The organism is Streptomyces sp. NPDC001852, assembly GCF_042891825.1.
GTDB lineage: Bacteria > Actinomycetota > Actinomycetes > Streptomycetales > Streptomycetaceae > Streptomyces.
In genome coordinates this window covers 55981-111965 of the sequence record NZ_JBIATN010000009.1, presented here as the reverse complement: position 1 = coordinate 111965, position 55985 = coordinate 55981, and the positions used below count along the sequence as shown (strand labels likewise).

General features: G+C 71.4%; 52 protein-coding genes, 1 pseudogene and 1 riboswitch (1 of these 54 running past the window's edge). Of the genes and pseudogenes, 27 read left to right on the top strand and 26 right to left on the bottom strand.

What is annotated here, in order from left to right:
• From ACFYZB_RS17555 to ACFYZB_RS17540, 4 genes are all read right to left on the bottom strand, one after another.
• Positions 1–453, bottom strand: partial view of a hypothetical protein gene (locus ACFYZB_RS17555; protein WP_388759237.1) — the 5' portion only. 18 nt of this gene lie to the left of the window's left edge; the window shows 453 of its 471 coding nt (coding positions 1–453); its start codon is at positions 451–453; its stop codon lies beyond the left edge, outside the window.
• 82 nt (positions 454–535) lie between these two features.
• Positions 536–2068: a serine/threonine protein kinase gene (locus tag ACFYZB_RS17550; RefSeq protein WP_388759235.1), complete on the bottom strand. Its 1533-nt coding sequence runs from the start codon at positions 2066–2068 to the stop codon at positions 536–538.
• The gene (locus ACFYZB_RS17545) at positions 2065–2814 is read right to left on the bottom strand and encodes an FHA domain-containing protein (protein WP_388759233.1); all 750 of its coding nucleotides are present in this window, start codon (positions 2812–2814) and stop codon (positions 2065–2067) included. The genes ACFYZB_RS17550 and ACFYZB_RS17545 overlap by 4 nt, the downstream gene beginning before the upstream one ends.
• Positions 2815–2966: 152 nt before the next feature.
• Positions 2967–3605: a hypothetical protein gene (locus tag ACFYZB_RS17540; protein WP_351210579.1), complete on the bottom strand. Its 639-nt coding sequence runs from the start codon at positions 3603–3605 to the stop codon at positions 2967–2969.
• 262 nt (positions 3606–3867) lie between these two features.
• Here ACFYZB_RS17540 and ACFYZB_RS17535 point away from each other — a divergent pair, with 262 nt between their 5' ends.
• From ACFYZB_RS17535 to ACFYZB_RS17520, 4 genes are all read left to right on the top strand, one after another.
• On the top strand, positions 3868–4722 hold the full coding sequence (locus ACFYZB_RS17535; RefSeq protein WP_351210581.1) for a bifunctional methylenetetrahydrofolate dehydrogenase/methenyltetrahydrofolate cyclohydrolase: 855 nt from the start codon (positions 3868–3870) through the stop codon (positions 4720–4722).
• The gene (locus ACFYZB_RS17530) at positions 4712–5206 is read left to right on the top strand and encodes a DUF3017 domain-containing protein (RefSeq protein ID WP_388759230.1); all 495 of its coding nucleotides are present in this window, start codon (positions 4712–4714) and stop codon (positions 5204–5206) included. Before ACFYZB_RS17535 ends, ACFYZB_RS17530 begins: the two co-directional genes overlap by 11 nt.
• A gap of 272 nt (positions 5207–5478) precedes the next feature.
• Positions 5479–6888, top strand: coding sequence for a DUF2690 domain-containing protein (locus ACFYZB_RS17525; RefSeq protein WP_388759228.1), 1410 nt, complete (start codon positions 5479–5481; stop codon positions 6886–6888).
• 529 nt (positions 6889–7417) lie between these two features.
• Positions 7418–8407 (top strand): malate dehydrogenase, encoded by a 990-nt coding sequence (locus ACFYZB_RS17520; protein ID WP_351210587.1) that lies wholly within the window; start codon positions 7418–7420, stop codon positions 8405–8407.
• Between the two features lie 75 nt (positions 8408–8482).
• Here ACFYZB_RS17520 and ACFYZB_RS17515 read toward each other — a convergent pair whose 3' ends face one another.
• Positions 8483–9946: an MFS transporter gene (locus tag ACFYZB_RS17515; RefSeq protein ID WP_388759226.1), complete on the bottom strand. Its 1464-nt coding sequence runs from the start codon at positions 9944–9946 to the stop codon at positions 8483–8485.
• 102 nt (positions 9947–10048) lie between these two features.
• Between ACFYZB_RS17515 and ACFYZB_RS17510 the strand changes: the two genes are divergently transcribed.
• Positions 10049–11029, top strand: a complete 981-nt coding sequence (locus ACFYZB_RS17510; RefSeq protein ID WP_388759224.1) for a LysR family transcriptional regulator — start codon at positions 10049–10051, stop codon at positions 11027–11029.
• Positions 11030–11189: 160 nt separating this feature from the next.
• On the opposite strand, the gene ACFYZB_RS17505 is transcribed toward ACFYZB_RS17510, so the two are convergent.
• The gene (locus ACFYZB_RS17505) at positions 11190–11801 is read right to left on the bottom strand and encodes a DUF2637 domain-containing protein (protein WP_351210593.1); all 612 of its coding nucleotides are present in this window, start codon (positions 11799–11801) and stop codon (positions 11190–11192) included.
• Positions 11802–12258: 457 nt separating this feature from the next.
• On the opposite strand from ACFYZB_RS17505, the gene ACFYZB_RS17500 reads away from it, so the two are divergent.
• Genes ACFYZB_RS17500 through ACFYZB_RS17480 form a run of 5 tightly spaced genes read left to right on the top strand, consistent with a single transcriptional unit; the run spans position 12259 to position 19344 of the window.
• A complete protein-coding gene (locus ACFYZB_RS17500; RefSeq protein WP_388759222.1) occupies positions 12259–13779 on the top strand; it encodes an aldehyde dehydrogenase family protein in 1521 nt (506 codons plus the stop codon).
• A gap of 46 nt (positions 13780–13825) precedes the next feature.
• Entirely contained in the window at positions 13826–15358 is a 1533-nt protein-coding gene (locus ACFYZB_RS17495; RefSeq protein WP_388759220.1) for a GMC family oxidoreductase, read from the top strand.
• Entirely contained in the window at positions 15355–16455 is a 1101-nt protein-coding gene (locus tag ACFYZB_RS17490) for a glycine betaine/L-proline ABC transporter ATP-binding protein (protein WP_388759218.1), read from the top strand. The genes ACFYZB_RS17495 and ACFYZB_RS17490 overlap by 4 nt, the downstream gene beginning before the upstream one ends.
• The gene (locus ACFYZB_RS17485) at positions 16455–18383 is read left to right on the top strand and encodes an ABC transporter permease (protein ID WP_388759216.1); all 1929 of its coding nucleotides are present in this window, start codon (positions 16455–16457) and stop codon (positions 18381–18383) included. Before ACFYZB_RS17490 ends, ACFYZB_RS17485 begins: the two co-directional genes overlap by 1 nt.
• 1 nt (position 18384) lies before the next feature.
• A complete protein-coding gene (locus ACFYZB_RS17480) occupies positions 18385–19344 on the top strand; it encodes an ABC transporter substrate-binding protein (RefSeq protein ID WP_388759214.1) in 960 nt (319 codons plus the stop codon).
• 6 nt (positions 19345–19350) lie between these two features.
• Here the strand turns inward: ACFYZB_RS17480 and ACFYZB_RS17475 are convergent, their stop codons facing one another.
• Positions 19351–20103, bottom strand: coding sequence for an isocitrate lyase/phosphoenolpyruvate mutase family protein (locus ACFYZB_RS17475; protein WP_388759212.1), 753 nt, complete (start codon positions 20101–20103; stop codon positions 19351–19353).
• Positions 20100–20609 (bottom strand): carboxymuconolactone decarboxylase family protein, encoded by a 510-nt coding sequence (locus ACFYZB_RS17470; protein WP_388759210.1) that lies wholly within the window; start codon positions 20607–20609, stop codon positions 20100–20102. Before ACFYZB_RS17470 ends, ACFYZB_RS17475 begins: the two co-directional genes overlap by 4 nt.
• 47 nt (positions 20610–20656) lie before the next feature.
• Here ACFYZB_RS17470 and ACFYZB_RS17465 point away from each other — a divergent pair, with 47 nt between their 5' ends.
• Positions 20657–22051, top strand: coding sequence for a PLP-dependent aminotransferase family protein (locus ACFYZB_RS17465; RefSeq protein ID WP_388759208.1), 1395 nt, complete (start codon positions 20657–20659; stop codon positions 22049–22051).
• Between the two features lie 174 nt (positions 22052–22225).
• On the opposite strand, the gene ACFYZB_RS17460 is transcribed toward ACFYZB_RS17465, so the two are convergent.
• From ACFYZB_RS17460 to ACFYZB_RS17435, 6 genes are all read right to left on the bottom strand, one after another.
• Positions 22226–22543, bottom strand: a complete 318-nt coding sequence (locus ACFYZB_RS17460) for a hypothetical protein (protein ID WP_388759206.1) — start codon at positions 22541–22543, stop codon at positions 22226–22228.
• 178 nt (positions 22544–22721) lie between these two features.
• On the bottom strand, positions 22722–23390 hold the full coding sequence (locus ACFYZB_RS17455) for a recombinase family protein (protein WP_388759204.1): 669 nt from the start codon (positions 23388–23390) through the stop codon (positions 22722–22724).
• A gap of 218 nt (positions 23391–23608) precedes the next feature.
• Complete coding sequence (locus tag ACFYZB_RS17450; protein WP_388759202.1) at positions 23609–24625, bottom strand: zinc-dependent alcohol dehydrogenase family protein; 1017 nt, start codon at positions 24623–24625, stop codon at positions 23609–23611.
• Positions 24626–24658: 33 nt separating this feature from the next.
• The gene (locus ACFYZB_RS17445; protein WP_388759200.1) at positions 24659–25057 is read right to left on the bottom strand and encodes a cupin domain-containing protein; all 399 of its coding nucleotides are present in this window, start codon (positions 25055–25057) and stop codon (positions 24659–24661) included.
• A gap of 32 nt (positions 25058–25089) precedes the next feature.
• Positions 25090–25416: a carboxymuconolactone decarboxylase family protein gene (locus ACFYZB_RS17440; protein WP_388759198.1), complete on the bottom strand. Its 327-nt coding sequence runs from the start codon at positions 25414–25416 to the stop codon at positions 25090–25092.
• An 88-nt stretch (positions 25417–25504) separates the two neighbouring features.
• Positions 25505–26893: an MFS transporter gene (locus ACFYZB_RS17435; protein WP_388759196.1), complete on the bottom strand. Its 1389-nt coding sequence runs from the start codon at positions 26891–26893 to the stop codon at positions 25505–25507.
• Between the two features lie 154 nt (positions 26894–27047).
• Here ACFYZB_RS17435 and ACFYZB_RS17430 point away from each other — a divergent pair, with 154 nt between their 5' ends.
• Complete coding sequence (locus ACFYZB_RS17430) at positions 27048–27950, top strand: helix-turn-helix transcriptional regulator (protein ID WP_388759194.1); 903 nt, start codon at positions 27048–27050, stop codon at positions 27948–27950.
• Between the two features lie 9 nt (positions 27951–27959).
• On the opposite strand, the pseudogene ACFYZB_RS17425 reads toward ACFYZB_RS17430, so the two are convergent.
• Both ACFYZB_RS17425 and ACFYZB_RS17420 read right to left on the bottom strand, forming a co-directional pair.
• Positions 27960–31073, bottom strand: a pseudogene (locus ACFYZB_RS17425) (Tn3 family transposase).
• A gap of 217 nt (positions 31074–31290) precedes the next feature.
• The gene (locus tag ACFYZB_RS17420) at positions 31291–32118 is read right to left on the bottom strand and encodes a DMT family transporter (protein WP_388759494.1); all 828 of its coding nucleotides are present in this window, start codon (positions 32116–32118) and stop codon (positions 31291–31293) included.
• A gap of 119 nt (positions 32119–32237) precedes the next feature.
• On the opposite strand from ACFYZB_RS17420, the gene ACFYZB_RS17415 reads away from it, so the two are divergent.
• Both ACFYZB_RS17415 and ACFYZB_RS17410 read left to right on the top strand, forming a co-directional pair.
• Positions 32238–32582 carry a hypothetical protein gene (locus tag ACFYZB_RS17415; RefSeq protein WP_388759192.1) on the top strand — a complete coding sequence of 115 codons (345 nt, stop codon included), beginning with the start codon at positions 32238–32240 and terminating at the stop codon, positions 32580–32582.
• A gap of 13 nt (positions 32583–32595) precedes the next feature.
• Entirely contained in the window at positions 32596–33780 is a 1185-nt protein-coding gene (locus tag ACFYZB_RS17410) for a glutathionylspermidine synthase family protein (protein WP_351210615.1), read from the top strand.
• A gap of 19 nt (positions 33781–33799) precedes the next feature.
• On the opposite strand, the gene rocD is transcribed toward ACFYZB_RS17410, so the two are convergent.
• Positions 33800–35005 carry an ornithine--oxo-acid transaminase gene (gene rocD, locus ACFYZB_RS17405; RefSeq protein WP_388759190.1) on the bottom strand — a complete coding sequence of 402 codons (1206 nt, stop codon included), beginning with the start codon at positions 35003–35005 and terminating at the stop codon, positions 33800–33802.
• A 114-nt stretch (positions 35006–35119) separates the two neighbouring features.
• Positions 35120–35208: riboswitch (ZMP/ZTP riboswitch) on the top strand.
• 32 nt (positions 35209–35240) lie between these two features.
• Between rocD and ACFYZB_RS17400 the strand changes: the two genes are divergently transcribed.
• From ACFYZB_RS17400 to ACFYZB_RS17390, 3 genes are all read left to right on the top strand, one after another.
• Positions 35241–36692 carry a glycine hydroxymethyltransferase gene (locus tag ACFYZB_RS17400; RefSeq protein ID WP_388759188.1) on the top strand — a complete coding sequence of 484 codons (1452 nt, stop codon included), beginning with the start codon at positions 35241–35243 and terminating at the stop codon, positions 36690–36692.
• 67 nt (positions 36693–36759) lie between these two features.
• Positions 36760–37773 (top strand): tryptophan--tRNA ligase, encoded by a 1014-nt coding sequence (gene trpS, locus ACFYZB_RS17395; protein WP_388759186.1) that lies wholly within the window; start codon positions 36760–36762, stop codon positions 37771–37773.
• 181 nt (positions 37774–37954) lie between these two features.
• Positions 37955–38536 carry a 2'-5' RNA ligase family protein gene (locus ACFYZB_RS17390; RefSeq protein ID WP_351210623.1) on the top strand — a complete coding sequence of 194 codons (582 nt, stop codon included), beginning with the start codon at positions 37955–37957 and terminating at the stop codon, positions 38534–38536.
• A gap of 11 nt (positions 38537–38547) precedes the next feature.
• On the opposite strand, the gene ACFYZB_RS17385 is transcribed toward ACFYZB_RS17390, so the two are convergent.
• Positions 38548–39282 (bottom strand): decaprenylphospho-beta-D-erythro-pentofuranosid-2-ulose 2-reductase, encoded by a 735-nt coding sequence (locus ACFYZB_RS17385; RefSeq protein ID WP_388759492.1) that lies wholly within the window; start codon positions 39280–39282, stop codon positions 38548–38550.
• A 128-nt stretch (positions 39283–39410) separates the two neighbouring features.
• Here ACFYZB_RS17385 and ACFYZB_RS17380 point away from each other — a divergent pair, with 128 nt between their 5' ends.
• The gene (locus tag ACFYZB_RS17380) at positions 39411–40331 is read left to right on the top strand and encodes a YihY/virulence factor BrkB family protein (protein ID WP_388759184.1); all 921 of its coding nucleotides are present in this window, start codon (positions 39411–39413) and stop codon (positions 40329–40331) included.
• On the opposite strand, the gene ACFYZB_RS17375 is transcribed toward ACFYZB_RS17380, so the two are convergent.
• Complete coding sequence (locus ACFYZB_RS17375; RefSeq protein WP_388759182.1) at positions 40279–41502, bottom strand: D-alanyl-D-alanine carboxypeptidase family protein; 1224 nt, start codon at positions 41500–41502, stop codon at positions 40279–40281. The two genes, ACFYZB_RS17380 and ACFYZB_RS17375, sit on opposite strands and share 53 nt — an antisense overlap.
• Before the next feature lie 91 nt (positions 41503–41593).
• On the opposite strand from ACFYZB_RS17375, the gene ACFYZB_RS17370 reads away from it, so the two are divergent.
• Together ACFYZB_RS17370 and ACFYZB_RS17365 are read left to right on the top strand one after the other, a co-directional pair.
• Positions 41594–41833 carry an SCO4848 family membrane protein gene (locus ACFYZB_RS17370; RefSeq protein WP_351210629.1) on the top strand — a complete coding sequence of 80 codons (240 nt, stop codon included), beginning with the start codon at positions 41594–41596 and terminating at the stop codon, positions 41831–41833.
• Positions 41834–42175: 342 nt separating this feature from the next.
• Positions 42176–43720, top strand: coding sequence for an ABC transporter substrate-binding protein (locus tag ACFYZB_RS17365; protein WP_388759180.1), 1545 nt, complete (start codon positions 42176–42178; stop codon positions 43718–43720).
• Here the strand turns inward: ACFYZB_RS17365 and ACFYZB_RS17360 are convergent, their stop codons facing one another.
• From ACFYZB_RS17360 to ACFYZB_RS17330, 7 genes are all read right to left on the bottom strand, one after another.
• A complete protein-coding gene (locus tag ACFYZB_RS17360; protein WP_388759178.1) occupies positions 43721–44500 on the bottom strand; it encodes a TetR/AcrR family transcriptional regulator in 780 nt (259 codons plus the stop codon).
• Between the two features lie 52 nt (positions 44501–44552).
• Positions 44553–44963, bottom strand: a complete 411-nt coding sequence (locus tag ACFYZB_RS17355) for a VOC family protein (protein WP_351210635.1) — start codon at positions 44961–44963, stop codon at positions 44553–44555.
• Between the two features lie 114 nt (positions 44964–45077).
• Positions 45078–45857 carry a succinate dehydrogenase iron-sulfur subunit gene (locus tag ACFYZB_RS17350; RefSeq protein WP_388759175.1) on the bottom strand — a complete coding sequence of 260 codons (780 nt, stop codon included), beginning with the start codon at positions 45855–45857 and terminating at the stop codon, positions 45078–45080.
• On the bottom strand, positions 45857–47611 hold the full coding sequence (gene sdhA, locus ACFYZB_RS17345; protein WP_351210639.1) for a succinate dehydrogenase flavoprotein subunit: 1755 nt from the start codon (positions 47609–47611) through the stop codon (positions 45857–45859). Before sdhA ends, ACFYZB_RS17350 begins: the two co-directional genes overlap by 1 nt.
• Before the next feature lie 19 nt (positions 47612–47630).
• Positions 47631–48113, bottom strand: a complete 483-nt coding sequence (locus tag ACFYZB_RS17340) for a succinate dehydrogenase hydrophobic membrane anchor subunit (protein WP_351210641.1) — start codon at positions 48111–48113, stop codon at positions 47631–47633.
• Between the two features lie 5 nt (positions 48114–48118).
• Complete coding sequence (gene sdhC, locus ACFYZB_RS17335) at positions 48119–48499, bottom strand: succinate dehydrogenase, cytochrome b556 subunit (RefSeq protein WP_145483083.1); 381 nt, start codon at positions 48497–48499, stop codon at positions 48119–48121.
• Between the two features lie 193 nt (positions 48500–48692).
• A complete protein-coding gene (locus ACFYZB_RS17330) occupies positions 48693–49265 on the bottom strand; it encodes a 2-oxo-4-hydroxy-4-carboxy-5-ureidoimidazoline decarboxylase (protein WP_388759173.1) in 573 nt (190 codons plus the stop codon).
• A gap of 154 nt (positions 49266–49419) precedes the next feature.
• Here ACFYZB_RS17330 and ACFYZB_RS17325 point away from each other — a divergent pair, with 154 nt between their 5' ends.
• From ACFYZB_RS17325 to ACFYZB_RS17295, 7 genes are all read left to right on the top strand, one after another.
• Complete coding sequence (locus ACFYZB_RS17325; protein WP_388759171.1) at positions 49420–51075, top strand: family 20 glycosylhydrolase; 1656 nt, start codon at positions 49420–49422, stop codon at positions 51073–51075.
• Between the two features lie 139 nt (positions 51076–51214).
• On the top strand, positions 51215–51913 hold the full coding sequence (locus tag ACFYZB_RS17320; RefSeq protein WP_388759169.1) for a DUF4328 domain-containing protein: 699 nt from the start codon (positions 51215–51217) through the stop codon (positions 51911–51913).
• 92 nt (positions 51914–52005) lie between these two features.
• Positions 52006–52575, top strand: coding sequence for a hypothetical protein (locus ACFYZB_RS17315; protein WP_388759167.1), 570 nt, complete (start codon positions 52006–52008; stop codon positions 52573–52575).
• Between the two features lie 212 nt (positions 52576–52787).
• Positions 52788–53174 (top strand): hypothetical protein, encoded by a 387-nt coding sequence (locus ACFYZB_RS17310; RefSeq protein ID WP_351210650.1) that lies wholly within the window; start codon positions 52788–52790, stop codon positions 53172–53174.
• 124 nt (positions 53175–53298) lie between these two features.
• The gene (locus ACFYZB_RS17305; protein ID WP_351210652.1) at positions 53299–53880 is read left to right on the top strand and encodes a sigma-70 family RNA polymerase sigma factor; all 582 of its coding nucleotides are present in this window, start codon (positions 53299–53301) and stop codon (positions 53878–53880) included.
• A 269-nt stretch (positions 53881–54149) separates the two neighbouring features.
• Positions 54150–54812 (top strand): RNA polymerase sigma factor, encoded by a 663-nt coding sequence (locus ACFYZB_RS17300; protein ID WP_351210654.1) that lies wholly within the window; start codon positions 54150–54152, stop codon positions 54810–54812.
• Positions 54812–55918, top strand: a complete 1107-nt coding sequence (locus ACFYZB_RS17295; RefSeq protein WP_388759164.1) for a hypothetical protein — start codon at positions 54812–54814, stop codon at positions 55916–55918. The genes ACFYZB_RS17300 and ACFYZB_RS17295 overlap by 1 nt, the downstream gene beginning before the upstream one ends.
• Positions 55919–55985: the final 67 nt, after the last annotated feature.

Here is a 55985-nt window from a genome sequence, read left to right as displayed (position 1 = left end):
GTAGATCGGGTCCCAGTTCGCCGTGCCGGCCTCGTACGCCGTCGACGTCCAGCGGGTGCTGCCGTCCTGGTTGTAGAAGCCGGCGACCGTGCCCGGCGTCTGGTTGTTGGTGAACGGGCCGTCCCCGGTCCAGTTGTTCACGGTCCAGGTCTGGCACTTGTAGAAGTCGAACTTGGTGCCCTTGACGACCATGCACAGGTGGCCGTAGGCGCAGTCCAGGTCCTTGGCGGAGACCTTGCCCCGCGGCGCCTTGGTGAGGGTCAGGCCGTCGTACCTGACCTGGTCGGCGGAGGCGGAGAGGGCCTTCGGGTGGCCCGCGAGGACCTGGTCGGCGACCTGCTGGACGCCGGTGACCCGGGTGCCGTCCGGTGCGGCGGCGGTGGCCGCCACCGTGGAGCCGGCGAGCAGGGCGGTGGCCGCGACGAGCAGCGCGGCGGGCTTGACGATGTTCACTGTTCCCCCATGTGAACGAGTGGTTCGGTGGTTCCACCGTCCCAGCCGCGCCCCGTCCGCCGGTACCTCGGACGTCTGAGGGTCACTTCTTTCCCGGAGGCGTGTACTCCTTGAGGTAGTGGGCGACACGGGCGCAGTAGTCGCGGTACTTCGGGGGAACTCCGCCCGTGTCGTTCACTTTCGAGTACGACGTCCGGTAGGCGGCGGCGAGCAGCACCCGCTTGTCGCCGGGCAGGCCGGACTTCAGGCTGGGCGCCATGAAGCAGAGGTAGCGGCCCATGGCCGGGATGGAGACGGAGGGCGTGAGGGGCGGGGTGGGCGTCGCCGACGCGGGGACGCCGTCGTCGCGCATGTACCAGCGCAGGACGGCGGGGGTCCAGCGGGCGATGCCGTACTCGTGCTTGGCCGGGTCGGAGAGGTTCGGGTCGAAATTGCTCTCGGCCTTCAGCATCGCCGCGACGAGCGCGGGGGTGACGTCGGATCCGGGGCAGGCGTGGGCGGAGTCGACGATGAGCTTTCGGTACTGCACCGGGACGCCCTTGTCCGTGCGGAGTTCGGAGGCGCCGTAGGTGGCCACGCTCTTGTCGTCGGTGCCGCCGGCAACCGTCCAGGTGCTGATGCCGTACCCCAGGGCCGCCACGGCGGCGGTGGCGGCCGCGGCGCCCGCGATGACCGTCCGCCGGCGTCCGTGCCGCGGCAGCAGCCGGGGCAGGCGCGGCGAGCGGTCCGAGCCGGCGGCCGCCTCGACGCGGCGCAGCAGCGTCTCGGTGGTGATGCGTGCCTCGTGCGTCCGGGCCAGGCAGTCCCGCACGATCTCCCGCCAGGCGTCCGGGAGTTCGGGCGACAGGCGCAGTTCGTCGGTGCCGCGCGCATAGGCGGCGGCCGCGTCGCGGCGGGCCGTCGGGGTGGCGCCGGACAGCGGGAAGGAGCCGGTGAGGACGAGGTGGGCGAGCACACCGAAGGCCCAGACGTCGGCGGACGGGCGGATGCGCCGGCCGCGCTCGCCGATCTCGGCCCACAGCAGCTCGGGCGGGGTGTAGTCGGGGGTGGAGAAGGCCGGGGTGTAGGCGTGGGTGCCCTCCAGTTCGGCGGCCATGTTGAAGTCCGCGAGCCGCGCCGAACCGTCCGCCATCAGCAGCACGTTGGCCGGTTTCAGGTCCCCGTGCACCCAGCCCGCCCGGTGCAGCTGGGCCAGTCCCTCGCCGACCTGGGCGAGCAGGGCGGGCCCGGCGTCCGGGCGCGGCGCGGCGGCGAGCAGCGCGGACAGGGAGCCCTCGGCCCGCTCCAGGACGAGGACGGTGGCGCCGTCGAGTTCGGGGCGGCCGGGGTCGTCGACGACGAGCGACTCGTACATCCGGATCAGCCGCGGCCGGCGCAGCCGCCGGTGCAGGTCGATCTCGCGCTCGATGAGGTCGCGCAGATGGGCCAGTTGGCGCGGGGTGCCGGTGCCGGTGGGCAGGAACTTCAGCGCGGCGGCGGTGGGCAGCCCCGCGGTGCCGCCGGTGCGCCGGCCCGCGTACACGCTGCCGAAGGCGCCCGTCGCGATCGGCTCGCGCACCTCCCAGGCGCCGACCCGGTAGCCCTTCGGCACCGGAACGGCGTACGGCTCGGTCACCGGGCCGTACGGCCCGCGTCGACGGCGGCCAGGACGACCAGGTCGTCCTCCCGCACGAGGTCGAAGCGGAGCGCCAGGGAGACCATGGACTCCTTCTTGCCGTTGAGGCGGGGACCGGTGTCCGCGGTCTCCGGGCCGGGCTTGAGCCGCAGCTTCACGGCCAGGTAGTCGATGTTCCACTGCACCGAGGCGCGCGAGGCGGCGGGCCAGGCGGGGCGCAGCCGGTCGACGACCTGGTCGACCGTGGGCAGCGGCGCGTGCGGATCGCCGCGCAGCCGCGGTTCGCACAGGGCGGCCAGGACGGCGAAGTAGCGCTTGGTGCGGTCGACGGAGAAGGCGGGCGCCGTGGTGTCGCCGTCCGGCCCGGCCCCCCGCCGCAGATAGTCGTGGCGCGGCGCCCAGACCTCGATCGTCAGCAGGTCCCCGGCGGCGGGCAGCACGATCCGTGAGAACTCGAAGGGGACGGGCGCGTCGAGCCGGCCGGGGCCGACCTTGATGTGCTCGCCGGCGCCCTCGGGGTTCTCCACCACGTAGGTCTGCCGCGCGGACAGGTTGCTCAGTATCCAGAACGCGCCCTGGGCGCTGAGTTCGCCGGCCCGGCGGGAGACCCCGTCGTGCGGGATCGTCAGATCGTTGCCGGACGCCCGCCCGAAGCTGAGGCGTTCGCCGGGTGCGAGCCGGATCTGGGTGATGTGGTCCTGTCGGTCCTCCGGGGTCGGTGGAGGTACGACGATGATGCTGTACAAGGTGCGTCTCCCCGTGCCTGACGGCCACCCCGGCCGGGTCTGGCTACCCCGGTCAGCCTAGGGGGACACACCAGGGCCGTGCCTCCCCCTGGACGGGTGAGACACGGCCCTCGGCGTTGAATGGCGCGAACTGTTCCGTCGCGCGGGGTGGTTCAGTAGCGGGGGCGGTTGAACCAGGCCGTACCGCTCGGCACGACCGGGGCCGCGGTGATGACGGCCGCGAACACCACCCAGATCAGCGGGAAGATCACCGCCGAGGCGAGACCGGAGTCCATGCCCGCGAAGAGCCCGATCAGGCCGAGGACACCGCCGAGCGCGCCGTAGACCACCGTCGTGATGCGCACGCCCTGACCGCCGCGGCCGAACTTCACGCCCAGCGTGATGGACAGCGCCGCCAGACCCAGCGCGATCAGCGCGATGAACACGATCAGGCCCGCGGCCATGTGACCGCCGTTACCGATCGTGTTGAACGGGTTGTTGCTGGACGAGTTGCCCAGATCGTCCGCCTTGTTCGAGACGTCGTTGACGAAGGCCGCGACGTACAGCCAGATAAGGCCGACAATGATCTGCACAGCGGAGATGAGGTACAGGAAGACCCGTGCCGTCACGAGCAGCCCCGGCATCGACTGCGGCATCATGTTGCCGCCCGGGTAACCGGGGTAGGCGGGCTGCTGCGGGTAGCCGTAGGCCTGCGGAGGGGCGGGCGGCTGCTGCGGGTAGCCGTAACCGGGCGCGGCCGGCGGCTGCTGCGGCGGCGGGCCGTAGGGATTGTTCGGGTCGCCAAAGCTCATGGCGGTCTTCCTCCGTTGGTCCAAGTGCGGGGACGACGCGCGGCAACGGTTCGGAGGAGAGTTCTACAGATGCGGTCCGTCCCCCCGGCACTGCCCGCGGCACTGTAGTGCTCATCGTTCTTTAGGTCGGTCTTACTTGTCCAGCCGGAAACGTGAGGTGTTGTGCAAGTGCAACATCGCTGATCATGCTGTGACATAGCGGGGACGGGCGTCGGGGTACCCGGATTGGAACCGGGGGCGGGTCATCCGCGAGGATGGGGGCATGACCGCCCAGATTCTCGATGGCAAGGCCACCGCAGCCGCGATCAAGTCCGATCTGACCGCCCGCGTGGCGGCGCTGAAGGAGAAGGGCGTCACGCCCGGCCTCGGCACGATCCTGGTCGGGGACGACCCCGGCAGCCAGAAGTACGTCGCCGGCAAGCACCGCGACTGCGCGCAGGTCGGCATCGCCTCCATCCAGCGCGAGCTGCCGGGCACCGCCACCCAGGAGGAGATCGAGGCGGTCGTACGGGAGCTGAACGAGGACCCGGCCTGCACCGGCTACATCGTCCAGCTGCCGCTGCCCAAGGGCATCGACGAGAACCGCATCCTGGAGCTGATGGATCCGGCCAAGGACGCGGACGGCCTGCACCCGATGAACCTCGGCCGCCTGGTCCTGAACGAGCCGGCCCCGCTGCCCTGCACCCCCAACGGCATCCTCTCCCTGCTGCGCGCGCACGGCGTGGAGATCAAGGGCGCCGAGGTGGTGGTCGTCGGCCGTGGTGTCACCATCGGCCGGCCCATGCCGCTGCTGCTCACCCGGCGCAGCGAGAACGCCACCGTGACCCAGTGCCACACCGGCACCCGCGAGCTGTCCGCCCACCTGAAGCGGGCCGACATCATCATCGCCGCGGCCGGCGCCCCGCACCTGATCCGCCCCGAGGACGTCAAGCCGGGCGCCGCCGTCCTGGACGTCGGTGTCTCCCGCAACGCCGAGGGCAAGATCGTGGGGGACGTCCACCCGGACGTCGTCGAGGTGGCCGGCTGGATCTCTCCGAACCCCGGCGGTGTGGGCCCGATGACCCGGGCGCAGCTGCTGGTCAACGTGGTCGAGGCGGCGGAGCGCAGTGCCGGCTGAGGAGGCCCGCGCGGGGGCGGTCACCCGCGGAGCACAGAGCACGGGGGCGGTCACCCGCGGGGCGCACAGCGCCGAGGAGCGTCCGGAGCGGACCACCCGCCGCTTCCCGCGGATCACCAGGGACACCGCCCGGCCCGAGGGCGGCGGCCGGGCGGCGTCCGGTGACGCCCCGGCACCGGCGCGGCAGTGGCCCCTGCTGGTGGTGCTCGGCGGGGTCGCGTGCGGCCTGCTGCTGACCGCCCTCGACGTGTTCCGCGCCGGCACCCTGCTGATCGGCGCGGCCCTGCTGGCCGGCGGGGTCATGCGCTGGATACTCCCGAGCGTCGGCATGCTCGCCGTACGCTCCCGCTTCACGGACATCGCCACCTACGGCATCCTCGGCCTCGCGATCGTCCTGCTGGCGATGATGGCGCAGCCGCATCCATGGCTGCAGATACCGTTCCTGAAGGATCTCCTGCACGTCACGCTCAGCAGCAACAGGTAGCCGACCACGCAGCGCGTGCCTTGACGGTACGGCGGTTCGCCCCCACCCCCGAAGAGGGGCGAACCGCCGTCCGTGAACACCCTTCCGCCCGTGAACCTCCTGTTCAACGGCTGTCCTTGCGCTGTGGCACGGAAGTGACCGTTCCGCTACGGTGCCGGCGCGCGCCGTCCATGCCCCCGCGCGCCCCCACTCCGGGAACTGGGATCCACAGGCAGGGCATCCTTATGGGTAGCCAGGACGGGGAAGGCCGGGGGGAGAGCAGGGGGGAAGCGATGCCTCGTTGGAAAGACCTGCCAGAGGAACTGGATCCGCAGATCAGGGAGTTCACCGAGCAGATGCGGCGGCTGGTGGACCGCAGCGGCCTGAGCGTCGCCGCGCTCGCGGACCGCACGGGCTACAGCAAGACGTCCTGGGAGCGTTACCTGGGCGGCCGGCTCCTCGCACCCAAGGGCGCGATCGTCGCGCTCGCCGAGGTCACCGGCACCAACCCGGTGCATCTGACCACGATGTGGGAGCTGGCCGAACGCGCCTGGAGCCGGGCCGAGATGCGGCACGACCGCACCATGGAGGCGATCCGCATCTCCCAGGCGCGCGCCGCGCTGGGGGAGTTCGGCGCGGCGGAGGCGACCGGCGGCCCCTCCGGCGGATCCGGCGCGTCCGGCCGCAAGGGTGCCGGCGCGGCCATGGGGATCGCCGGCCCGGCCGGCGTCTCCCCGACCATCCCCACCCAGCCGACGGCCCCCGAGGCCGACGCACGGGAGGAGACGGGGCGCGACCGGGGCGCCGGGCGTGGTGGGACCGACGGCCGTGATCGGGCCTACGGGTCCGGTGGCGGATCGGCCGACGGTTCCGGCCGTGGTCCGGGCGGGGGTCCGGGGCGCGATGCGGACGCGGACCCGGGTCGTGGCACGGGCGACGGCGGGGGACCGGGTACGGCTGACGGCGGTGGGACCTCGGGCGGCAACTCCTGGGGTCTGGCCGGGTATCAGGGCCCCTCCAGGGCGAGCGCCCCTCCTGGCACCGGGGTGCGCGCGGGGGACGGCGTCACTGCCGCGAACGGTGCGCGGCCCGCCGGCTCGCCCGAGGGTCCCCGCTGGATCCCGACCGTCCCGAACCCGTACGACGGCCGGCCGCAGGAGCCTCTTCCCGCTGGGGGCGCCCCCTCCGGGGAGGGCACCCCGGCCCCGGGGAACGCCGGCCGGCAGCGGGTGATCATGTTCCTCGCGGGGCTCGTCGGCGTGCTCGTCGTCATCGGCGCCGTCTTCTTCCTCACCGATCGGAGCGGTACGAAGCACGGGAACGCCAAGCCGCCGTCCCCGAGCGCCAGCACGCACGTGACGCCGCCGCCCGGGGTCAAGTGCGCCGGCTCCGCCTGCGACGGCAAGGACGCCGAGGCCATGGGGTGCAGCGGCGACCTGGTGACCACCGCCAAGACCGCCACCATCGGCACGACCATCCTGGAGGTCCGCTACAGCAAGGCCTGCGGCACCGCCTGGGGCCGCATCACCGGCGCCGCCCAGGGCGACAAGGTCCAGGTCACCGCCGGGAAGGCCCGGCAGTCCGGCGAGACCTCCGGAGTCGGCGACACCATCGCCTACACCCCGATGGTCGCCGTGAAGAACGCGGCAGAGGCCAAGGCCTGCGCGACACTGGCGTCCGGGCGCACGGGGTGCACCAAGTAGGCCGCACGCGGAGCCGACGGCCGGTGCCGGGCGGCCCGCCGGCGCCTGGGACGCCCCGGGTGGTGGCGGGCGAGCGCTCCGGACAGGCGCCGAGGCGCGGTGAGCCGGGCGGGCGTCCGGGGGACCCGGACAGGGCGGACGGGGCACGGCACAACGGGCTTACGGCGGCGCGTCGTACCGGCGCAGTGCAGCGGGCGTGGGGCGTGTGGGGAATCGGGGGGATGAAAATCCGGGGCCGGGTGCATGGTGGGACGGATTCTGGGCACGCGGCCCAGTACCCCCCCACGGGAGTCCGGCGATCCGGTACCCCCACCTGGCGGCCGCCTTCGTCCTCTCCCCCTCTCCCGGACGGGCGGCCGCCCCTTCGTTCGACACAGTTCCGACTTGTGGGGTGATCCACACGGCCCCGGACGTCTCGCATGCCGGATGCGCGATAGCCTGACCGCTGGATCGATCTCTTGACGCCAAGAGATCGATCATCCGCCCGGGGCCGGGACGCCCCACCGCCAGCTGTCATACGGAGAACGCCATGACCCGCACTCCCGTGAACGTCACCGTCACCGGCGCGGCCGGCCAGATCGGTTACGCCCTGCTCTTCCGCATCGCCTCCGGCCAGCTGCTCGGCGCGGACGTGCCGGTGAAGCTGCGCCTGCTGGAGATCACCCCGGCGCTCAAGGCCGCCGAGGGCACGGCCATGGAGCTGGACGACTGCGCCTTCCCGCTGCTCCAGGGCATCGACATCACGGACGACCCGAACGTCGCCTTCGACGGCACCAACGTAGCCCTCCTGGTGGGCGCCCGCCCCCGTACCAAGGGCATGGAGCGCGGTGACCTGCTCGAGGCCAACGGCGGCATCTTCAAGCCCCAGGGCAAGGCCATCAACGACCACGCCGCGGACGACATCAAGGTCCTCGTCGTCGGCAACCCGGCCAACACCAACGCGCTCATCGCGCAGGCCGCCGCGCCGGACGTCCCGGCCGAGCGCTTCACCGCGATGACCCGCCTGGACCACAACCGCGCGCTCACGCAGCTCGCGAAGAAGACGGGCTCGACGGTCGCCGACATCAAGCGCCTGACCATCTGGGGCAACCACTCCGCCACCCAGTACCCGGACATCTTCCACGCCACGGTCGCCGGCAAGAACGCCGCCGAGGTCGTGAACGACGAGAAGTGGCTGGCCGAGGACTTCATCCCGACCGTCGCCAAGCGCGGTGCCGCGATCATCGAGGCCCGCGGTGCCTCGTCGGCCGCCTCCGCCGCCAACGCCGCGATCGACCACGTCTACACCTGGGTCAACGGCACGGCCGAGGGCGACTGGACGTCCATGGGCATCCCGTCGGACGGCTCCTACGGCGTCCCGGAGGGCCTGATCTCCTCCTTCCCGGTCACCACCAAGGACGGCAAGTACGAGATCGTCCAGGGCCTGGACATCAACGAGTTCTCCCGTGCGCGCATCGACGCGTCCGTGAAGGAGCTCGAGGAGGAGCGCGAGGCGGTTCGCGGCCTCGGCCTCATCTAGCAGTTCGGATTCACGGCAAGCTCGGCATCCCGCCGTGGGGGTGCCGAGCTTTTGCCGTGTACGGGTGTGCGCCGGCTACGCGCCGTGGGTCTGCGAGGCCGTTGCCGGGTGCCGGTCCGTTGTGGTTGCTCGCGCCCGCGCGGCGGCAGCCGCATGTCCAGCAGAGCCCCGCGCCCCCTCGGGGCGCCTCCGTTCGGGGCGCTTTCCGTACCCCGCCACCACCAGCGCCGTGGCCGCCAGCACCACCACCCCCACCGTCCGCAGGGCCGGCCCCATGCCGTGCAGCAGGTCGGCGTGGGACGACAGAACCGTGCCGGTGACCGCCACCCCCAGCGCCGCCCCCGTCTCCCGGGCGGTCGTGCCCAGGCCCGAGCCGAGGCCTGCCTGGTGGGGCGGGAGTGAGGTGACCACGCCGATGGTCAGGGCCGGCATGGACAACCCGGCACCTGCCGAGATGACCAGGAGCCAGCAGACGAACACCGCGTACGGCGTGCCCGCGTCGGCCGTGGACGCGCCGAGCAGGCCGAGGCCGATGAGGGCGAGACCCGCGCCGATGACCGGGCGGGGACGGCCGGCCCAGCGGGTGGCCAGCTTCTGGGCCACGGCCATCCCGAAGACCAGGGGCATGATCGCCACGCCCGTGACGGCGGCGCCGAAGCCCTTCACACCCTGCAGGTACTGCGAGTTGACGAAGAACAGGGAGAACAGGCCGAAGAACGCGGTGGCCGTGCCGAGCGAGGCCGACCGCAGCCGGGGCGAGGCGAAGACACGCGGGTCGAACAGCGGGGTGGCCGAGCGCAGGGCGTGGCCGGTGAAGGCGGCGACCAGCAGCGCGCCCGCCGCGAAGGCGCCGAGGATGCGGGCGGACGTCCAGCCGTAGGACGGGCCCTCGATGATGCCGAACAGGGCCGCCACCAGGCCCGCGGTGAGCAGCAGGGTGCCGAGCGGGTCGGGGCGGGCGGCGCCGGAGCGCTCGGTGCGCGGGACCGTGACCGAGGCGGCCACCGCGAGGACGACGGCGAGCGGGACCATCACCGCGAACAGGGCGCGCCAGGTCAGGAACTGCCCGGCCAGGCCGCCGCCCAGGTTGCCGGCCGCTCCGCCCAGACCGATCGACAGCGTCCAGGCGCCCATCGCACGGGCCCGGTGCTCCGGCGCGGACAGCTGCATGAGGATCGACAGCGTCGCCGGGGTGATCAGTGCGGCACCGGCGCCGGACAGGCCCCGCCCCGCTATCAGGACGGCCGGGCCGGTCGCGAGCGCGCTGGTGGCGGCGCCCGCCGCGAACAGGGCGAGCCCGGCGAGCAGGGCGCCCTTGCGGCCGTACCGGTCGCCGAGCGCGCCGGCCGGGATGAGCAGGCCCGCGAAGACGATGACGTAGGCGTCGACCGTCCACAGGATCTCGGTGTGCGAGGGGTGCAGCGACGACGAACTCAGCTGCGGGATGAGGAGGTTGATGGCGGCGACCATGCTCTGGGCGACCAGGACGCAGGCGCACAGCGCGAGCAGGGTGGGGCGTTTCAGGGCGTGCGCGGGCACGGCTCCTCCCGGGAGCTTCGGTGGGTGGTGTGGGCTGCGCCCTCACCGTAGGCTCGTCGGTGACCTGCTTTCCAGTGCAACCTTCGCAAGGGATGCCTGCACATGACGCAATCCGCCGGACTGGACCTGAATCTGCTGGTCGCGCTGGACGTGCTGCTGGAGGAACAGAGCGTGCAGGGCGCCGCCCGCCGGCTGCATCTGTCCGAGCCCGCCATGAGCCGCACCCTCGGCCGGATCCGCAAGGCGCTCGGCGATCCGATCCTGGTGCGGGCCGGGCGTCAGATGGTGCCCACTCCGCACGCGCTGGCCGTACGGGCCGAGGTGGGCGCGGTGGTGGAGCGGGCCCGGGCCCTGTTCGCGCCGGGCCGCGACACCGACCTGCGAACCGTCTCCCGTACCTTCACGATCGTCGGCCACGACGCGATCTCCGCCACCCACGGCGCCGCCCTCTTCGCCCGCGCCGCGCGTGAGGCGCCCGGTGTCCGGCTGCGTTTCCTGTCCGAGAGCCACGTGGACCTGCCGTTCCTGCGCCAGGGCACCGCCGACCTGGAGATCGGGGTGATCGACACGGTCGCGCCCGAGGTGCACCGGGAGACGGTGTACGAGGAGCGCATGCTGGGCGTCGTACGCCCCGGACACCCCCTGCTCGGCGGGGAGCTGACGCCCGAGCGGTTCGCCGGGGTGGCCGGTCACCTCAGCGTCTCCCGGCGCGGCAGGCAGCGCGGCCCGATCGACGACGCCCTGGCCGAACTCGGCCTGGCCCGCCGGGTGGTGGGCAGCGTCGGCACCTACCCGGCCTCGCTGTTCGTGCTGCGCGAGACCGACCTCATCGGGCTGATCACCACCTACGGCCGCCCGATGGCCGACTCCCTCGGCCTGGTCACCTTCGAGATCCCCCTGCGGCTCCCCTCGATCGAGGTGGGTTTCGCCTGGCACCCCCGGCACGACGCCGACCCCGCCCACGCCTGGCTGCGCGGCTGCGTACGGGAGTTGATGACCGAGGCCTCAGGCCCCGTCCTCGAGAGCCGGCCGCTCTTCGAACCATGCACCCGCACGCCCGGTACATCGCCTGCGCCTCGGTGAGCACGGTGTGCGTGTCCAGCCGTACGACCGCCGGGCCGACCTGATCCGGCAGTCGCTCGACGGCCGCGTCGGCGAGGACCCGCCGGCCGGCTACCGGGCGTGGTAGCCGGCCGGCGGGTCCTCGTTCACGGTGTGGACGGTGTGGAGGCGGTGCGCCCCTTCACGGGGTGGGATCCGGCGGATCGTTGTTCGTGGCGTGCCGGGGGCGGTTCCTGGTCGAGATCTGGCCGACGAGTTCCCAGAAACACACCAGAGCGGTGACCGGCGGAATTCCGAAGATCACTAACGAGAGCAGCGCATGCGAGGAGTGGCTCACGCACAGCGCCACGGCCATCGCGGAAGCGGCCAGCACCACGCACCAGGAGCGCCGCGCGCTGCGACGCTGAGCGGTGGCCCGCAGGACGGAAAGGGCGGCCACGAACCACGGCCCGTACACCGTCAGCGGCCAGCACTGCGCCAGTCTCGTCGGCAGCACCGACGAGGCGATTCCGCGCAGCTGCCAGTAGGAATAGCAGACGGACCAGCCCAGCATGCACAGCGCGCACACCGTCACCGTCGCGATCAGCAACGTGATGTGGGTGAGGCTCCGGCCGCCGTCGAGCAGATGGGACTCGTGACGGACCCGCCGGCGGTTGCTCCGGCGCGGGGACGGCATGTCCAGGGGAGTGACCGGGCTGACGCTGGTGGGCGTGGACAGTATCTGGGCCAGTTCCTCGACCGGGTCCCAGTCGTTCGGCGCGATGTCCTGGTCCGGGACGTTCCAGGTCTCCATCGATTTACCTCCGTACCCCCGCCTCAGGATGCCCTGTACAGAGCCGCCATCGTCCGCCGGTATTCATTTTCCATCGTGTTGATTTTCGTAAGGAAATCATCGAGCAGGTCCGAGCACGACGTGACGTCCGTATCGCCGCTCCAGCGCAGCATGGTCGTCCTATGATCCTCGGCCGCGTGCCAGTCCAATCGCATCACGGTCACCTAACGACGGCCGGTGGAGGTGGGCTTTGGGGCATTCGGGGGAATTGTAAATACACAGGCAATTGTATTCCGTGAATACTGCAATTAAATGGTCGACGTGTTGAGTGATCGGGTGCGGCTCGATGTGACGCCGCGCACTTTCCGTCATCGATTGCGCATGCGAGCCGCCGGTCCTGGGCAGGCGGCGACGGTCCCCGGGCGTGGCACGCATGTGACACAGGGGCATCGATCAGGAACGGAAGGCAACACCGAACATGGCGGACAGAACGGCACGACAGGCCCAGGCGACCATCCACGCGGGCGGCGAGTGGCTGGCAGCGGTCTCCGGCGCGACGCGCGAGATCCTCGACCCCGCGGACGCCCGGCCGTTCGCCGTGGTCGCCGAGGGTGACGAGAAGGACGCCGAGCGTGCGGTGGCCGCCGCGCGGCACGCCTTCGACCACGGCCCCTGGCCGCTCACCCCGGTCGCCGAACGCGCCGCGCTGCTGCGCCGCGTCGCCGACCTCCTCGTGCGCGACCGGGAGGAGCTGGGCCGGCTGGAGAGCCGGGACGCGGGCAAGACCGTCGAGGAGGGCCGGATCGACATCGACTGTGTCGCCGACGCCTTCCGCTACTTCGCCGACCTGGTCGCCGCCGAGGCGCCGGGCCGGGTGGTGGACGCGGGTTCCCCCGACATCCACAGCGTCGTCGTGCACGAGCCGGTCGGTGTCTGCGCGCTGATCACCCCCTGGAACTACCCGCTCCTGCAGGCCAGTTGGAAGATCGCCCCGGCGCTCGCCGCCGGCAACACCTTCGTGATCAAGCCCAGCGAGATCACCCCGATGACCACCGTCGCGCTGATCGAGCTGCTGGCGGAGGCGGGTCTGCCCGCAGGGGTGGCCAACCTCGTCACGGGTCCCGGCCACACCGTCGGCGCCCGGCTCGCCGAGCACCCCGACGTCGACCTGGTCTCCTTCACCGGCGGCCTGGTCAGCGGCACCAAGGTGGCCCAGGCCGCCGCCCCGACGGTGAAGAAGATCGCCCTCGAACTCGGCGGCAAGAACCCCAACGTCGTCTTCGCCGACGCCTGCGCCACCGAGGAAGGCTTCGACACCGCCGTCGACCAGGCCCTCAACGCCGCCTTCATCCACAGCGGCCAGGTCTGCTCGGCCGGCGCCCGGCTCATCGTCGAGGAGTCCGTCCGCGAGCGCTTCGTCGCCGAACTCGCCCGCCGCGCCCAGCAGATCAGGCTCGGGCGCGGCACCGCGGACGGCGTCGAGTGCGGCCCGCTCGTCTCGGAGCAGCAGCGCGCCAAGGTCGAGGCGTACGTCGCCTCCGCGCTCGCGGAGGGCGCCGTACTGCGCTGCGGCGGCAAGCGGCCGGAGCCGTCGGCGGAGCGCCCCGAAGCCGGGTACTTCTACGAGCCGACGGTTCTCGACGCCTGCCACCGCGAGATGAAGGTCGTCCGCGAGGAGGTCTTCGGCCCGGTCCTCACCGTCGAGACCTTCCGCACCGAGGAGGAGGCCGTCCGCCTCGCCAACGACACGGAGTACGGCCTCGCCGGTGCCGTCTGGACCGCCGACGCGGGCAGGGCCCGCCGCGTCGCCGGCCGGCTGCGCCACGGCACCGTCTGGATCAACGACTTCCACCCCTACCTGCCGCAGGCGGAGTGGGGAGGCTTCGGCAAGAGCGGCACCGGCCGTGAGCTGGGGCCCGCCGGACTCGCCGAGTACCGCGAGACCAAGCACGTCTACCAGAACCTCGCGCCGAAGCCGGTGCGCTGGTTCGCCGGCTGAGCCCACTCCTCGCCCTCACGGAAACACCCCCTGGAGAAGTACCCCCATGTCCCACACCCCCCACGTCTACGACTACGTCGTCATCGGCGGCGGCACCGCGGGCTCCGTCATAGCCTCCCGGCTCACCGAGAACCCGGACGTCACCGTCGCCGTCATCGAGGGCGGCCCGAGCGACGTCGGCCGCGACGACGTCCTCACCCTGCGCCGCTGGATGGGCCTGCTCGGCGGCGACCTCGACTACGACTACCCGACGGTGGAGCAGCCCCGCGGCAACTCCCACATCCGGCACAGCCGCGCCCGCGTGCTCGGCGGCTGCTCCTCCCACAACACCCTGATCTCCTTCAAGCCGCTGCCGTCCGACTGGGACGAGTGGGAGGCGGCCGGCGCCAAGGGGTGGGGCGCCGTCCCCATGGAGGCGTACTTCGCCCGTCTGAAGAACAACATCGTCTCCGTCGACGAGAAGGACCGGAACGCCATCGCCCGGGACTTCGTGGACGCCGCCCAGGCCGCGCTCGGCGTCCCCCGCGTGGAGGGCTTCAACAGGAAGCCGTTCACGGAGGGTGTCGGCTTCTTCGACCTCGCCTACCACCCCGAGAACAACAAGCGGTCGAGCGCGTCCGTGGCCTACCTGCACCCGGTGATGGACGAACGCCCGAACCTGACCATCCTGCTGGAGACCTGGGCGTACAGGCTGGAGATCACCGGGGGCCGGGCCGAGGGCGTCCACGTGCGCACCAAGGACGGCGAGGAGTTGCTGGTACGGGCCCGCCGCGAGGTCGTCCTGAGCGCCGGCGCGGTCGACTCGCCCCGTTTGCTGCTGCACTCGGGCATCGGCCCCCGCGAGGACCTTGAAGAGCTGGGCATCCCCGTCGTCCACGACCTGCCGGGCGTCGGCGAGAACCTGCTGGACCACCCCGAGTCGGTCATCGTCTGGGAGACCCACGGCCCGATCCCGGAGAACTCCGCGATGGACTCCGACGCGGGCCTGTTCGTGCGCCGCGACCCCGGACACGCGGGCCCCGACCTGATGTTCCACTTCTACCAGGTCCCGTTCACGGACAACCCGGAGCGCCTCGGCTACGAGCGCCCCTCGTACGGCGTCTCGATGACCCCGAACATCCCCAAGCCGAGGAGCCGCGGCCGCCTCTATCTCACCAGCGCCGACCCGTCCGTCAAGCCCGCCCTGGACTTCCGCTACTTCACCGACGAGGACGACTACGACGGCCGGACCCTGGTCGACGGCATCCGCATCGCCCGTGAGATCGCGAAGACCGAGCCGCTGGCGGGCTGGCTCAAGCGCGAGGTCTGCCCCGGCCCCGAGGTCCGGGACGACGCCGAACTGAGCGAGTACGCCCGCAAGGTCGCGCACACCGTCTACCACCCGGCCGGCACCTGCAGGATGGGCGCCGCCGACGACGAACTCGCCGTAGTGGACCCGGAGCTGAAGATCCGCGGCCTCGACGGCATCCGCATTGCCGACGCGTCCGTCTTCCCCACCATGACCGCCGTCAACCCGATGATCGGGGTGCTCATGGTCGGGGAGAAGGCCGTCGACCTGATCGGAGGTGACGCCCGATGACCCTCACCGTCCCCACGCGCAAGCCGCCCACCACCGACACGCCGGTCTTCTCGGTCTCCGGCCTGTGGAAGGTCTTCGGACCCAAGCCGCAGCGGATCCCCGACGACCCCGAACTGGCCGCCCTCGAACCCGCCGACCTGCGCGCCCGCACGGGCTGCACGGCGGCCGTCCGCGACGTCTCCTTCGACGTCCGCAAGGGCGAGGTCTTCGTGGTCATGGGCCTGTCGGGCTCCGGCAAGTCCACCCTGGTCCGCTGCCTGACCCGGCTGATCGAGCCGACGGCGGGCACGATCTCCATCGACGGCGAGGACGTCCGCGCGATGGACAAGGCCCGCCTGCGCGAACTGCGCCGGCACCGGGCCGCCATGGTCTTCCAGCACTTCGGCCTGCTCCCGCACCGCACGGTCCTCGACAACGTGGCCTACGGCCTGGAGATCCAGGGCGTCGGCAAGGCCGAGCGGCGCGAGCGGGCCGCCGAGGTCGTCGCCAAGGTCGGCCTCGACGGCATGGAGCACCGCCGCCCCGCCCAGCTCTCCGGCGGCCAGCGCCAGCGGGTGGGTCTCGCACGGGCGTTGGCGGTCGACCCCGAGGTACTGCTCTTCGACGAGCCGTTCAGCGCCCTCGACCCGCTCATCCGGCGCGACATGCAGGACGAGGTGGCCCGCCTGCACCGCGAGGAGGGCCGCACGATGGTCTTCATCACCCACGACCTGTCCGAGGCCCTCAAGCTGGGCGACCGCATCGCCCTGATGCGCGACGGCAAAGTTGTCCAACTGGGCACCCCGGAGGAGATCGTCGGCTCCCCGGCCGACGACTACGTCCGCGAGTTCGTCCGGGACGTCCCGCGCGAGCAGGTGATGACGGTGCGTACGGCGATGAAGCCGGGCGACTGCGGCGGTAAGGAGCACCCGGGCGCCCTCACTCCGGACGCGGTGGTCGCGGACGCCATCAGGACCGTGGCCGAGACCGGCACCCCGGCGTGCGTGGTGGAGGACGGCACCTGCGTCGGAACCGTGGACCACGAGCTCCTGCTGGACGTCGTGGCAGGCATCGACGTGGGCGTACCCGGCCCCCGCACCAGCCCGGAGGCCGTCTGATGGCAACGCTCAGTCTCCCGACCTCCCGTACCGCCACACCCCGCATCCTGAGGAGCCGTACCGCGGGCAAACTCCTCCTGCTCGCGCTCGTCACCGCCGTACTGCTGCCCCTGCTCCACGGCGGCTCGTGGCCCCGGCATCTGACCGTCAGCCTGGACAAGCCGCTCACCAGCGCCAGCAACTGGGTCATCGACAACCGCGACAGCCACCCGCTGTTCCTCTACTTCTTCGGCTACATCAGCAACGCTGTCGTCATGGCCGTACGCGCGGTGTACCTCACCCTGCTCGCCGCGGGCTGGGCCGGCGTCACGGCGTTCGGCGCCCTGCTCGCCTGGCGTTTCGCGGGCCCCCGGCTCGCCGCCGGCACCGCGACCGCCTTCCTGGCCTGTGGCGCACTGGGCATGTGGGTGCCGACCATGCAGACCCTCGCGCTGATGGTCGTGGCGGTCCTCGCCTCCGTGGTCGTCGGGGCACTCCTCGGCCTCGCCGCCGGCCTGTCCGACCGACTGGACCGCGCGCTGCGCCCCGTCCTGGACACCATGCAGGTGCTCCCGGCCTTCGCCTACCTCCTCCCCGTCGTCCTGGTCTTCGGCATCGGCGTCCCCGCGGCCGTCCTCGCCACCGTCGTGTACGCCGCCCCGCCGATGGCCCGGCTCACCGCGCTCGGCCTGCGCGGCGCCGACCCCGAAGTCCTGGAGGCCGTGGAGTCGCTCGGCGCGACCCGCCGCCAGCGGCTGCTGACCGCCCGGATCCCGCTGGCCCGCGGGGAACTCCTCCTCGGCCTCAACCAGACGATCATGATGGCGCTGTCCATGGCCGTCATCGCCTCGGTCATCGGCGCCGGCGGCCTCGGTGACCGCGTCTACCAGGCGCTCGCCTCCGTCGACGTCGGCCAGGCCCTCGCCGCCGGCATCCCGATCGTGCTGCTGGCGGTCGTGCTGGACCGGGTGACCGCGGCCGCGGGGGACGACCGTACGACGCACCCCCGGACCATCGGCTGGCCGTACGCCCTCGCCGTCACCGTGGCCGCCGCCCTGGCCGCCCGGCTCCTCGGCCGCCTCGACTGGCCCTCCGGCTGGACCCTGGACATCGCCGAACCGGTCGACCGCGCCGTCGACTGGATGACCAACCACCTCTACTCCGGCGTCCCGGTCATCGGCGGCACGGCCGACTGGGCGGGCCACTTCACCACCTGGGTCCTGGACCCCGTGCGCGGCGGCCTGCAGTGGCTGCCCTGGTGGTCGGTGCTGCTGATCGTCGCCGCCCTGGCCTGGTCGATCGGCACCTGGCGCACCGCCCTGACCGCCGTCCTCGCCATGGCCGCCATCGGCGTGCTCGGCGTCTGGGATCCGGCCCTCGACACGCTCTCCCAGGTGCTGGCCGCCGTCGCCGTGACCCTGGTCCTCGGTTTCGCGACCGGTGTCGCCGCCGCCCGCAGCGACCGCGTCGAACGCGCCCTGCGCCCCGTCCTGGACGTCTTCCAGACCATGCCGCAGTTCGTGTACCTGATCCCGGTCGTCGCCCTGTTCGGCGTCGGCCGCGCCCCCGCCGTCGCCGCGGCCGTCGTCTACGCGCTGCCGGCCGTCGTCCGGATCACCGCCCAGGGCCTGCGCCAGGTCGACCCGGCCGCGCTGGAGTCGGCGCGCTCGCTCGGCGCGACCGGCCGGCAGCAGCTGTGGCAGGTCCAACTCCCGCTCGCCAGGCGGTCCTTGCTGCTCGCCGTCAACCAGGGCGTGGTCCTGGTCCTCGCCGTCGTCATCATCGGCGGCCTGGTCGGCGGCGGCGCCCTCGGCTACAACGTGGCCTTCGGCCTCGCCCAGGGCGACCTGGCGACCGGCCTGGTGGCCGGTGCCGCGATCGTCTGCCTGGGCCTGATGCTGGACCGGGTGACCCAGCCCACCGAGCGACGCGCGAAGAAGGGAGCCTGACATGCGACGCCGTACGACCACCGCTGCCGTGCTGGGCTCGCTGGTGCTGCTGACCGCGACCGGCTGCGGTGCCGCCGACATGACCAAGCAGGCCAGCCCGTTCGCCAACGCCCAGGGCTCGAGGACCGTCACCCTGTCCGTGCAGTCCTGGGTCGGCGCCCAGTCCAACGTGGCCGTCGCCCAGTACCTGCTGGAGCACAAGCTGGGCTACCGCGTCGACACCGTGCAGGTCGACGAGGTGCCCGCCTGGGACGCGCTCAGCCAGGGCCGGGTCGACGCCATCCTGGAGGACTGGGGCCACCCGGACCAGGAGAAGCGGTACGTCGAGGACAAGAAGACGATCCGGCGGGGCGGCGGCCTCGGGGTGACCGGTCACATCGGCTGGTTCGTGCCGACGTACCTCGCCCAGCAGCACCCGGACATCACCGACTGGAAGAACCTCGACAAGTACGCCTCCCTCTTCCGCACCGCGGAGAGCGGCGGCAAGGGCCAGCTGATGGACGGCTCCCCGTCGTACGTCACCAACGACAAGGCCCTGGTGAAGAACCTGAAGCTGGACTACCAGGTCGTCTTCGCCGGCTCCGAGGCCGCCCAGATCACCCAGATGAAACAGTTCGCCAAGCAGAAGAAGCCCTTCCTGACCTACTGGTACGCCCCCCAGTGGCTGTTCAAGAAGGTCCCCATGACGGAGGTGAAGCTGCCGCCGTACAAGGAGGGCTGCGACGCGGACGCGGCGAAGGTGGCCTGCGCCTACCCGCACACCCCGCTGCAGAAGTACCTCAACGCCGGGTTCGCCAGGTCCGGGGGCAAGGCGGCGGCCTTCCTGAAGAAGTTCAGCTGGACGACCGAGGACCAGAACGAGGTCTCCCTGATGATCGCCGACCAGAAGCTGTCGCCCCAGGACGCGGCGAAGAAGTGGGTGGACAGCCACCCGTCCGTGTGGAAGAAGTGGCTGTCCTGACCCCCCTCAGCCCCTGAGGGCGTCGGCGGTGTCCCGGACCGCCGCGGTGGCCCGCCGCTGGAGTCCCGGACCGAACGTGATGCGGGTGGCCCCGAGTTCGCCGAGTCCGGCGGGCGAGGGGCCCTCCCCGTCCAGGCGGGCCAGCGCGTTCAGCGGACCCTGGATCCCGGCCCGCAGCAGCGGCAGTACGTCGGCGGGGGCGAGGATCGGGTAGATGCAGTCGGCGCCCGCCGCGACGTACAGCGCGGCGCGCTCGATGGCCCGCTCGGGATCCTTGTCGCCGTGCACGAAGACGTCGACGCGGGCGTTGACGAACAGCCGGTCGGCGGCGGCCGAGCGGACCTCGGCGAGGAAGGCGGCCTGCTCGTGCGGGTCCTTGAGGACACCCCCGTCGGAGTCCTCGAGGTTGCAGCCGACGGCGCCGGCCTCCAGCAGACGCTCCACGATCTCCTTCGGAGCGAGCCCGTACCCGCTCTCGATGTCCGCCGACACCGGCACGTCCACCGCCCGCGCGATCCGGGCGACCGCGGCGAACATCTCGTCGGCCGGGGTCGCCCCGTCCGCGTGCCCGAGCGAGGCGGCCACGCCGGCGCTCGGCGTGGCCAGCGCCGGGAACCCGGCCTCCTCGAGGACACGCGCACTGGCCGCGTCCCAGGGACCGGGCAGGACCAGCGGGTCGCCCTGGGGGCGGTTGCGGTGCAGCGCCCGGAACACGTCCACCTTGCGCTCCGCGGCCCGCTCCCGCCCGCCGTGGCTCACTTGTGCTGTCCGGGCTCGTAGTGGCCCGGGGCCATCCGGGTGGTCACGCCGAACCGGTTCCAGGCGTTGATCACCGTGATCGCGGCGATCAGCCGGGCCAGCTCGGCCTCCTCGAAGTGCTTGGCGGCCTTCTCGTACACCTCGTCCGGCACGAAGCCGTCCGTCAGCACGGTGACCGCCTCGGTCAGCTCGATCGCCGCCAGCTCCTTCTCCGTGTAGAAGTGCCGCGACTCCTCCCACGCGCTGAGCTGCACGATCCGCTGGACGCTCTCGCCGGCCGCCAGTGCGTCCTTGGTGTGCATGTCCAGGCAGAACGCGCAGTGGTTGAGCTGCGAGGCGCGGATCTTCACCAGCTCGTACAGCGCGGGGTCCAGGCCCTGCCGGGCCGCCGCGTCGAGCCGGACCATCGCCTTGTAGACCTCGGGGGCGTGCTCGGTCCAGCGCATGCGCGGGGTGTGCTCGGGGGCGTACTCGACGGTCTTCTCGGTGCTGGTCTCTGTGCTCATGCCCTCGACCCTATGAGTGAGGCAGCCCAGGAGTATGGTCCATTCCCATGGCGAAACCTTGGGCCACTCTGGGCGTCGACCTGCACCTCGAACCGTCCGGCTCCGGCGGGCTGCGCCGGGGCCTGACCGATGCCCTGCGCGAGGCCGTCCGCACCGGCCGCCTCGCCCCCGGCACCCGGCTGCCCTCCTCCCGCTCCCTCGCCGCCGACCTCGGCATCGCCCGCAACACCGTCGCCGAGGCCTACGCGGACCTGGTGGCGGAGGGCTGGCTCACCGCCCGGCAGGGCTCGGGCACACGGGTGGCGGAGCTGGCGGCGACTGTGCCCTCCGGCAGGGGCGCGGGACCCCGCCACCGCGAGCCCGACCGGCCGACGTACAGCCTCCTGCCCGGCGCCCCCGACCTCGCCGCCTTTCCGCGCACCGAGTGGCTCAGGGCCGCCCGCCGCGCCCTGGCCACCGCCCCGTACGACGCCCTCGGCTACGGCGACCCGCGGGGCAGGCCCGAACTCCGCACCGCCCTCGCGGGGTACCTCGCACGGGTGCGCGGCGTCCGCGCCGACCCGGAGTCGGTGCTGATCACCTCCGGCTTCGCCCACGCCCTGCGGATCACCGGCACGCTGCTCGCGGCGCGCGGGGTGCGCACGGTGGCGGTCGAGTCGTACGGCCTCGACACCTACTGGAACCTGCTCCAGCAGTCCGGCCTCGCCACACCCGCCCTCCCGTACGACCGACTCGGCACGGACACCGGCGGGTTGGGCGACGCGGGTGCGGTCCTGCTGACCCCCGCCCACCAGTTCCCCATGGGCACGCCCCTGCAGCCGGAACGACGGGCCGCGGTGATCGACTGGGCGCGGCGCACCGGCGGCCTGATCCTGGAGGACGACTACGACGGAGAGTTCCGCTACGACCGCCAGCCCGTCGGCGCCCTCCAGGGCCTCGACCCCGACCGTGTGATCTACTTCGGCACCGCCAGCAAGTCACTGGCCCCCGGGCTGCGACTGGGCTGGATGGTGCTGCCGCCGTCCCTGGCCCAGGAGGCGGCCTCGGCCAAGGGCGGCACCGACACCGTGGGGGCGCTGGAGCAGCTCACCCTCGCCGAGTTCATCACCTCCGGCGCGTACGACCGCCATGTCCGCTCCTCCCGCCTGCGCTACCGGCGCCGCCGCGACGCCCTCGCCGCCGCCGTCTCCACCCGCGCCCCCGAGGTGACGGTCACCGGCATCGCCGCCGGCCTGCACGCGGTGCTGCGCCTGCCGCCCGGCCTGGAACAGCCGGTGATCCAGGCCGCGACCTGGCAGGGCCTGGCCCTTCACGGCCTCTCCTTCCACCGCCATCCCCAGGCCCTCACCGAGCCGTTGGACGCCCTGGTCGTGGGCTATGCGACACCACCGGACAGCGCGTGGGCGGGTGCGTTGGGGGCGTTGTGCAGGGTGTTGCCGTAGGAACCGGGCCTGAAATCCACTCAGCGGTGAGCCGGTAGGGAGATCGCCGTTCCCCGTGAAATCCCGTCGAACACACCCGAGGGCCCGCCGGAGAAAACCCGACGGACCCTCTGGAGGTCGGCCCTACCTCATTGCTCCGACTCGATTCGGCCGGTACCGGGGAAAGTGGTTCCGCTATTCACGCGAACCTCCCGCCTCAAGGAACTGCCGGTAAACGAGGTCGAGCAGGGCCGCGTACGCGTGTTGCGCGCGGGCCACGGCCTGGTCGCCGTCCGATGCCGTGTCAGCGAGCCGATCGATTCGCTCCATCAACTCTTCCAGCATCGCCGGCACGTCGACCGGAGCAGGCTTGAAGATGCCGCTTTCCACGAATCGGACCACGGTCGTCACGTACTCGTCGGCTTCCGCCAGATCGCTGTGCGCCAGGATCAGGTCCTTCGTCGATCCCTTCCGGGGGAACGGCAGGTTGAGCCAGAGAGTGTAGGCGTCCATGAAACCGAGCATCATGTCTTCCCCCGCTTCTCATGGTTCTCGTCGTACCAGAAGGAAACGATTCGTCCATCCGGCCCGATCATCCCGCCCATACCCCCGTGGGGATCGGTGTACTTCACCGGGTGTGAGTAGTTGAGGTGCAGGAAATCCCGGTGAGAACGATCTTGCTGGGGTTCGCCTACCTCGTACGACTTTCGAGCTGCCGGGGGACGGTGCCGGCACGCAGTTCCCGCAGGTCGGGGATGTGGTTGTAGAGGGTGCCCGGGGAGACGCCGAGGAGCTTGGCGATCGAGGTGATCGAGCGGCCGGGGTCGGGCAGCAGGTCGCGGGCGGCCCGGATGACTTCCTCGGTGGCGACGGTGGGACGTCCGCCGACCCGGCCGCGGGTGCGGGCGGCGGCCAGGCCCTCGTTCGTGCCGATGACGATGAGTTCGCGGATGAACTCCGCCAGGGCGGCGAAGACGTGGAAGACGAGCCGGCCCCCGGGGGTGGTGGTGTCCAGGTTCTCGTGCAGTGAGGTGAAGCCGATCCCGCGCTCGCGCAGCTCGGCGACCATGTTGATGAGGTCCTGGAGGCTGCGGCCGTAACGGTCGAGCGAGGGGACCACGAGGGTGTCGCCGGTGTCGAGGAAGGCGTGGCACGCCTTCAACTCGGGGCGGAGCGCGTTCTTGCCGGACTTCTTGTCCGCGAAGATCTTCCGGCACCCGGCGACGGTGAGCGCGTCGAGCTGCCGTTCGAGCTTCTGCCCGCCGGTCGAGACTCGGGCGTACCCGATCTTGATCTCGGTGCGGACGAGCGGCTCGGCGACGAGGAGGTCCGGCTCGTCGGCCGGTTCGAGGGCGGTCATGGCCCCGGAGCATGTCAGAAAACGGTGCTTGCGGGTTGTTGAATGACCTCGGTTTTTGAAGGAGTTTTTGAGGGCCTGACGGGGTCCGGGCGGGGCCGCAGCGCGATCTTCAGAAAACGAAGGTTATTTGAAGGAACTGGCGGTCGGTGGAGCTCCCGCGGTCTCACCGACCAGACCTCGGCGGACCGCAAGGAGGCCCCCCTTGTCTCCGGTGGTGGTCAGGGACGGAGAAGAGTCTTGATGGCGCTGCGTTCGTCCATGGCCTTGTAGCCTTCGGCGGCCTGGTCGAGGGGCAGGGTGAGGTCGAAGACGCGGCCGGGGTTGATGCGGCCGGTCATGGCGCGGTCGATGAGGTCGGGCAGAAAGCGGCGTACGGGGGCGGGGCCGCCCTGGACGGCGACGTGGGAGTAGAACAGGGCGGTGCCGTCGATCTGGACGCCGTGCGGCACACCGGCGATGCCCACACCACCGCCGGGCCGGGTGGAGTTCAGGGCCTGCTGGGTGGACTGGTCGGTGCCGACGCATTCCAGGACGCGGTCGGCGCCGATGCCGCCGGTCATGTCCTTGATGCGGGTCACGCCTTCCTCACCGCGTTCGGTGACGATGTCGGTGGCGCCGAACTCGGTGGCGAGCATCTGGCGGCTCTCGTGGCGGGACATGGCGATGATGCGTTCGGCGCCGAGTTCGCGTGCGGCGAGGACGGCGGACAGCCCGACGGCTCCGTCACCGACGACCGCGACGGTGTCGCCGCGCTGTACTCCGGCGGCGACGGCGGCCCACCAGCCGGTACCCATGACGTCGGAGCAGGCCAGCAGGTCGGGCACCTGGGCGTCGGTGGGTAGATCGGGGGTGGCGACCATGGTGCCGTCGGCCCACGGGATGCGGATGTACTCTGCCTGGCAGCCGCCGACGAACTCCCGGTTGAGGCAGTTGCTGGGGTAGCCGTTACGGCAGTTGGCGCAGGTGCCGTCGCTGGCGAAGAAGGAACCGACGACGAACTGGCCCGGCCGCACGGTGGTGACGTCGTCACCGACCTCTTCGACGATGCCGACGTACTCGTGGCCGATGGGGGCGGGGCCCTTGGCGGGGTTGATGCCGCGGTAGTCCCACAGGTCCGAGCCGCACACGCAGGTGGCGAAGGTGCGGATGACCGCGTCGGTGGGCTTGAGGATGGTGGGGGCGTCGCGCTCTTCTACGCGGACGTCGCCCGGTCCGTACAGGACGGTGGCACGCATGGCGGGTGCTCCTTGCTGTCGCTGGGGAAGGGATCAGAGTTCGCGGGTGCGGGGGCCGGCGTATTCGGCGTCGGTGACGTGGTCGAGCCAGTCGACGTCGTCGCCTTCCCACAGGGCGATGTGGGTCATGAAGTGGTCGGGGGCGGCACCGTGCCAGTGCTCCTCACCCGGCGGGGTCCAGATCACCTGGCCCGGGTGGGCTTCAAAAATCTTGCCGCCGCGGGACTGGATCAGGGCGATGCCCTCGACGATGTAGAGGGTCTGGCCGATGCCGTGGGAGTGCCAGGCCGTGCGGGCACCGGGAGCGAAGTGCACCGCGTTCGCCCGCGCCCGGGACGGCTCCTCGCCGCGGTAGATCACGTCGGCCCAGGCGTCGCCGGTGAACATCTTCTCGGGCAGCTTGGCGGTGGCGGGACGCGTGCGCAGTTCCATCAGGTGGCTCCTTGAGCGAGGTAGGGGGTGGGTCAGCTGGTGAAGAGGTCCTTGGCGACGGCCATGGCGGACATGGCGCGCGGCCAGCCGGTGTAGAAGGCGAGGTGGGTGATGGCCTCGATCAGCTGGGCCTCGGTGACGCCGTTGTCCTTGGCGCGCCCCAGGTGGTGGCGCAGCTGCTCGGTGCTGCCGCCGGTGACCAGACTCGCCACGGTGATCAGCGAGCGGTCGCGCGGGTCGAGGCCGGGGCGCTCCCACACCTCGCCGAACAGGACGTCGTCGGTGAAGTGCACCAGTTGCGGGGCGAAGTCGCCGAACATCTTCGCCGCGCCCGAGGCGCGATCGGTGTTGCCAGACATGGGTGAGATCCCTGTCGTCGGGCCCCGCAACGGCGGGACGATGAGCTATGGGTGGTGCCGGACTGTCCCGCGGTCGGCGTGGCTTGGGTCAGGCGCGATGCCGGGCGGCGGCCATGCGGGTGGCGGCCAGCGCCGCTGCCAGAGCGACGAGGGCGGCCAGGGTGAGGCTGATGCGCAGGCCGTGCTGGAAGCCGGACGTGCTGGAGATCAGGGCGCCGAAGACGGCCACGGCCAGGGCGCCGCCGATCTGGCGGCTGGTGTTGAACACCCCGCTGGCGGTGCCGGTCTGCTCGGCCGGCACGTGCTCCAGCAGCACCGCGGTGGTCGGCGGCATCACCAGCGGGCCGGCCAGCCCGACCGGGATCAGCAGCAGGGCGCTGGCCCACACCGGTGCCGAGGCCGGCAGTACGGCCAGGGCGATCGATCCGGCCGCGATCAGCACCAGCCCGGCGATGACCGGCACGCGGGGGCCGGTGCGCTCCGCGATCCGTGCGGAGAAGGGGGTCAGGCAGGCGCTGAGCAGCATCATCGGCAAGAACGCGATGCCGGCACCGAGGGCGGACAGGTGGTGCTGCTGCTGGAAGTCGAGGCTGAAGACGAACGGCAGTCCGTAGAAGCCGACCATGAACGCGAAGCCGATGCCGGTGGCGATCACCACCGTGGGGACCCGGAACAGGGACAGCGGCACCATCGGGTGCGCCACCTTGGCCTGCGCCAGCACGAACGCGGCCAGCGCCGCGACCGCGATACCGAGCGAGATCAACACCTTCGGGGCGGTGAACCCTGCCTCGCCGGCCTCGATCGCGCCGAAGGTAAGCCCGCCCATGGCGAGGATGCCGGTGATCTGCCCGATCCAGTCGAACGGTGCCGGACGCGTCGGGGAGTGCGGGCTGCGGGCGAGCAGGGCCAGGGTGAGCAGGCCGACCGGCAGGTTGATGAAGAAGATCATCCGCCAGGAGGCCAGGCTCAGCACACCCCCGAGCACCGGTCCCGCGGCGGCGGCCACGGCGCCGCCCATCGCCCACACCCCCACCGCCCGGGCCCGGCGGGCCGGGTCGGGGAAGGCGTGCCGGACCAGTGCCATCGAGGTCGGCATGGTCACCGCCGCGCCGATGCCCTGCACCACCCGGGCGGCGATGAGGACCGGCAGCGACGGGGCCAGCCCGCACGCCAGCGAGGCGACCACGAACAGGACCAGGCCGCCGGCGAACGCCTTGCGCGCACCGATCCGGTCCGACAGGGCGCCCGCGGACAGCAGCAGGGCGGCGAACATCAACGTGTAGCCGTCGACCACCCACTGCAGGCCGGTGATCCCGCCGCCCAGCGCGTCACGGATCGAGGGCAAGGCCACGTTCACGATCGTCGCGTCCAGTGTGATCACAAAGAAGCCGAGAACGGCGGCGGCCAGCGTCGCCGTGGCGTGCCTGTCAGCCGTACCCACCTCCGGTGAGCGACGCGAGGAAGCGGTGACGGTCATGTCGGCTTGATCCTCTCCAGTGGATGAAACACGCCGGGCCAGACGGTCCGGGCAACACATCCACAGAACCACGCACCAGCTCTGACCTGGGAGTCCTTGCTGGGAGGGGTACTGGCAGGGACCCCCGCACGCGGCACCGGCCTACGCTGGAGCCGTGCCAGCCGACACCGTCCGCGAAGACATCCGCACCTTCCTCACCAGCCGCCGGGCCCGCATCACCCCCAAGGACGCAGGGCTGCCCGACTTCGGCGGGCGGCGACAGGTGGCCGGGCTGCGGCGCTCAGAGGTTGCCCAGCTCGCCGCCATCAGCGTCGAGTACTACACCCGCATCGAACGCGGCAACGTCGGCGGTGTCTCCGAGGACATCCTCGACGCCCTCGCCCGCGCCCTGCGCCTGGACGACGTCGAACGCGCGCACATGGCCGCCCTCGTCCGCGCCGCCAACAACCCCCACCGCGTCCCTGACCGCGACGGCGGCGCCAGCCACGTACGGCCCAGCCTCCAGCAGATCCTCGACGCCATGACCGGGGCAGCCGCCTTCGTCCGCAACGCCCACCTCGACATCCTCGCCACGAACACACTCGCCCGCGCCCTGTACGCAGAGGCCCTCGACAGTGACGAGCAGCCCCCCAACCTGGCCCGCTTCGTCTTCCGCGACCCCCGCGCCCGACGCTTCTACCGCGACTGGGAGGGCATCGCCCACGACGCGGTCGGCAGCCTGCGCACCGAAGCCGCCCGCAACCCCGCCGACACCGACCTCGCCGACCTCATCGACGAACTCGCCAACTGCAGCGAAGAATTCGCCCAGCGCTGGGACGACCACGACGTCGAGTACTACCGCTCCGGCCAGCAGCGCTTCCACCACCCCGACGTTGGCGACCTCGACCTCGACTACGACGCCCTCGAAGTCCCCGCAGACCCCGGCCTCACCATCGTCACTTACACCCTCGCCCCCACCGCGCCCCACGCCACCGCATTCCTACGGCTTTCCCACCCACACCCCAAGGCCCGGTCCGAGACCCCGAGCCCGGCAGCCGACAGCGCCCCACCACGATGACGCCGCCCGTCACTCCGCGTCAGCGTCTTCGATCGCGTCCGGGTCACGGAAGGGGCGCAGGCCCTGCCCGGGGCCGCTGTCCTTGATGTTGAACAGATAGCGGCCCAGGAAGTTGATGTGCCGGTCCTTGAGCGGGGAGAGCCGGGCGACATCCTCGTCCCGGATCTCGTGGCCCTCGGCACGTAGCTGGGCAACGGCGGCGTCGAGGTAGCGGGTGTTCCACAGGACGACGGCGTTGAGGACGAGGCCAAGGGCGGCGAGCTGATCCTCCTGGCCCTCGCGGTACGCCTGACGGATCTGGCCCCGGCCGCCGTGACAGATCGCGCGGGCGAGTCGGTGGCGGGACTCCTGCACGGTCAGCTGCCGGTTCATCAGCCGGCGGTAGGTGTCGTCGACCGGGTCGACCAGGGCAAGCAGGTGCATGGTCTTGTCGATTCGCCCGTACTCGGCGAACGCCGCCCCCAGCGGGGTCGGGTGGCCCTCGCGGCCGAACATCCGCAGCAGGTCGTACGCCCGCACCTGGTTGGTGATGAGTGATCCCGCGACCCGGAGCATGTCGGGCCAGTGCGTCTCAATCCGCTTCAGGTTGACCTTGTTGCAGGCCACCACCTCCAGCGGTCCGTACCCGGCGGCCGGCTCCTCGCCGTCGGGCATGTCGGCCCGCCAGAACCGCTGGTCGGCCACGTCACGGAAGCGCGGGGCGAAGCGGAAGCCGAGCATCTTGTACAGGCCGAAGGCCATGTCGGAGTACGAGGCGTTGTCGGTCGCGACCATCTCCGGCTTCACCCCGCCATCCAGGTTCAGCAGGGTGTCCAGGGTGTAGAGGCTGTCGCGCGGGGTGCCGCGCACGACCATCGCGCCGATCCCGGCGACCTGGTCATTGACGGCGTTGAGCCAGGTCACGCCGCGTTTGTAGCCGTAGTACTTGGGCGAAGGGCCGGTGTTGATGCTCTTGACCGGGACGACGAAGCGCAGGCCGTCGACCGAGGCGAGCAGCCCGCCGCCCCACATCTGGGCCAGCTCGATGCGGGACTGGGCGGTGATCAGCGCGGCGTTCGCCGCGGCGACGGTGTCGGCGCGTACGTAGTTCTGGTCGACGTGGGACAGGCGCGAGCGGGTCAGTGCCTTGTTCTCTGGGTCGGTGACCGGGGTCAGGCCGATGTTGCAGCTCTGCGAGACCAGCAGGGCCACCAGGGAGACAAGCAGGCCCTCCATGCGGGTGCGCCGGTCGGAGACGTGCCCGAAGGAGTCGAGAAACCCGGTCCAGGAGTGGACCTCGAATAGCAGGTCCGGCAGGTCGATCCTGGGGAGCATGGCCTCGGTGGTGGCCTTGAGCCAGGTCAGGGACTCCGGCTCGCCCACCGCACCGAGCTTGTCCACGCTCAGCCGGGCCCGGCCGCCGCCGTCGGGGACGACGACCTCCACCTTCGCCTCGGCGCCGGCCTCGGCCAGCCGGTCGGCCACCTGCCGCCACGCCGCATCGAGTCCGCGGGCGAGCTGGGCCAGGTGCTCGTCGGCGTCCTCGGTCAGGGACAGGCCGGCCAGCACGTCCGACTTCATCGCCTCCCACCGCGGCCCGTCCAGCAGCCGGGCGCGCGGGTCGGCCCGCCGGTTCGACGGAGCGGCGAACACGTCCCGCCGGTTCAGGGCGCGGTGCAGTTGCTCCAGCACGCACACCACGTACGCGTCCCGGTCGACCGCGCCCTGCGGCAGCTTGGTGTTGGAGAACACCGCCCGCTTCCACATCGCCGGGACCAGGTCGGCGTCGACCTCGCGCGGCAGCAGCGGCCGCTCCTTGACCCGCTGGCGCGAGAGCGCGCACAGCCTTCAGCACCCGCCGACCCGCCGGGGCCGCGCCCAGTGCCTCCGACTCGCCCAGCAGCGACAGGAACGGGCGCACCGTGTTGTAGCGCAGGGCGAGCTTCTCGCGCATCGCCGCCTCGGCCGACCCGTCGTCCTCCGGCACCAGGGCCTCCACCGTGGCGACGGCCCCGGCCACCGCCGTACGCGGCACGGCCTCCTCCACCGCCGCCCACAGCGCGGCCACCTCCAGGTTCACCTCGTGCTCGGCGACCAAGTCCAGCTCCTCGGTGAGGATCTTCGACGCCTTCGCCAGGATCCGGGCCGCCTTCTGCAACTGCGGCAGCATCGCCAGGCGCTCCCGCTCCGACGCCCGCCGTGCCGGGGCTGATCAACCGGTTCGCCATCAGCACCGCGAACAGGTCCAACGCGTCGTCGACCGCCTGCGCCTCCAGCTGCCGCACCACCGCCGTCAGCAGGGCCGTGCGCCGCGGCTGCGGAGCCCGCTCGATCGTCTGAGCCTTGCTCAGCTGCCCGTACCGGGCCAGCGTGGACAGCCGGTTCACCGGCACCCGGGACAGGTTCACCCGCCCCAGCGTGAACGCGGAGATCTCCTCCACCCGCTCCATCGCCCGCACCATCGCGGTCCCCGTCGACTTCACCGGCGGCGTGCGCAGCCGCTCCAGCTCCGAGACCCGCCTGCCCTCCGGCACCACCAGCAGCCCGGCCAGCGCCGGCGCGAGCGCCGGATCAGCCCGATCGGTGGCCCGGGCCACCGCCTCGTACAGGCGCCGCTCGGCCGCCGTACGGGCCTCCGACACCTGCCGGGCCAGCACCGACACCCCCGGCAGCAGCACCCGGTTCTTCCGCAGCCACGTCACCGCGTGGTTGAACAATGCCACCGGCCCCTCGGCATGCGTCCACGCCCGCCCGTACAGGAACCCGCGGAACTCCCGACCCCACCGCCGGTCGGTGAAGTCGCGGTACCCGAACCGCTCCTGGATCTGGCTCGTACACCGTCGAGCGCCGCTCGGCGTACCGCTTCACGCACGACGCATCGTCGATCCCGAGCTGGCCGACCAGGTACTCCACGGCCTCCCACGGCACCGCCAGGGGATCCTCCCCCAGGAACCGGCCGACGTAGCGGACCGTGCAGATCTGCATCGCCATCCCCAGCCGGTGAGCGTCCGTACGCCGCAGCGCGATCAGATCACGGTCGTCATCATCGAGGAAGAAGAACCGCTCCAGCTCCGGGCGCGTGGGCACCTCGGTGAACGTCCCGTACGCCTCGGCCTGCTCATCAGTCAGAAACTCCACCGGCACGAAACGGACCGTAGCCAGCACCGACGACCGTCAGACGATCTTTCCGCGAACCCCAGCGGACCCTCCCGCCGGCGTGCTAGCCGACCATGATCGTTCTCACCGGGATTTCCTGTACCTCAACTATCAGACCCGTCACAGTCGGCAGGGAATGTAACGTCCCAAAAGGGGCGGCCGTTTCCCGGCCGCCCCTCACTCCTCGTCCTTGAACGTGCCCCCCTCAGGCAGCCTGCTCCTCCGCGGGCGCCTCTCCGAAGCGGGCCAGCAGCAACGCGCCCGCCACGGCCACCGCGAAGCCCAGGACCGCCAGCCAGGTCAGCCCCTCGCGCGTGCGGTCTCCCAGCCAGACGACGCCCACCGCCGCGGGACCGATCGTCTCGCCGATCACCATCCCTGCGGTCGCGGTGGTCACCGACCCGCGTTGCAGGGCGGAGGTCAGCAGCATGAAGGCGGCGGCTCCGCCGATCAGGAGGGCGTAGGCCGCCGGGTTGGTGAGCAGGGCGGCCGGGCGGAGCGAGTCGATCAGGCGGACCGAGACCTCCACCACCCCGAACCCGAAACCGGCCCCCAGCCCCAGCACCAGCGCCCGCAGTGGCCCGGACAGCCGCCCGCCCAGCAGCGCGAGCACCAGCATGCAGACGGCCGTGGCGAGCATCGTCCACTTCAGCGCGTCCGACCCGGCCACGCCCCCCTCGGGACCGGACGCCAGCCCCAGCATCGCCAGCCCGGCGCACACCACGGCCACCGCGCCCCACTCCGTGCCGCTCAGCCGCACCCGCAGCAGGCGCGCCGCCACTACGGCGGTCACCGCCAGACTCGCCGCCAGGGCGGCGCTGACCGCATAGATGGGAAGGGAGCGCAGCGCCGCGATCTGGAACAGGAAGCCGAGCCCGTCCAGCGCCAGTCCGGCGATGTACCGCCACTGCCGCAGCGCCCGCAGCAGCAGCGCCGCCTCGCCGCCCCCGCCCGTACCAGCCTCACGCGCCGCGACCGCCTGCAATACCGTCGCGGTGCCGAAGCACACCGCCGCGCCAAGGGCGCACACCATTCCAAAGAGCACAAAGGGACTTTAGGAGAGGGCCGGTCCGGGCACCCACTGCGGTCTGCCCTCTTACCGTTCTCTAGTCTGTACCGACAGTCCGACGAACACACGGGGGAGACGCCACGATGGACAACACGCGCCGCCGGCTGCGCTCCGGCACGGTCGTGCTCGGCGGCATGGGCCTGCTGGCCGCGGCCCTTTCCGCCTGCTCCTCCGACCCGGACAAGCGCTGCGTCGACCGAGACAGCTACAACTACGCCAAGGGCTACAAGGTCGTCTCCGACAAGAACTGCAGGACGACCAAGGCGGCCGTGAACGCCGACTGGTACTACGGCGGCGACAAGAAGGGCTCCTGGGTGAGCGACGGCTCCTTCACCAGGCCCCGGTCGTCGGGTTCGGGCGGCAGCCACAGCGGCAGCGGGGTCCACCGCGGCGGCTTCGGCGGCGGCCACCACAGCTCCGGCGGCTGACCGGCACCGGCCCATGGAACGCCGTACCACCACCCCCCGGCCCGGCTGGCAGCGGACCGTGGAGGAGCAGGGGCTCGTCTACCCCCTCACCCGCCACCCCGACGGCTCCCTGCGCCCCTACTGGGACGAGAGCGCCTACTACGTCTTCTCCCTGGAGGAGGTCGAGGCGCTGGAGGACACCGTCGAGGAACTGCACCGCATGTGCCTCGCGGCCGCCGAGCACATCGTGGCGAAGGACCGCCTCGCCGACCTCGGCATCACCGACCCGGCCGTGGCCGCCGCCGTCGCCGAGGCCTGGCGGCGCCGCGCCGAACTCCCCTCCGTCTACGGCCGGTTCGACCTGCGCTACGACGGCACCGGCCCGGCCAAGCTGCTGGAGTACAACGCCGACACCCCGACCTCGCTGGTGGAGGCCGCCTCGCCGCAGTGGTTCTGGATGGAGGACCGCTTCCCCGGCGCCGACCAGTGGAACTCCCTGCACGAACGCCTCGTCGAGGCCTGGCGGACGCAGGCCGCGCTCCTCCCGCCCGGCAGCCCGCTCCACTTCGCCCACTCCTCGGCCGACGAACTCGGCGAGGACCTGATGACGGTCGCCTATCTGAAGGAGACCGCCGAACAGGCCGGCCTGGACACCGACTGGCTGTCCATGGAGGAGATCGGCTGGGACACCCTCTCCGGCCGCTTCGTCGACAACCAACTCCGGTTCATCCGCGGCATCTTCAAGCTCTACCCCTGGGAGTGGCTCACCACCGACGCCTTCGGCGGGCACGTCCTGGACACCCTCGACAACGGCGGCGGCACCGGCAGCACCCTGTGGATCGAACCCGCCTGGAAGATGCTGCTCAGCAACAAGGCCCTGCTGGCGATCCTCTGGGAGCTGTACCCCGGCCACCCCAACCTCCTCCCCGCCTACCTCGACGGCCCCCGCGAACTGGCCGCCGGACCGGGCTGTGTCTCCAAGCCCCTGCTCGGCCGCGAGGGGGAGGGCGTCACCGTGCACCCGCCCGGCGCACCCGTCGCACCGCGCGACGAGCCCTGCTGCTACCAGCAGTTGGCGCCCCTGCCCGCCTTCGACGGCAACCACGTCGTCCTCGGCGCCTGGGTCGTCCAGGACGAGCCGGCCGGCCTCGGCATCCGCGAGTCCTCCGGCCTGATCACCGACGAGTACGCCCGCTTCCTGCCCCATGTGATCCTCTAGGCGGCCGCCGCGCCGCCTCTCAGCCGCTCAGCACCGCCCGGAACTGCTCCAGCCCCCAGTCCAGGTCCGCCTCGGAAACGATCAGCGGCGGAGCGATCCGCACCGTGGCGCGGTGGGTGTCCTTCACCAGCACCCCGCGGTCCATCAGCCGCTCCGCAACCTCCCTCGCCGTGCCGGCCCTCGGCGCGATGTCCACGCCCGCCCACAGCCCACGCCCGCGCACCGCCGTCACCGCGCCCGCATCGAGCAGCGCGCCCAGCGCCCGGTGCAGCCGCTCGCCCAGCTCGGCCGCCCGGGCCTGGAACTCGCCCGTGCGCAGCATCGCGATCACCTCCAGCGCCACCGCGCAGGCCAGCGGATTCCCGCCGAACGTCGACCCGTGCTCGCCCGGCCGGAACACCCCGAGCACCTCCGCGCTCGACACCACCGCCGACACCGGCACGATCCCGCCGCCCAGCGCCTTGCCCAGCACATACATGTCCGGGACCACCCCCTCGTGCTCGCACGCGAAGGTCCGCCCGGTGCGGCCGAGACCCGACTGGACCTCGTCGGCGACGAAGAGCACGTTGCGCTCGCGGGTCAGCTCCCGGACCGCGGGGAGATAACCGGCCGGCGGCACGATCACCCCGTTCTCGCCCTGGATCGGCTCCAGCAGCACCGCCACGGTGTTCTCCGTCAGCGCCTCGCGCATCGCCGTCAGATCGCCGTACGGCACGATCTCGAACCCCGGCGTGTACGGCCCGAAGTCCGCCCGGGCCTCCGGGTCGGTGGAGAAGCTGATGATCGTCGTCGTACGGCCGTGGAAGTTGCCGCCCGCGACCACGATCTTCGCCATCTCCGGGGGCACCCGCTTCACCCGGTACCCCCACTTCCGGGCCGTCTTCACCGCGCTCTCCACGGCCTCCGCGCCGGTGTTCACCGGGAGCACCATCTCCATCCCGCACAGCTCGGCCAGCTCCGTGCAGAACGCCGCGAACCGGTCGTGCAGGAAGGCGCGGGACGTCAGCGTCACCCGCTCCAGCTGGGCCTTCGCCGCCTCGATCAGCCGCCGGTTGCCGTGCCCGAAGTTCAGCGCGGAGTAGCCGGCCAGCAGATCCAGGTACCGCCGCCCCTCCACATCCGTCATCCAGGCGCCGTCCGCCGTGGCCACGACGACCGGCAGCGGATGGTAGGTGGGGGCACAGTGCGCCTCGGCGGCGCTGATGAGGTCTTCTGCAGCGGACATGGCCTCTCCCGGATCCGACGAGAACGCTTCGGGAACACGACGGTGACCTCTTTCCTACCGTCGCTCGCATGGTGGACGCGGGACCTGCGCCGTCCGGCTCGCCCGGTAGGCTGATCACCGGGCCGTGACTGGCGCGCTGGGATGGGAAAGACCATCGGGGAGCGGTCCGACGGGAAACAGTGCCGTGCGCCTGGGCCGAACGTGAACGCTGTACGCACGCCGTCCGGAGGTCCTCATGCCAGAGCAGCACCCCCTCTCCACCGAGTCCACCGCCTTCCGTGCCGCCCTCGACGTCGTCCGCGCCGTCGAACCGCGCGTCGCCGACGCGATCGGCCAGGAGGTCACCGACCAGCGCGCGATGCTCAAGCTGATCGCCTCCGAGAACTACGCCTCCCCGGCCACCCTGCTGGCGATGGGCAACTGGTTCAGCGACAAGTACGCCGAGGGCACCGTCGGCCGCCGCTTCTACGCCGGCTGCCGCAACGTCGACACCGTCGAGGCCCTGGCCGCCGAGCACGCCCGCGAGCTCTTCGGCGCCCGCCACGCCTACGTCCAGCCGCACTCCGGCATCGACGCCAACCTCGTCGCCTTCTGGGCCGTCCTCGCCGACCGGGTCGAGGCACCCTTCCTGGAGAAGGCCGGCGCCCGCCAGGTCAACGACCTGACCGAGGCCGACTGGGCCGAGCTGCGCCAGGCCTTCGGCAACCAGCGCATGCTCGGCATGTCCCTGGACGCCGGCGGCCACCTCACCCACGGCTTCCGCCCGAACATCTCCGGCAAGATGTTCGACCAGCGCTCCTACGGCACCGACCCGGCCACCGGCCTCATCGACTACGACGCCCTGCGCGCCCAGGCCCGTGACTTCAAGCCGCTGATCATCGTCGCGGGCTACTCGGCGTACCCCCGTCTGGTGAACTTCCGGATCATGCGCGAGATCGCCGACGAGGTCGGCGCGACCCTCATGGTCGACATGGCCCACTTCGCGGGTCTGGTGGCGGGCAAGGTCCTGACCGGCGACTTCGACCCGGTCCCGCACGCCCGGATCGTCACCACCACCACCCACAAGTCGCTGCGCGGCCCGCGCGGCGGCATGGTCCTGTGCGACGACTCCCTGAAGGACCAGGTCGACCGCGGCTGCCCGATGGTCCTCGGCGGCCCGCTCCCGCACGTCATGGCGGCCAAGGCCGTCGCCCTCGCCGAGGCCCGCCGGCCCGCCTTCCAGGACTACGCCCGGCGCATCGTCGACAACTCCCGCGCGCTGGCCGAGGGCCTGATGCGGCGCGGCGCCACCCTGGTGACCGGCGGCACGGACAACCACCTCAACCTGATCGACGTGGCCACCTCCTACGGCCTCACCGGCCGCCAGGCGGAAGCGGCCCTCCTGGACTCGGGCATCGTCACCAACCGCAACGCCATCCCGGCCGACCCCAACGGCGCCTGGTACACCTCCGGCATCCGCATCGGCACCCCCGCCCTCACGACCCGCGGCCTGGGTACGGCGGAGATGGACGAGGTGGCGGGCCTGATCGACCGCGTCCTCACCACCACCGAACCGGGCACCACCAAGTCCGGCGCGCCCTCCAAGGCGGCCCACGTCCTGGACGAGAAGGTGTCCCAGGAGATCGCCCAGCGGGCGACGGACCTGGTGGCGGGCTTCCCGCTGTACCCGGAAGTCGACCTGGGCTGAACCCGGCCGGGAGCGCGGGGTCGTATCGGTGCCGTCACCACTCCTCACACCTGAGAGAATGATGAACATGGCCAACGACCGACCCCGCGTGCTCTCCGGCATCCAGCCCACCGCCGGCTCGTTCCACCTCGGCAACTACCTCGGCGCCGTCCGCCAGTGGGTGGCCCTGCAGGAGTCCCACGACGCCTTCTACATGGTCGTCGACCTGCACGCGATCACGGTCCCGCAGGACCCGAAGGAGCTGCGGGCCAACACCCGGCTCGCCGCCGCGCAGCTGCTGGCCGCCGGTCTGGACCCGGACCGCTGCACCCTCTTCGTCCAGAGCCACGTCCCCGAGCACGCCCAGCTCGCCTGGATCATGAACTGCCTCACCGGCTTCGGCGAGGCCAGCCGCATGACCCAGTTCAAGGACAAGTCCGCCAAGCAGGGCGCCGACCGCGCCTCCGTCGGCCTGTTCACGTACCCGGTCCTCCAGGTCGCCGACATCCTCCTCTACCAGGCCAACGAGGTGCCGGTGGGCGAGGACCAGCGCCAGCACATCGAGCTGACCCGTGACCTGGCCGAGCGCTTCAACGGCCGCTTCGGCGACACCTTCGTGATCCCGTCGCCGTACATCCTCAAGGAGACGGCGAAGATCTACGACCTGCAGGACCCGTCGATCAAGATGAGCAAGTCGGCGTCCACGCCGAAGGGCCTGATCAACCTGCTCGACGAGCCGAAGACCACGGCCAAGAAGGTCAAGAGCGCCGTCACCGACACCGACACCGTGATCAGCTACGACGCGGAGAACAAGCCGGGCGTGTCGAACCTCCTCACCATCTACTCCACGCTCACCGGCACCTCGATCGCCGAGCTGGAGCGGCAGTACGAGGGCAAGATGTACGGCGCCCTCAAGACCGACCTCGCCGAGGTCATGGTCGAGTTCGTGACCCCGTTCCGGGAGCGCACCCAGCAGTACCTGGACGACTCCGAGACGCTCGACTCGATCCTCGCCAAGGGCGCGGAGAAGGCGCGCGCGGTCGCCGCGGAGACGCTGGCGCAGGCGTACGAGCGGGTCGGATTCCTGCCGGCGAAGCACTGAGCCGCACGGCCCGGCGCTGGGGCGCACGACCGTACGCACGTCCGAGTGGGCGGAGCGCTGCACATCACTTCCGCTGCGCCTGCCGACGGGACTTCCATGGCCGTACAGTCGATAGCCCACGGCCGAACGTGACGAACGGGACGGCCTGCACAAGACGACAGACGCGACGACAGGAGACGACGTGGGGACCGTAACGATCGGCGTGTCGATCGCGGTCCCGGAGCCTCACGGCAGCCTGCTCCAGGAGCGGCGCGCGGGCTTCGGCGACCCCGCGGCTCACGGCATCCCCACGCATGTCACGCTCCTGCCGCCGACCGAGGTCGACGAGGGCGAGCTGCCGGCCGTCGAGGCGCACCTCACCGAGGTCGCCGCGGGCGGGCGGCCGTTCCCGATGCGGCTGTCCGGCACCGGCACGTTCCGTCCGCTGTCCCCCGTGGTCTACGTCCGCGTCGTCCAGGGCGCCGAGGACTGCACCCTGCTGCAGCAGCGGGTGCGGGACGCCTCGGGGCCGGTGGCGCGCGAGCTGCAGTTCCCGTACCACCCGCACGTCACCGTCGCGCACGGCATCGACGAGGCGGCGATGGACCGCGCGTTCGAGGAACTGGCCGGCTTCGACGCGCAGTGGCCGTGCACGGGCTTCGCCCTGTACGAGCAGGGCCCGGACGGGGTGTGGCGCAAGCTGCGGGAGTACACGTTCGGGGGAACGGTGGTGCCGCCGCAGGCCGGTGCGCTTCGTGGGGTGGGCCGTAGCGCGGTGTCGTAGTGCCGGGGCCGCTACAGGGGCAGCCGTCGGAACAGTGCCCTCGGGGCGTGCCGTAGCGCCGACATCACCAGCCGCAGCGCCCCCGGCACCCACACCACCTCCGAACGGCGGCGCACACCCAGTTCGATGGCCGTGGCGACCGCCTCCGGGGTCGTCGAGAGCGGCCCCTCACCCCGGACGTAGCCCGGCCGTACGACCATGACGTGCACGCCCGTGCCGTGCAGCGCGTCGCCGAGGCCCTGGGCGAAGGTGTCGAGGCCGGCCTTGCTGGAGCCGTAGATGAAGTCGGCGCGGCGGGCCCGCTCGCCGGCGACGGAGGACAGGACCACGAGGGAGCCGTGCCCCTGGGTCTGCAGGGCGCGGCCGGCGACCAGGCCGGCGGAGACGGCGCCGGTGTAGTTGGTCTGGGCGACCTGGACGGCGCGTACCGGGTCCCGCTCGTCGTGAGCCTGGTCGCCGAGGATGCCGAAGGCGAGCAGCACCAGGTCGATGTCGCCCTCGGCGAACACCTTGCCGAGGGCGGTCTCGTGGGACTCGGGGTCGAGGGCGTCGAAGGCGACCGTACGGGTGTCCGCGCCGAGTGCGCGCAGGCTCTCGGCGGCCTGTTCCAGGGCCGGTGAGGGGCGGCCCGCCAGCCATACCGTGCGGGTGCGGCGGGCGATCAGCCGACGCGCGGTGGCCAGCGCGATCTCGGACGTGCCGCCGAGGACGAGCAGGGAGTGGGGAAGACCGGAGGCGTGCTTCACATCAGCAGGCATGTCGGTGACCGTATCGTCCCTATATGAGGGATTAGTTACTGAACATTCGCCCGCTCCACACAATGGGTGATTAGTGGGATGTCTTACGAGCGTGCGGTCAGGGGCAGGAAGGGATCATGGACTGGCTGAAGAGACTCCCCGGCATCGGGCCGGTCGTGGCCCGGCTGATGGAGACGCACGCGTGGCACTGCTACGAACGGCTGGACCGGGTGAAGTGGACTCGGTTGGCCGCTGCGATGACGTTCATCGGCTTCGTGGCGCTGTTCCCGCTGCTGACCCTGGTCGCCGCGGTCAGCGCCGCCACGCTCAGCCCGGCCCGGCAGAAGACCGTCGAGCACAAGGTCGCCGAGCAGTTCCCGGGCGTTCTCTCCAGCCAGTTGGACCTCACCTCGCTCGTCCACAACGCCGGCACCGTCGGCGTCATCGCGGGCGCCGTACTGCTGTTCGCCGGCATCGGCTGGGTCGGCCAGACGCGGGACTGTCTGCGCGCGGTGTGGGAGCTGCCGGACCAGCAGCAGAACCCGGTGGTGGCCAAGGCCAAGGACGCCGGCATCCTCTTCGGCCTCGGCGGGGCCCTGCTGGTCACGCTCGCCGCGTCCACGCTCGCCTCGGCCGCCGTCGGACTGGTCTCGCGCCACCTGGGCCTGGCCGAGCACGGCTGGGGCACGGTGCTGCTGCGGATCGCCGCTTTCGCCGTCGCGGTTCTCGGCGACTTCCTGGTCCTGCTCTACGTCCTGACCCTGCTGCCCGGTGTCGAGCCGCCGCGCCGCCGCCTGTTGGTGGCCGCACTGCTCGGCGCGGTCGGCTTCGAACTGCTGAAACTGCTGCTGAGCAGCTACATCCAGGGAGTCGCCGCGAAGAGCATGTACGGCGCGTTCGGCGTCCCCGTGGCGCTGCTGCTGTGGATCAACTTCACCGCGAAACTCGTGCTGTTCTGCGCCTCCTGGACGGCGACGCAGAGCGCGAAGCCCGAGCCCGCCGAGGTCACGGACGCGGCCGACGGCGCATCAGGTCCGGCAGCGGCCAACGGCGGTTGACCAGGAAGGCCGCGCCCGCGAGCAGCACCAGCAACCCGCCGGTGACGGCCGCGGCGGTAGCGATGCCGGAGCCCGAGCCGGTGGTGGCACCGGCCACCGGCCTGGCGCCGGATCCGCTGCTCCCCGCGGACGTCCCGGTGGATCCGCTGGGCCCCGGGCTCGGCAGGGCGCTCTTCGGCGGCACCAGCTCGCCCACCGGATTGACCTTGCCGGCCGCCTGGAAACCCCAGTCGAAGAGCCTGGCCGTCTCCTTGTAGACCTCGTTGTGCTCGGCCTTCTCCGGATGCATCACCGTGACCAGCAGCACCCGGCCGTTCCGCTCGGCGACCCCGGTGAAGGTGGCGCCCGCGTTGGTGGTGTTGCCGTTCTTCACGCCCGCGATGCCCTGGTAGACGGGCACGTCGGGGTCACCGCTCAGCAGCCGGTTGGTGTTGCGGATCTCGCGCGACTCGAACCTGGCGCTGACGGTCGAGCAGTAGTCGCGGAAGTCCTTCTTCTGCAGCCCGGACCGGGCGATCAGCGTCAGGTCGTAGGCCGACGACAACTGCCCCGGCTCGTCGTAGCCGTCGGGCGAGACCACGTGCGTGTCCTGGGCCTGCAGTTCGTCGGCGTGGTCCTGCATGTCCTTGACGGTCTGCGCGACGCCCTGGTTCATCGAGGACAGCACGTGCACGGCGTCGTTGCCCGAGCGCAGGAAGACCCCGAGCCACAGGTCGTGGACGGAGTAGGTGTGCCCCTCCTTTATGCCGACCACGCTGGAGCCGACACCCATGCCCGCGAGGTCGGACGGCACCACCTTGTGCTTCTCCTCCTTCGGGAAGCGGGGCAGCAGGGTGTCCGCGAACAGCATCTTCAGCGTGCTCGCCGGGGGCAGCCGCCAGTGCGCGTTGTGCGCGGCGAGCACCTCGCCGGACTCGGCGTCGGTGACGATCCAGGAGCGCGCGGTGATGTCCTTGGGCAGCACCGGGACGCCGGGCGCGAGATTGACCTGCGTGCCGGGCTGGCCCAGCCGGACGCCGCCCACGGTCGACATGCGGGCCGGGGGCGCGGCCGTCGGACTGGCCGGAGGAGTCGGGGCGGCGAGGGCGGCGGGCGCGGTGGCGGACAGGGACAGCAGGGTGGCGGAGGTGACCAGCAGGGATCGCCGGCCGGTCTTCTTCGGTGCAGGCACGGTCGAGAAAGTACCTTTTGTCGGCCGCGATGTCCCATGACCCACCTCACCCCCGACACGGAACCCGACGGCAGGCGGCCATACTGTCCCCATGAAGCTCAGCCGCCCGGTCTCCTGGTTCCTGCTCGCTTTCGGGGTGTGGTCCTGGGTCATCTGGGTCACTTTCGTCAAGAACCTGGTCAAGGACAGCAGCGGGCTCGCCTTCGACGACGGCCGTCCCACCGCGTACTTCTGGGTGCACCTGCTGCTGGCGGTCGTCTCCTTCGTATTGGGGACGGTCATCGGGGTCATCGGGTTGCGCGGGCTGCGCGCACTGCGCCGTACGTCATAGCCGTCCGGTACGGCGTCGGCCTCCAGCTCTCCGGTCACACCCACGGCGGCCCGCTCTGGCCCGGCAACCTCCTCGCGGCCGCCGCCAACCCCACCGTCGCCACGCGCGCGTGAGCCGTACCCGCGCCTGACCGAAACCGCTCCCACCCCTGTGAAGGCGCTGTGAAACCCGGGGGAAACAACGCCTCGGTAAGTTCTTCCCCCATCTGGTCAGAAAGCCCTTCCCCCAGGTGAAACCCGTGTGATTAGGTGAGCCGCGCCACTAGGGGGTGGCGAAATTGTGCTGGCCAGGGGTAGGGCCTTTGAAGGGCCTGGGGAGGGCACCACCATGCGATCTGTTCGCATGCGCGTTCTCGTGGCACTGCTCGTGCTCGCGATCGTGGGAATCGGCGGCTGGCAACTGCTGCCGTCGCAGGACAACCAGAACAAGACCATCGCGGTCGGTACGACGGACGCCGTCACGGACCTCGACCCGGCCGGCGCCTACGACGCCGGTTCCTGGGCGTTGTTCAGCAATGTCTTCCAGTCGCTGCTGACGTTCGAGCCGGGCGGCGTCGAACCGGTCCCGGACGCGGCGAAGAGCTGCGCCTTCCAGGGCAGCGGCCTGCGGACGTACCAGTGCACGCTGCGCTCCGGCATCACCTTCCCGAGCGGGCGCACGATGACGGCCGAGGACGTGAAGTACTCGTTCGACCGGGTCAAGAAGATCAACTCGGATGTCGGCCCGGCGTCGCTGTTCTCCACGCTCGCCTCGGTGACCGCCGACGACGCGACGACCGTCACCTTCCATCTGTCGTCCGCCGACGCCACCTTCCCGCTGAAGGTCGCCACCGGCGCCGGGTCGATCGTGGACAAGGAGAAGTACCCGGCCGACTCCCTGCGCGGCGGCACCGACGTCGACGGCACCGGCCCGTACACCCTGACGTCGTACACCAAGAACGAGAAGGCCGTCCTGCAGCCGAACGGCTCCTACAGGGGCTACCTCACCGGTACCGGCCGCCCGATCGAGCTGCGCTACTACGCCGACTCCGCGAAGCTCGACACCGCCTGGAAGGCGGGGCAGGTCGACGTCGCCACCCGGGAGCTGCCGCCCAGCGTGCTCTCCGAGCTGAACCCGAGCGACCCCGACAAGCGGGTCACCGAGTCCGACAGCGCCGAGACCCGCAACCTGTACCTCAACACGCGCGCCGACTCGCCCCTGCGCGACGTGCGGGTGCGCCGGGCGATGGCCTGGCTGGTCAACCGCGAGCAGCTCGCCTCGACGGTCTACGAGGGCACGGTCGATCCGCTGTACTCGCTGATCCCGACCGGCATCACCGGCCACACCACGTCGTTCTTCGACGACTACCCGAAGCAGAGCGTGCAGAAGGCGCGGGCGCTGCTCACCCAGGCCGGGGTGTCCCTGCCCGTCCGGTTCACCTTCGGCTACGGCAGGAACCGGGGCGTGGGCGAGCAGGAGGCCGCGACGCTGAAGCAGCAGCTGGAGGCCGGCGGCCTGTTCAAGGTGGACGTCCAGGGGTACGAGTGGACCGACTTCCAGAAGCGCTGGGCCACCGGGAAGATGGACGCGTGGGCGGTCGGCTGGGTGCCCGACTATCCGGACCCGGACACCTTCGGCGCCGCGCTCGTCGGCACGGGTTCCACGATGAGCACCGGGTACAGCAACAAGCTGGTCGACCATCTGATCCTGGACAGCCAGCAGTACGCCGACCGCAGCCGGGCCGCGAACGACTTCCGGGACATCCAGGCGGACGTCGCCCAGGACGTCCCGCTGATCCCGCTGTGGCAGCGCAAGGAGTACGTGGTCAGCACCGAGGCCGTGGGCGGCAGTCAGTACCTGGACGACGGCACGGGCGTCTTCCGCCTGTGGCGTCTGCAGTGGATCTGATCAGCCGGCCTTCTCCGCGCGCCCCCTGGCCGCCCCGGGCCCCTCGGTTCCCCCGGTCCGTGGATCCGGCAGTGCCCTGGTCATGCCGGGCAGGAAGTCCGTGAACAGCTCATGGATCTCCAGCACCAGGGGGCGCAGCACGCGGAAGCGGGCGAGCGCCACCCCACGGGCGGTCAGCCGGGCGCCGCGCCGGGCCAGGCGGTAACTGCGCTCGCGCCCCTCCGTCCGGTCGAAGACCCAGTACAGGACCAGTCCCATCTGGGAGAGCCACATCAACTCCGGGAGCACGTCGCGCAGTTCGGCCGGAACCTTCGACCTGGAGCCGGCCAGCACCTCGCGGTGGACGGCGATGGCCTGCTCACGGGCGTGCTCGCTCTCCGGGGAGAAGGGGCTGAGCGGGCTGTCGGGGTCGGCGGCGTTCTTGAAGAACTGCACGGCGAACTCGTGGTACGGCCGGGCGATGTCGAGCCAGACGGTCAGCACGCCCGCGAGCCGTGCCTCCAGGTCGGTCTCCCGCTCCAGGACCTCACGGACCGCCGCCTGGTGCTCGGCGGCGATCCGGTCGTAGAAGCCCTGGATCAGGTGTTCCTTGCCCTCGAAGTAGTAGTAGGCGTTGCCGACGGAGACCCCGGCCTCCTTGGCGATGGCCCGCATGGTGGTCTTGTCGTACCCGCGCTCCTGGAACAACCGCATCGCGGTCTGCAGGATCAGGGCGCGGGTCTGCTCGGACTTGCTGCTGGGGGAGCCGGCCGTCTCGGGACCGTCGTTCATCGCGGGCACGGTAGAAGAGCCTAACGAGTACGACAGCAGGGCCTGGCCGGTGGCGCAGTGGTCAGTTCCGGCGGCCGAGTTGCCGGCGCCTGGTGTAGTCCGTGAAGCCGAGGATGTTGCCCCACGGGTCGGCGATCTCCACCGTCCACCCGGTGGCCCCCTGGAACACCTCGTCCAGCGGCTGGATCCCGGCCGCGGCGAGTTCCCGCGCGGCCGTCCGCGCGTCCGGCACCTCCAGCCAGACCCGCGCCGAGGGCCAGGGCGGCGACCGGTGCCCCAGCTGCTCCTCGACGCACAGCAGGATCCCGGGCGTCTCCCCGCCGACCTTCAGCAGGGCGAGCCCACCCTCGTCGAACCGGAACCCGAGACTGAACCCGGCCCGCTCGTAGAACCCGACGGCCTCCTCGAGGTCCCCGACGGGAAGCAACACGTTGTCGAAACCGAGCAGCTCGTAGGACTCTTCGTCTGACATGTCGTCACATTAGAACCACCGGGTGGGGAAACCCGACAAAAACGCCCGAGGGCCCTGCTTCCGGAGGATCGGAGAACAGGGCCCTCGGGCCGGGCCGGCGTACCGGCGGACGGATCAGTAGCGACGCGTGATCAGCGCGCGCTTGACCTCCTGGATCGCCTTGGTGACCTCGATGCCACGCGGGCAGGCGTCCGTGCAGTTGAAGGTCGTACGGCAACGCCACACGCCGTCACGGTCGTTGAGGATCTCCAGGCGCTGCTCGCCCGCCTCGTCACGGCTGTCGAAGATGAAGCGGTGGGCGTTCACGATCGCGGCCGGACCGAAGTACTGGCCGTCGTTCCAGAACACCGGGCAGGACGACGTGCACGCGGCGCACAGGATGCACTTGGTGGTGTCGTCGAAGCGCTCGCGGTCCTCGGCGGACTGCAGCCGCTCACGCGTCGGCTCGTTCGTGTCCTTGGTGACCAGGAACGGCATGACGTCCCGGTACGCCTGGAAGAACGGCTCCATGTCCACGACCAGGTCCTTCAGGACCGTCAGGCCCTTGATGGGCTCGATCGTGATCGGCTTCTCGGGGTTGATGTCCTTGATCAGCGTCTTGCAGGCAAGGCGGTTCTTGCCGTTGATCCGCATCGCGTCCGAGCCGCAGATGCCGTGCGCGCACGAGCGGCGGAAGGTGAGGGTGCCGTCGAGGTCCCACTTGATCTTGTGGAGGCCGTCGAGGACACGCTCCTTCGGGTCGATCTCCAGCTGGAAGTCTTCCCAGGCCGCCTCCGCCGAGACCTCCGGGTTGAACCGGCGGACCCGGAAGGTGACCGTGATGTAGGGGGAGTCGGCGAAACCGGGCTCGGGCTTGCCGGCCGCCTCTTCCTTGTCCAGAACAGGGGTAGCCATCAGTACTTACGCTCCATCGGCTGGTAGCGGGTCTGGACGACCGGCTTGTAGTCGAGACGGACGGTTTCCGAGCCGTCGGCGCCGACCTCGCGGTACGCCATGGTGTGGCGCATGAAGTTGACGTCGTCGCGGTTCGGGTAGTCCTCGCGGTAGTGACCGCCGCGGGACTCCTTGCGGGCCAGCGCCGAGACGGCCATGACCTCGGCGAGGTCGAGCAGGTTGCCCAGCTCGATGGCCTCCAGCAGGTCGGTGTTGAACCGCTTGCCCTTGTCCTGGATCGCCACGTTCTTGTAGCGCTCGCGCAGCTCGGCGATCTTCTCGACGGCCGTCTTGATCGTCTGCTCGGTGCGGAACACCATGACGTTGGCGTCCATGGTCTCCTGCAGCTCGCGGCGCAGGGTGGCCACCCGCTCGTTGCCGGTGGAGTTGCGCAGCCGCTCGATCTGCTCGACGACGAGGGACTCCGGGTTCTCCGGCAGCTCGACGAAGTCCGTCGTGTGGGCGTACTCGGCGGCGGCGATGCCCGCGCGGCGGCCGAACACGTTGATGTCCAGCAGCGAGTTGGTGCCGAGGCGGTTGGCGCCGTGCACGGAGACGCAGGCGACCTCGCCGGCCGCGTACAGACCCGGCACGACGGTGGTGTTGTCCGCCAGGACCTCACCCTCGACGTTCGTCGGGATGCCGCCCATCGCGTAGTGCGCGGTCGGCTGGATCGGGATCGGGTCCGTGTACGGCTCGATACCGAGGTAGGTCCGCGCGAACTCGGTGATGTCCGGCAGCTTGGCGTCCAGCTGCTCCGGCGGCAGGTGGGTCAGGTCGAGGTAGACGTGGTCGCCCTCGGGACCACAGCCCCGGCCCTCGCGGATCTCCGTGTAGATGGAGCGGGACACGACGTCACGGGACGCCAGGTCCTTCATGACGGGAGCGTACTTCTCCATGAAGCGCTCGCCGTCCTTGTTGCGCAGGATGCCGCCCTCACCACGCGCACCCTCGGTGAGCAGGATGCCCATGCGCCAGATGCCGGTCGGGTGGAACTGGAAGAACTCCATGTCCTCCAGCGGCAGACCCCGGCGGTAGACGGCGGCCTGGCCGTCACCGGTGAGGGTGTGCGCGTTGGAGGTCACCTTGAAGAACTTGCCGCAGCCGCCGGAGGCGTAGATGACGGCCTTCGCCTGGAAGACGTGGATCTCACCGGTGGCCAGCTCGTAGGCGACGACACCGGCGGACTTCTTGACGCCGTCGACCTCGGTGATCAGCTGGTCCAGGACGTAGAACTCGTTGAAGAACTCCACGCCCTCCTTGACGCAGTTCTGGTACAGCGTCTGGAGGATCATGTGGCCGGTGCGGTCCGCGGCGTAGCAGGACCGGCGGACCGGGGCCTCGCCATGGTTGCGGGAGTGACCGCCGAACCGGCGCTGGTCGATGGTGCCGTTGGGCGTCCGGTTGAACGGCAGGCCCATCTTCTCCAGGTCGAGGACGGCGTCGATGGCCTCCTTCGCCAGGATCTCGGCGGCGTCCTGGTCGACCAGGTAGTCACCGCCCTTGACCGTGTCGAAGGTGTGCCACTCCCAGTTGTCCTCCTCCACGTTGGCCAGCGCGGCGGCCATACCGCCCTGCGCGGCGCCCGTGTGGGAGCGGGTGGGGTAGAGCTTGGTCAGCACGGCGGTGCGGCTGCGCTTCGTCGACTCGATGGCCGCGCGCATGCCCGCGCCGCCGGCGCCGACGATGACGGTGTCGTACTTGTGGATCTTCATGATTCTCGCAGCCCCGTGCCTAGCGGATGTTCGGGTCGAAGGTGAAGATCACCAGCGTGCCCAGCAGGATGGTCCACACCGTGGCGGTGTACAGCAGGGCCTTCAGCCACATGCGGGAGCTCGCGCGCTCCGCGTAGTCGTTGATGACCGTGCGCAGGCCGTTGGCGCCGTGCAGCATCGCGAGCCACAGCATCAGCAGGTCCCAGACCTGCCACCACGGGGACGCCCAGCGGCCGGCCACGAAGGCGAAGCCGATCTTGGACACGCCGCCGTCCAGCACGAGCTGGATCAGCAGGTGGCCGAGGACCAGGACGACCAGGACGACGCCGGACAGGCGCATGAACAGCCAGGCCGCCAGCTCGAAGTTGCCCCGGGTCGACTTCGGGGTCTTCTTGGTGCGCTTGCGCGGCGCCTCGATCAGCGGGGCCGGGTTGTCGGCGGTGTAGACGGGGGCGCCCTCGACGGGGCCGACTCCGGACGCGGCGGTTTCAGTGGCGGACATCGGCGTCAGCTCCCAAAGAGAACGCGGGCGGCGTGGCCGAGGACCGGGTAGATCGCCCCGAGCATCAGCACGATCCAGACACCCATCACGGTCCAGAACATCTGCTTCTGGTAGCGCGGGCCCTTCGACCAGAAGTCGACGGCGATGACGCGCAGGCCGTTGAGCGCGTGGAAGAGGATGGCGGCGACGAGGCCGTACTCCAGCAGCGCGACGATCGGCGTCTTGTACGTGGCTACGACCTTGTCGTAGGCCTCGGGGGAGACACGCACGAGAGCGGTGTCCAGCACGTGAACGAACAGGAAGAAGAAAATGAGGACGCCGGTGACTCGGTGAGCCACCCAGGACCACATTCCTTCCCGGCCGCGGTACAGCGTTCCAGCCGGCACGGAAGAACCCTCCGGGAGCGGGGACTAGGGCCGCGCCGGCTTCTCTGTCGGTCGGGCCCGGCCGGGTACGGTCCACCGGCCCCCAGCATCGTAGCGATGCGCTGCGCTGTGCTTTACGGGGGGCCTACCGGTGTGATCAAAGTGGCACCGGATGGGTGAGGGGGTGGCGGGGCTACGGGGGTGGTGTGTCCTGTTATCTGCCGGGTGCGGGTGCGTTGTGGCTTGTCGCGCCCCGCGGCGGAGCCGCTGATGGGGACAGCCCCGCGCCCGTGAGGAGTTGCGCCAACCGCTCGTTCGCCAGTCGCCGGAGTTCCTCTGCCGCTATCACCCGCTCTTCCTCCGGATCGTTTGTCAATCGTGATCGGATCGCCTCGAGGATGTGGTCGATCGCCTCGTCCGGGTGGGTGGCACCCACGTAGATGACGAACGCGTGTCCGAATCTGGCCTCGTAGGCCGCGTGGGCCGCGCTCAGGGCCATGTGGGCGGCCGAATAGGTGTCCTCCGGCAGTTCGGGAAGGGTCTCGCCGGCCAGGGCCTCCGCAAGATCCGTCGGCGACAGGTCGTACGCCGCCTCGTCCGCCGCGGCCAGGAGAGAGTCCAGGTCGGGGTAGGGGCGGTGGGCCGCGACGCGGTGGGACCAGCGCAGGCTGTGCAGACAGCGCAGCAGAAGGGCGCGTGCCTCGTCGGCGGGCGCCGCGTTGAAGGCGTCGAGGGGCTTGGGGAGATACGGGAGGCGGTGGGCGGCCAGCGTGGGTCCTCGCGTCACATGGGGCGTGGCAGGGGATGCTGTGAAAGGTGTGTCGTCAGGTTATCGAGAGTGGTCACTGTGTGTGCGTGTGATGCCTGAAATTCACTCGGACGGCAGAGTTTCGGAACAGCTGGATGACGAGTGAAGCGGCGAACGGTCGTACGTTGGCAGGGTGACCCAGCACAAGCGCCGTGCTCAGGCGCAGCAGGTGATACGTAAGCGGGCGGTGGTGGCCGCCGCGGTCGTCGGGACCGTCGCGCTCGGTACGGGGGTCGGCGTGTGGGCCTCGGCGGGCGGCGGGAAACCGGAGGGGGGTGCGCGGCAGTCGTCGTCCGGCCGGGTGGCCGGCAGCGCCCCCGGCGGGGCGGCCAGGCCATCGGCGAGTCCGACGCCCAGCCGGGCCTATCCCCTGTCCCAGGCGCCGCGCACGATACCCGCGGTGCGCTCCCACACCGCGGCGCGCGGGCCGGGCTGGAAGCCGCAGAAGGCGGACCGGGTGGTGATCAGCGACGGGGAACTGGCCGACGAGGGGCGGCTGATAGCCGGCGAACTGGGGCTGACCTACGCGGGCGAGAAGGACGACGTGCGGGCGGGGGACGTACGGCTGGCGCTCGGTGGCGGGGGCGGGAACCAGGAGTCGTACACCATGACCGTCCGCGGCGGACGGGTCGACATCAGCGGCCCCGGCGAGGCCGGCGTCTTCTACGGCACCCGCACCCTCAAGCAGGAGGTCCACGGCGGCGGTACGGCCCCGGAGGGGGTCGTCCGGGACGAGCCGGCCAAGCCGGTGCGCGGGTTCAACCTGGACATCGCGCGCAAACCGTTCTCCGAGTCCTGGATGGAGGACCGGATACGGGAGCTGGGGGACCTGAAGTTCAACGAGCTGGGGCTGCACTTCTCCGACGACCAGGCGTTCCGGATCGAGTCCAGCACCCACCCCGAGATAGTCTCCCCGGTCCATCTGACCAAGGCGCAGGTCAAGCGCATCCTGGGCCTGGCGAACAGCCGGCACATCACCGTCGTGCCAGAGATCGACTCGCCGGGTCACCTCGGTGCCGTCCTCGCCGCCCACCCCGACCTCCAGCTGCGCAACGCGAGCGGGGTCGCCACCAAGGGTGCGATCGACATCTCCAAGCCCGCCTCCGCGAAGCTCGTGGACGATCTGCTGAACGAGTACGCGGGGCTGTTCACCGGCAACCAGTGGCACCTCGGCGGCGACGAGTACCAGGCGCTGACCGTGAAGAACCCGCAGACCTCCTATCCGCAGCTCGCGGCCGCCGCCCGGCGGAAGTACGGCTCCGGCGGCACGGTCGCCGACCTCGCCACCGGCTGGCTCAACGACCGCGCAGCCACCGTCCGGGCGCACGGCAGGACCATGCGGGCCTGGAACGACGGCTTCTACCGCGGTACGTCCGTGCAGGCGGCCAAGGACCTCCAGGTCGCCTACTGGACCGGCAAGGAGATCGGCGCCCGGCAGCCCGTCGACTATCTGGGCGCGGGCCGGAAGGTCATCAACTACAACGACGAGTTCCTCTACTACGTCCTCGGCCAGCCGCAGACCTTCGTCTATCCGACCGGGCAGCGGATCTACGAGCAGTGGAACCCGCGGGTGCTGCGCGGCACGACCGCCGTACCGGCGAGCTACGACGGCCAGATCCTCGGCGGGTCGTTCGCGGTCTGGTGCGACTTCCCGAACGCGCAGACCGAGGGCCAGGTCGCGGCCGGCATCCGGATGCCGCTCCGGGCCACGATCCAGAAGCTGTGGGACCCGGGCAGGCCCGCGTTGTCCTGGGCCGGCTTCCGGAACCTGGCGAACCGGCTGGGCTGACGGAACCGGGCTGATCGCAACCGGGTGGACGCGCGGCGCCGTGCGGCCGTATGTTCCGATCTTCACGTGCGCGGCCGGGGGAAGGCCGCGCACCGGTCGCCATCGTCATCGGCACCGTCATCCCGGGGGGAATCCGTTCATGACCTCGCCCATGCCCGCACCACCGTTCGTGCCCGGTGCCGTGCTCCGCTCGCCCGTGGCGCTCGGCCGGGCCACCGCCGTTCTGCTCGGGCTCGTCATCGCCGCCGACGTGTTCGCCTGCTACGCGGATCTCCTGGAGATGGACGCCGCCGGTGACATCGCAGACGGCGCCAGGGGCGTCGGGATGCTGCACCGGGCCGAGCGCGCCGACACCCTCTACCACTGGGCCGGCTTCACCCAGGCGTGGGCGCTGCTCGCCACGGCCGTCGTCTACCTGTGCTGGCTGTGGCGGGTGCGGGTGAACGCCGAGGTGTTCGACCAGTCCGCGCACACCATGGGGCGCGGCTGGACGATCGGCGGCTGGTTCTGCCCGATCGTCAACCTCTGGTTCCCGCGCCGGATCGTGCTGAACATCTGGGACGCGAGCGTGCCTTGGGGCGCGCGGGCCCGGCACGGTCCGGTCAACGCCTGGTGGACGCTGTGGATCATCAGCATCCTCACCGACCAGCTCGCGTACATGAGCCTGCAGCACGCCCACACGGAGCGACTCGTGCACAACGCCGCCGGGCAGATGCTGTTCTCCGACGCGGTCGACGCCGCGGCCGCCGTCCTCGCGATCGTGGTGGTCGTCCGGCTGACCCGGATGCAGGACCGCAAGGCCCTCGCGGGTCCGCTGCCGGTCCCGGTCCTTGGCTGAAAACCTCTGCTGTGACACTCCCGCGCCGTATCACGCAGTAAAGGGAAGTGCGGGCTCCGTAACGGTCGGCGCCCCGGCGAGGGAGACATTTCATGAGCCTGGTGGAACGGATCGCACAGGCCGACGCACGCGGACTGGCCGCCAGCGGGCTGGCTTGTTTGGATCGGTGCCTGCCGCTGCTCGGCACCGACGACGAGCTGCTGCGGCCCCTGTGGGCGAGTCTCGCCGACGGCTCCGACTGGGGCGCGAGCCTGGAGAAGGCCCGGGGGATCCTCGGCGCCGAGGGGCCGGACGGGGCCGACGACGAGGCGGCGCGGCTGGCCCGCCGCATGCTGGACGCGGCCCCGGCCGAGCGCACCGCCGACGCGGTGCGGCCCTGGGCCGACGCCTGCTCGGTCGCCTCCCTGCGCATCCACCGGCTGCTCGACCCCGCGGCGGACGGCACGTCGGCGACCGAGGGGCTCGACGCGGGGCGGGCGGGGGAGACGGCGGATCTGCCTCCGCTGGTCGCCGCGGAGCTGCGCCGGCAGACGGCGGTACTGGACGTCCTCGCCGAGCACGGCCCCAACGGCCTGCGCCGCGCGCTGGACCTGTCGATCGAGGGACGCCGGGTCCTGCGCGCCGTGGTGTCACGGCGGGCCCGCAACGAGTCCGGCACCTGAGAGGCGCAGGGCGCGCCCGGTGAGGGGCGCGGGGCGGTACCGATGTGCGACTCCGCCGCGGGCGCCGCCCGGTCAAACCCCCTTGATTGCGCGAGTCCTGTGGCCGTCCTGCGGTGGGCCTGGGCTGGTCCTGCGACGGTTGGTGAAACGCCTCGTCATCCGGTGACGCCGGAGGCGGGCGGATCGCTCTTCCCTATGTGACAGCCCAGTACGTGACAGCACAGCAGGAGACCAGGCCGCACGCCGCGGCGAAGCCCGTGCGGTGGGCCGCGGACGCCGTGGCGACCATGCGCGAGGGCGCCCGGGTGCGGCTCGACTACTCGGCGCAGAGCCTGTGGCGGGTGGACCGGATGATCGAGGAGATCCGGCGAGAGGGGCCGCCGTACGCCGCCGTCGAGAGCGTGCTGCGCGGGTTCGGCGCCTATGCCGGTGAGGTGATCGTCCGCCAGGCCGGCGCCGAGTGGTGGGCGTCGGGAGGCGACCACTGGGTGCGCACGCCGGACGGGCGGCTCTGGGACCCCATCGAGGAGGCTCGGCGCGTCTACGGCGGCAACGGCTCGCTGCGCCTGCTCTGCCGGGACGCGACCGGCTCCCACTGACCGGCCGGCGCCGGCTCCTCCTCCTTCCCGGCGGGTTCGCGAGGCTGTGACACTTCTGTGAGCCGTGACGCTGATGTCCCTGGGGAAGCGGTACGCACAGAGTCGGCACGGACGAGGACGGTTCTTGGGCCAGGGAGGAGAACCCCGCCGCCGGCAGGCGTACGACGGGGAGCTGGGCGCGGCCGTCGCGCGGGCCCAGGACGGCGACGAGACCGCCTTCGCGGTGGCCTACCGGATCGTGCAGCCCGGCCTGCTCGGCTATCTGCGGGGCCTGGTCGGCGAGGACGCCGAGGACGTGGCCTCCGAGGCCTGGCTGGAGATCGCCCGCGACCTGGGCCGGTTCAAGGGCGACGGCGCCGGCTTCCGGGGCTGGACCGCGACCATCGCCCGGCACCGCGCCCTGGACCTGCTGCGCCGGCGGCGGGTACGCCCCCAGGCCGCACCGCTGGAGCAGGACGCGCTGGAGCTGCCCGGCCGGCTCGACACCCACGACCAGGCCCTGGAGTCGCTGTCCACCGCACGGGCGCTGGAGCTGGTGCGCACCCTGCCGCGCGACCAGGCCGAGGCCGTACTGCTCCGCGTGGTCGTCGGTCTCGACGGCCCGGCCGCCGCACGCGTCCTGGGCAAGCGCCCCGGCGCCGTCCGCACGGCCGCCCACCGCGGGCTGAAAGGCCTCGCCCGGCAACTGGGCGTCCAGGAAAGGTGACGATTCCCACCGCGAAAGGCAACGGCCGGGGCCGCCACCCCCCACAGGAGAGGCCCCGGCCGTCGCGCTGACGAGCCGCTCGCGGCCCGTACTTCCTACAGCGCCGTGCGTGCTGTTTCTGTCACACCCGGCCACCGCCGATCCTCACCCTGCGCACATCCGTACCTGGTCACGAGTTAGTTGCATCTTCTACGGACATGGACGGGGAGCGGTTTCACGCCGTAACGTGCCTTTCGCGCCGACCGGGAAACAGGCGTAAAGGGAGTCAGGTGCTGGGGGACGACGCGGAGCTGACCGCCGCGGTGCGATCGGCGCAGGACGGTGACGAGACCGCGTTCCGTACTGTGTACCGTGCGGTGCATCCACGGCTGCTCGGATACGTGCGCACGCTGGTCGGCGATCCGGACGCCGAGGACGTGGCGTCCGAGGCCTGGCTGCAGATCGCCCGTGATCTCGACCGGTTCAGCGGGGACGCCGACCGCTTCCGCGGCTGGGCGGCCCGGATCGCCCGCAACCGCGCGCTGGACCACATACGCATGCGCGGCCGCCGCCCCGCCATAGGCGGCGACGAGACGGAACTCACCGGCCGGGCCGCCGAGTCCGACACGGCCGGCGAGGCCATCGAGGCCCTGGCCACCGGCAGCACGCTCTCCCTCATCGCGCGGCTGCCGCAGGACCAGGCCGAGGCGGTCGTCCTGCGCGTCGTGGTCGGCCTGGACGCCAAGAGCGCCGCCGAGACCCTCGGCAAACGCGCCGGTGCCGTACGCACCGCCGCGCACCGCGGTCTGAAGCGGCTCGCGGAGCTGCTCGGCGACGATCCGGAATCGGCGGGCGTGCTCGACGCGCTCCCGCCCCAGCGAGAACCGCGCGGTCGCGCGGTGTCGTCCGCAACTGTGACGGATACGCGTGCGCGGACGCAGAAGGACATGTGATGGCCGACGAGCAGTACAAGTGGCTGAACCGTGAGACGGCGGAACGCCTGCTGCGCGGCGAGCCGCTGGAAGCCGTCGACCCCTCCGCCCGTGACCAGGCCGAACGCCTCTCCCGGGCGCTCGGCGCGCTGACCTCGCAGACGGACTCCGCCACCGGTGAACTCCCCGGCGAGCAGGCCGCCCTGGCCGCGTTCCGCAAGGCCCGCGAGGCCGCCGGCACCGAACACGGTGCCGTCGGCCGGGCCGACGGCAGCTCCGGCCTGCCCGCGCCCGGCGCCGACGCGGGCCTGGTCCGCATCGGTGCCCCGGCCCGTACCGGAATCCCGGCCCGCCGCCCCCGCTGGGGGCGCCCGCTGCGACTGGCGCTGGCCGCGGCGGTGGCCGTGGGCACGGTCGGCGGGGTCGCCATGGCCGCCGGGACCGGGATGCTGCCCACGCCGTTCGGGCCCGAGCAGCCCGCCACCTCCGTCTCCGCCGACCCGACCGCCAGAACCCCGTCCGCCTCCGTCCCGCAGGGCACCCCGGGCGTGACGCCGGGGCCCGGCGTGCCGAGCGGCGGCGCGGGCACGAACCGCGGTGGCGGCTCCGGCGCGGCGGTCGCACCGGGCGACCGTACCGGCGGGAGCACCGCGCCGGGCACCGGCGAGCCCTCCGGCACTCCCGGCGGCCGCTGGAGGGACGCGGCCTCGGCCTGCCGGGACATCCGGGACGGCAAGGAACTGGACGCCGGCCGCCGGCGCGCCCTGGAGAACCTGGCGGGCGGCACCGCCCGGGTGAGCCGGTACTGCAAGGTCGTCCTGGACACCCTCGGCTCGGTCGACGGCACGATCGGCGGCAAGGGCGACGAGAACGGCGACAAGGGCAAGGACAAGGGCAAGGGCGGCGGCCAGGGCGACGACGAGGGCAGCCCCGGCCAGGGCGGCGACGGCCACCCCGGCTGGGGCGGCAACGGCGGCGGCAAAGGCAACGGCGGCAAAGGCAACGGCGGCGGCAAGGGCCGGCACCGTGACGACGCCGCGCCCACGGCGTTCGCCCCGACCCGCCCCGCCCGCACCACCGGCACCGTACTCGGCCCCGCACCGAGCCCGACGTACACCGCGCTCTGATCCTTCTGCCCCTCTGACCTGCGGTTTCGTGGGCCGCGAAAAATTTTCCGCGCAGGGTGTGACGTTT

Bases quoted from the DNA above. Each gene is read 5' to 3' on its own strand.
- ACFYZB_RS17540 (WP_351210579.1), bottom strand. From the start codon at position 3,605: ATGAGCTTTGGCGACCCGAACAATCCCTACGGCCCGCCGCCGCAGCAG.
- ACFYZB_RS17535 (WP_351210581.1), top strand. From the start codon at position 3,868: ATGACCGCCCAGATTCTCGATGGCAAGGCCACCGCAGCCGCGATCAAG.
- ACFYZB_RS17525 (WP_388759228.1), top strand. From the start codon at position 5,479: ATGCCTCGTTGGAAAGACCTGCCAGAGGAACTGGATCCGCAGATCAGG.
- ACFYZB_RS17520 (WP_351210587.1), top strand. From the start codon at position 7,418: ATGACCCGCACTCCCGTGAACGTCACCGTCACCGGCGCGGCCGGCCAG.
- ACFYZB_RS17510 (WP_388759224.1), top strand. From the start codon at position 10,049: ATGACGCAATCCGCCGGACTGGACCTGAATCTGCTGGTCGCGCTGGAC.
- ACFYZB_RS17505 (WP_351210593.1), bottom strand. From the start codon at position 11,801: ATGGAGACCTGGAACGTCCCGGACCAGGACATCGCGCCGAACGACTGG.
- ACFYZB_RS17500 (WP_388759222.1), top strand. From the start codon at position 12,259: ATGGCGGACAGAACGGCACGACAGGCCCAGGCGACCATCCACGCGGGC.
- ACFYZB_RS17495 (WP_388759220.1), top strand. From the start codon at position 13,826: ATGTCCCACACCCCCCACGTCTACGACTACGTCGTCATCGGCGGCGGC.
- ACFYZB_RS17490 (WP_388759218.1), top strand. From the start codon at position 15,355: ATGACCCTCACCGTCCCCACGCGCAAGCCGCCCACCACCGACACGCCG.
- ACFYZB_RS17485 (WP_388759216.1), top strand. From the start codon at position 16,455: ATGGCAACGCTCAGTCTCCCGACCTCCCGTACCGCCACACCCCGCATC.
- ACFYZB_RS17480 (WP_388759214.1), top strand. From the start codon at position 18,385: ATGCGACGCCGTACGACCACCGCTGCCGTGCTGGGCTCGCTGGTGCTG.
- ACFYZB_RS17470 (WP_388759210.1), bottom strand. From the start codon at position 20,609: ATGAGCACAGAGACCAGCACCGAGAAGACCGTCGAGTACGCCCCCGAG.
- ACFYZB_RS17465 (WP_388759208.1), top strand. From the start codon at position 20,657: ATGGCGAAACCTTGGGCCACTCTGGGCGTCGACCTGCACCTCGAACCG.
- ACFYZB_RS17460 (WP_388759206.1), bottom strand. From the start codon at position 22,543: ATGGACGCCTACACTCTCTGGCTCAACCTGCCGTTCCCCCGGAAGGGA.
- ACFYZB_RS17455 (WP_388759204.1), bottom strand. From the start codon at position 23,390: ATGACCGCCCTCGAACCGGCCGACGAGCCGGACCTCCTCGTCGCCGAG.
- ACFYZB_RS17450 (WP_388759202.1), bottom strand. From the start codon at position 24,625: ATGCGTGCCACCGTCCTGTACGGACCGGGCGACGTCCGCGTAGAAGAG.
- ACFYZB_RS17445 (WP_388759200.1), bottom strand. From the start codon at position 25,057: ATGGAACTGCGCACGCGTCCCGCCACCGCCAAGCTGCCCGAGAAGATG.
- ACFYZB_RS17440 (WP_388759198.1), bottom strand. From the start codon at position 25,416: ATGTCTGGCAACACCGATCGCGCCTCGGGCGCGGCGAAGATGTTCGGC.
- ACFYZB_RS17435 (WP_388759196.1), bottom strand. From the start codon at position 26,893: ATGACCGTCACCGCTTCCTCGCGTCGCTCACCGGAGGTGGGTACGGCT.
- ACFYZB_RS17420 (WP_388759494.1), bottom strand. From the start codon at position 32,118: ATGGTGTGCGCCCTTGGCGCGGCGGTGTGCTTCGGCACCGCGACGGTA.
- ACFYZB_RS17415 (WP_388759192.1), top strand. From the start codon at position 32,238: ATGGACAACACGCGCCGCCGGCTGCGCTCCGGCACGGTCGTGCTCGGC.
- ACFYZB_RS17410 (WP_351210615.1), top strand. From the start codon at position 32,596: ATGGAACGCCGTACCACCACCCCCCGGCCCGGCTGGCAGCGGACCGTG.
- rocD (WP_388759190.1), bottom strand. From the start codon at position 35,005: ATGTCCGCTGCAGAAGACCTCATCAGCGCCGCCGAGGCGCACTGTGCC.
- ACFYZB_RS17400 (WP_388759188.1), top strand. From the start codon at position 35,241: ATGCCAGAGCAGCACCCCCTCTCCACCGAGTCCACCGCCTTCCGTGCC.
- trpS (WP_388759186.1), top strand. From the start codon at position 36,760: ATGGCCAACGACCGACCCCGCGTGCTCTCCGGCATCCAGCCCACCGCC.
- ACFYZB_RS17380 (WP_388759184.1), top strand. From the start codon at position 39,411: ATGGACTGGCTGAAGAGACTCCCCGGCATCGGGCCGGTCGTGGCCCGG.
- ACFYZB_RS17370 (WP_351210629.1), top strand. From the start codon at position 41,594: ATGAAGCTCAGCCGCCCGGTCTCCTGGTTCCTGCTCGCTTTCGGGGTG.
- ACFYZB_RS17365 (WP_388759180.1), top strand. From the start codon at position 42,176: ATGCGCGTTCTCGTGGCACTGCTCGTGCTCGCGATCGTGGGAATCGGC.
- ACFYZB_RS17355 (WP_351210635.1), bottom strand. From the start codon at position 44,963: ATGTCAGACGAAGAGTCCTACGAGCTGCTCGGTTTCGACAACGTGTTG.
- ACFYZB_RS17350 (WP_388759175.1), bottom strand. From the start codon at position 45,857: ATGGCTACCCCTGTTCTGGACAAGGAAGAGGCGGCCGGCAAGCCCGAG.
- sdhA (WP_351210639.1), bottom strand. From the start codon at position 47,611: ATGAAGATCCACAAGTACGACACCGTCATCGTCGGCGCCGGCGGCGCG.
- ACFYZB_RS17340 (WP_351210641.1), bottom strand. From the start codon at position 48,113: ATGTCCGCCACTGAAACCGCCGCGTCCGGAGTCGGCCCCGTCGAGGGC.
- ACFYZB_RS17320 (WP_388759169.1), top strand. From the start codon at position 51,215: ATGACCTCGCCCATGCCCGCACCACCGTTCGTGCCCGGTGCCGTGCTC.
- ACFYZB_RS17315 (WP_388759167.1), top strand. From the start codon at position 52,006: ATGAGCCTGGTGGAACGGATCGCACAGGCCGACGCACGCGGACTGGCC.
- ACFYZB_RS17295 (WP_388759164.1), top strand. From the start codon at position 54,812: ATGGCCGACGAGCAGTACAAGTGGCTGAACCGTGAGACGGCGGAACGC.